The organism is Paenibacillus foliorum (assembly GCF_013141765.1).
Lineage (GTDB): Bacteria > Bacillota > Bacilli > Paenibacillales > NBRC-103111 > Paenibacillus_S > Paenibacillus_S foliorum.
Genome location: NZ_WHOD01000079.1, coordinates 1 through 57,671, shown reverse-complemented (window position 1 = coordinate 57,671; position 57,671 = coordinate 1). Strand labels below are relative to the sequence as shown.

47 protein-coding genes, 2 pseudogenes and 3 riboswitches (1 of these 52 running past the window's edge) are annotated in these 57,671 nt (G+C 45.7%); of the genes and pseudogenes, 7 read left to right on the top strand and 42 right to left on the bottom strand.

Going from position 1 to position 57,671, the window contains the following annotated elements:
- The 4 genes from GC093_RS21505 to GC093_RS21490 all read right to left on the bottom strand — a co-directional run.
- A protein-coding gene (locus tag GC093_RS21505; RefSeq protein ID WP_171653960.1) for a VOC family protein crosses the window boundary here: on the bottom strand, positions 1-383 show its 5' portion. The gene continues 55 nt to the left of window position 1, outside the view; the window shows 383 of its 438 coding nt (coding positions 1-383); the start codon lies at positions 381-383; its stop codon lies off the left edge, out of view.
- A 12-nt stretch (positions 384-395) separates the two neighbouring features.
- Positions 396-1,439 (bottom strand): lactonase family protein, encoded by a 1,044-nt coding sequence (locus GC093_RS21500; RefSeq protein ID WP_171653959.1) that lies wholly within the window; start codon positions 1,437-1,439, stop codon positions 396-398.
- Between the two features lie 117 nt (positions 1,440-1,556).
- Positions 1,557-2,489 (bottom strand): aldo/keto reductase, encoded by a 933-nt coding sequence (locus GC093_RS21495; protein WP_171653958.1) that lies wholly within the window; start codon positions 2,487-2,489, stop codon positions 1,557-1,559.
- 114 nt (positions 2,490-2,603) lie between these two features.
- Entirely contained in the window at positions 2,604-3,332 is a 729-nt protein-coding gene (locus GC093_RS21490) for an SDR family oxidoreductase (protein ID WP_171653957.1), read from the bottom strand.
- A 198-nt stretch (positions 3,333-3,530) separates the two neighbouring features.
- On the opposite strand from GC093_RS21490, the pseudogene GC093_RS36935 reads away from it, so the two are divergent.
- Together GC093_RS36935 and GC093_RS21485 are read left to right on the top strand one after the other, a co-directional pair.
- Positions 3,531-3,587 (top strand): annotated as a pseudogene (locus GC093_RS36935) (S-layer homology domain-containing protein); the annotation flags it as partial.
- Positions 3,588-3,602: 15 nt separating this feature from the next.
- Entirely contained in the window at positions 3,603-3,845 is a 243-nt protein-coding gene (locus tag GC093_RS21485; protein ID WP_246314986.1) for an S-layer homology domain-containing protein, read from the top strand.
- A gap of 62 nt (positions 3,846-3,907) precedes the next feature.
- Here GC093_RS21485 and GC093_RS21480 read toward each other — a convergent pair whose 3' ends face one another.
- Both GC093_RS21480 and GC093_RS21475 read right to left on the bottom strand, forming a co-directional pair.
- Entirely contained in the window at positions 3,908-4,786 is an 879-nt protein-coding gene (locus GC093_RS21480; protein WP_171653955.1) for a 5'-3' exonuclease, read from the bottom strand.
- A 269-nt stretch (positions 4,787-5,055) separates the two neighbouring features.
- Positions 5,056-6,135 carry a lactonase family protein gene (locus GC093_RS21475; RefSeq protein WP_171653954.1) on the bottom strand — a complete coding sequence of 360 codons (1,080 nt, stop codon included), beginning with the start codon at positions 6,133-6,135 and terminating at the stop codon, positions 5,056-5,058.
- A 219-nt stretch (positions 6,136-6,354) separates the two neighbouring features.
- Here GC093_RS21475 and GC093_RS21470 point away from each other — a divergent pair, with 219 nt between their 5' ends.
- Complete coding sequence (locus tag GC093_RS21470) at positions 6,355-7,593, top strand: multidrug effflux MFS transporter (protein ID WP_171653953.1); 1,239 nt, start codon at positions 6,355-6,357, stop codon at positions 7,591-7,593.
- Positions 7,594-7,715: 122 nt separating this feature from the next.
- Here GC093_RS21470 and gcvPB read toward each other — a convergent pair whose 3' ends face one another.
- Genes gcvPB through gcvT form a run of 3 tightly spaced genes read right to left on the bottom strand, consistent with a single transcriptional unit; the run spans position 7,716 to position 11,739 of the window.
- Complete coding sequence (gene gcvPB, locus GC093_RS21465) at positions 7,716-9,236, bottom strand: aminomethyl-transferring glycine dehydrogenase subunit GcvPB (protein ID WP_171653952.1); 1,521 nt, start codon at positions 9,234-9,236, stop codon at positions 7,716-7,718.
- A complete protein-coding gene (gcvPA, locus tag GC093_RS21460; protein ID WP_171653951.1) occupies positions 9,233-10,594 on the bottom strand; it encodes an aminomethyl-transferring glycine dehydrogenase subunit GcvPA in 1,362 nt (453 codons plus the stop codon). Before gcvPA ends, gcvPB begins: the two co-directional genes overlap by 4 nt.
- Positions 10,595-10,635: 41 nt before the next feature.
- Positions 10,636-11,739, bottom strand: coding sequence for a glycine cleavage system aminomethyltransferase GcvT (gene gcvT, locus GC093_RS21455; protein ID WP_171653950.1), 1,104 nt, complete (start codon positions 11,737-11,739; stop codon positions 10,636-10,638).
- A 109-nt stretch (positions 11,740-11,848) separates the two neighbouring features.
- Positions 11,849-11,951, bottom strand: a riboswitch (glycine riboswitch).
- 3 nt (positions 11,952-11,954) lie between these two features.
- Positions 11,955-12,049, bottom strand: a riboswitch (glycine riboswitch).
- Positions 12,050-12,271: 222 nt separating this feature from the next.
- On the opposite strand from gcvT, the gene gcvH reads away from it, so the two are divergent.
- Entirely contained in the window at positions 12,272-12,670 is a 399-nt protein-coding gene (gene gcvH / locus GC093_RS21450; protein WP_171653949.1) for a glycine cleavage system protein GcvH, read from the top strand.
- A 152-nt stretch (positions 12,671-12,822) separates the two neighbouring features.
- Here the strand turns inward: gcvH and GC093_RS21445 are convergent, their stop codons facing one another.
- The 6 genes from GC093_RS21445 to GC093_RS21420 form a co-directional block, all read right to left on the bottom strand.
- Complete coding sequence (locus tag GC093_RS21445; RefSeq protein ID WP_171653948.1) at positions 12,823-13,767, bottom strand: DMT family transporter; 945 nt, start codon at positions 13,765-13,767, stop codon at positions 12,823-12,825.
- A gap of 184 nt (positions 13,768-13,951) precedes the next feature.
- Positions 13,952-14,103, bottom strand: a riboswitch (FMN riboswitch).
- Positions 14,104-14,187: 84 nt separating this feature from the next.
- The gene (locus GC093_RS21440) at positions 14,188-15,159 is read right to left on the bottom strand and encodes a helix-turn-helix domain-containing protein (RefSeq protein WP_171653976.1); all 972 of its coding nucleotides are present in this window, start codon (positions 15,157-15,159) and stop codon (positions 14,188-14,190) included.
- A gap of 114 nt (positions 15,160-15,273) precedes the next feature.
- Positions 15,274-16,293, bottom strand: coding sequence for a Gfo/Idh/MocA family protein (locus GC093_RS21435; RefSeq protein ID WP_171653947.1), 1,020 nt, complete (start codon positions 16,291-16,293; stop codon positions 15,274-15,276).
- Between the two features lie 24 nt (positions 16,294-16,317).
- Positions 16,318-17,400: a Gfo/Idh/MocA family protein gene (locus tag GC093_RS21430; protein WP_171653946.1), complete on the bottom strand. Its 1,083-nt coding sequence runs from the start codon at positions 17,398-17,400 to the stop codon at positions 16,318-16,320.
- A 325-nt stretch (positions 17,401-17,725) separates the two neighbouring features.
- Positions 17,726-18,250: a hypothetical protein gene (locus GC093_RS21425; RefSeq protein ID WP_171653922.1), complete on the bottom strand. Its 525-nt coding sequence runs from the start codon at positions 18,248-18,250 to the stop codon at positions 17,726-17,728.
- Between the two features lie 711 nt (positions 18,251-18,961).
- Positions 18,962-19,444: a hypothetical protein gene (locus GC093_RS21420; RefSeq protein WP_171653945.1), complete on the bottom strand. Its 483-nt coding sequence runs from the start codon at positions 19,442-19,444 to the stop codon at positions 18,962-18,964.
- 125 nt (positions 19,445-19,569) lie between these two features.
- Here GC093_RS21420 and GC093_RS21415 point away from each other — a divergent pair, with 125 nt between their 5' ends.
- Complete coding sequence (locus tag GC093_RS21415; protein ID WP_281365287.1) at positions 19,570-20,022, top strand: NUDIX hydrolase; 453 nt, start codon at positions 19,570-19,572, stop codon at positions 20,020-20,022.
- 214 nt (positions 20,023-20,236) lie between these two features.
- Here the strand turns inward: GC093_RS21415 and GC093_RS21410 are convergent, their stop codons facing one another.
- The 18 genes from GC093_RS21410 to GC093_RS21325 all read right to left on the bottom strand — a co-directional run bounded on the left by GC093_RS21410 (position 20,237) and on the right by GC093_RS21325 (position 42,924).
- Entirely contained in the window at positions 20,237-21,421 is a 1,185-nt protein-coding gene (locus GC093_RS21410; RefSeq protein ID WP_171653943.1) for an aminotransferase class I/II-fold pyridoxal phosphate-dependent enzyme, read from the bottom strand.
- A 110-nt stretch (positions 21,422-21,531) separates the two neighbouring features.
- Positions 21,532-22,560, bottom strand: coding sequence for a site-2 protease family protein (locus GC093_RS21405; RefSeq protein ID WP_171653975.1), 1,029 nt, complete (start codon positions 22,558-22,560; stop codon positions 21,532-21,534).
- A 64-nt stretch (positions 22,561-22,624) separates the two neighbouring features.
- Positions 22,625-22,996, bottom strand: a complete 372-nt coding sequence (locus GC093_RS21400) for an arsenate reductase family protein (protein ID WP_171653974.1) — start codon at positions 22,994-22,996, stop codon at positions 22,625-22,627.
- A 190-nt stretch (positions 22,997-23,186) separates the two neighbouring features.
- Positions 23,187-24,041 (bottom strand): MurR/RpiR family transcriptional regulator, encoded by an 855-nt coding sequence (locus tag GC093_RS21395; RefSeq protein WP_171653942.1) that lies wholly within the window; start codon positions 24,039-24,041, stop codon positions 23,187-23,189.
- A 5-nt stretch (positions 24,042-24,046) separates the two neighbouring features.
- Positions 24,047-25,012 carry an ABC transporter ATP-binding protein gene (locus GC093_RS21390; protein ID WP_171653941.1) on the bottom strand — a complete coding sequence of 322 codons (966 nt, stop codon included), beginning with the start codon at positions 25,010-25,012 and terminating at the stop codon, positions 24,047-24,049.
- Positions 25,009-25,980, bottom strand: coding sequence for an ABC transporter ATP-binding protein (locus GC093_RS21385; protein WP_171653940.1), 972 nt, complete (start codon positions 25,978-25,980; stop codon positions 25,009-25,011). Before GC093_RS21385 ends, GC093_RS21390 begins: the two co-directional genes overlap by 4 nt.
- Positions 25,977-27,104, bottom strand: coding sequence for a serine hydrolase domain-containing protein (locus GC093_RS21380; RefSeq protein ID WP_312886586.1), 1,128 nt, complete (start codon positions 27,102-27,104; stop codon positions 25,977-25,979). The genes GC093_RS21385 and GC093_RS21380 overlap by 4 nt, the downstream gene beginning before the upstream one ends.
- Positions 27,105-27,140: 36 nt before the next feature.
- Complete coding sequence (locus tag GC093_RS21375; protein ID WP_171653939.1) at positions 27,141-27,974, bottom strand: ABC transporter permease; 834 nt, start codon at positions 27,972-27,974, stop codon at positions 27,141-27,143.
- 23 nt (positions 27,975-27,997) lie between these two features.
- The gene (locus GC093_RS21370; RefSeq protein WP_171653938.1) at positions 27,998-28,939 is read right to left on the bottom strand and encodes an ABC transporter permease; all 942 of its coding nucleotides are present in this window, start codon (positions 28,937-28,939) and stop codon (positions 27,998-28,000) included.
- Positions 28,940-28,996: 57 nt separating this feature from the next.
- Positions 28,997-30,571, bottom strand: a complete 1,575-nt coding sequence (locus GC093_RS21365) for an ABC transporter substrate-binding protein (RefSeq protein WP_216624746.1) — start codon at positions 30,569-30,571, stop codon at positions 28,997-28,999.
- A 253-nt stretch (positions 30,572-30,824) separates the two neighbouring features.
- Positions 30,825-32,054: an anhydro-N-acetylmuramic acid kinase gene (locus GC093_RS21360; protein WP_246314955.1), complete on the bottom strand. Its 1,230-nt coding sequence runs from the start codon at positions 32,052-32,054 to the stop codon at positions 30,825-30,827.
- Positions 32,041-33,246: an MFS transporter gene (locus GC093_RS21355; protein WP_216624745.1), complete on the bottom strand. Its 1,206-nt coding sequence runs from the start codon at positions 33,244-33,246 to the stop codon at positions 32,041-32,043. The genes GC093_RS21360 and GC093_RS21355 overlap by 14 nt, the downstream gene beginning before the upstream one ends.
- A gap of 255 nt (positions 33,247-33,501) precedes the next feature.
- Positions 33,502-36,111 (bottom strand): alpha-mannosidase, encoded by a 2,610-nt coding sequence (locus GC093_RS21350; protein WP_171653936.1) that lies wholly within the window; start codon positions 36,109-36,111, stop codon positions 33,502-33,504.
- A 39-nt stretch (positions 36,112-36,150) separates the two neighbouring features.
- Entirely contained in the window at positions 36,151-37,194 is a 1,044-nt protein-coding gene (locus tag GC093_RS21345; protein WP_216624744.1) for an oligogalacturonate lyase family protein, read from the bottom strand.
- Positions 37,195-37,211: 17 nt separating this feature from the next.
- Positions 37,212-39,497 (bottom strand): helix-turn-helix domain-containing protein, encoded by a 2,286-nt coding sequence (locus tag GC093_RS21340; RefSeq protein WP_171653934.1) that lies wholly within the window; start codon positions 39,495-39,497, stop codon positions 37,212-37,214.
- 45 nt (positions 39,498-39,542) lie between these two features.
- A complete protein-coding gene (locus tag GC093_RS21335) occupies positions 39,543-41,072 on the bottom strand; it encodes an extracellular solute-binding protein (protein WP_171653933.1) in 1,530 nt (509 codons plus the stop codon).
- 62 nt (positions 41,073-41,134) lie between these two features.
- Positions 41,135-42,013 (bottom strand): carbohydrate ABC transporter permease, encoded by an 879-nt coding sequence (locus GC093_RS21330; protein WP_171653932.1) that lies wholly within the window; start codon positions 42,011-42,013, stop codon positions 41,135-41,137.
- A gap of 5 nt (positions 42,014-42,018) precedes the next feature.
- A complete protein-coding gene (locus GC093_RS21325) occupies positions 42,019-42,924 on the bottom strand; it encodes an ABC transporter permease (protein WP_246314946.1) in 906 nt (301 codons plus the stop codon).
- 423 nt (positions 42,925-43,347) lie between these two features.
- On the opposite strand from GC093_RS21325, the gene GC093_RS21320 reads away from it, so the two are divergent.
- Positions 43,348-44,097, top strand: coding sequence for a YdcF family protein (locus tag GC093_RS21320; RefSeq protein ID WP_171653931.1), 750 nt, complete (start codon positions 43,348-43,350; stop codon positions 44,095-44,097).
- 115 nt (positions 44,098-44,212) lie between these two features.
- Here GC093_RS21320 and dctA read toward each other — a convergent pair whose 3' ends face one another.
- The 3 genes from dctA to GC093_RS21305 all read right to left on the bottom strand — a co-directional run bounded on the left by dctA (position 44,213) and on the right by GC093_RS21305 (position 48,354).
- Positions 44,213-45,526, bottom strand: coding sequence for a C4-dicarboxylate transporter DctA (dctA, locus tag GC093_RS21315; protein WP_171653930.1), 1,314 nt, complete (start codon positions 45,524-45,526; stop codon positions 44,213-44,215).
- A gap of 446 nt (positions 45,527-45,972) precedes the next feature.
- On the bottom strand, positions 45,973-46,695 hold the full coding sequence (locus GC093_RS21310) for a response regulator (RefSeq protein ID WP_171653929.1): 723 nt from the start codon (positions 46,693-46,695) through the stop codon (positions 45,973-45,975).
- Positions 46,696-46,701: 6 nt separating this feature from the next.
- Entirely contained in the window at positions 46,702-48,354 is a 1,653-nt protein-coding gene (locus tag GC093_RS21305) for an ATP-binding protein (RefSeq protein ID WP_171653928.1), read from the bottom strand.
- Positions 48,355-48,707: 353 nt separating this feature from the next.
- Between GC093_RS21305 and GC093_RS21300 the strand changes: the two genes are divergently transcribed.
- Positions 48,708-49,766 (top strand): DctP family TRAP transporter solute-binding subunit, encoded by a 1,059-nt coding sequence (locus GC093_RS21300; RefSeq protein WP_171653927.1) that lies wholly within the window; start codon positions 48,708-48,710, stop codon positions 49,764-49,766.
- A gap of 550 nt (positions 49,767-50,316) precedes the next feature.
- Here the strand turns inward: GC093_RS21300 and GC093_RS36065 are convergent.
- The 6 genes and pseudogenes from GC093_RS36065 to GC093_RS21270 all read right to left on the bottom strand — a co-directional run.
- Positions 50,317-51,081 (bottom strand): annotated as a pseudogene (locus GC093_RS36065) (RluA family pseudouridine synthase); the annotation flags it as partial.
- Positions 51,078-51,644: a cob(I)yrinic acid a,c-diamide adenosyltransferase gene (locus GC093_RS21290; protein WP_171653925.1), complete on the bottom strand. Its 567-nt coding sequence runs from the start codon at positions 51,642-51,644 to the stop codon at positions 51,078-51,080. The pseudogene GC093_RS36065 and the gene GC093_RS21290, both read right to left, overlap by 4 nt.
- On the bottom strand, positions 51,641-54,433 hold the full coding sequence (locus GC093_RS36665) for a cobyric acid synthase (RefSeq protein WP_171653924.1): 2,793 nt from the start codon (positions 54,431-54,433) through the stop codon (positions 51,641-51,643). The genes GC093_RS21290 and GC093_RS36665 overlap by 4 nt, the downstream gene beginning before the upstream one ends.
- A 100-nt stretch (positions 54,434-54,533) precedes the next feature.
- Entirely contained in the window at positions 54,534-55,373 is an 840-nt protein-coding gene (gene cobS / locus GC093_RS21280; protein WP_171653969.1) for an adenosylcobinamide-GDP ribazoletransferase, read from the bottom strand.
- On the bottom strand, positions 55,355-56,341 hold the full coding sequence (gene cbiB / locus GC093_RS21275) for an adenosylcobinamide-phosphate synthase CbiB (RefSeq protein ID WP_246314944.1): 987 nt from the start codon (positions 56,339-56,341) through the stop codon (positions 55,355-55,357). The genes cobS and cbiB overlap by 19 nt, the downstream gene beginning before the upstream one ends.
- Positions 56,342-56,882: 541 nt before the next feature.
- The gene (locus GC093_RS21270) at positions 56,883-57,593 is read right to left on the bottom strand and encodes a bifunctional adenosylcobinamide kinase/adenosylcobinamide-phosphate guanylyltransferase (protein ID WP_171653923.1); all 711 of its coding nucleotides are present in this window, start codon (positions 57,591-57,593) and stop codon (positions 56,883-56,885) included.
- Between the last annotated feature and the right edge of the window lie 78 nt (positions 57,594-57,671).

The following is a 57,671-nucleotide window of genomic DNA, read 5'->3' as shown; positions in this document are numbered from 1 at the left end:
GGTAGTAACTGCATCAGCTCGATGCGGTTATTATCCGGATCTGCTATCCAGAACTGCAAGCATCCGCTTCTACCTGTCTCTATTTCTTTTTCAAGTGTTCCTCCATTAGCTTTGATTTGCTCCACTGTTGCGTATGCGTCATCTACCTCATAGCACAGATGGTTCATACCTACTGCAGTTGGTATATAACGATACTCTTCCTGTCCATCAGGGAACAACTCAATAAAGTGATGGCGACCAATGTGTAAATATACAATTCTCACTGAACCATCGTCATTATACAGCTTGAATGACTCCTCAAACCCAAGAACATTACAATAAAAACTCACTGAGCGTTCCATATCCTTAACTTTAACCCCGTAATGTGATATAGCCGTAATCATAGTTTTTCCCCCTCAAATCATAAATTTGATGCAAATAGGACTGGATTCCAAGCTCAAGTGACTGGCCGGAGTCAACGAACCTGTTTGTTGATCAATTACAAATGTGGCCACGTGATTGTCACCTTCATTGGCAACCAAGAGGTATTTGCCGCTTGGAGAAGCAGCCATACTTCGAGGCTTCTTCCCTCCTGAACTTATATGTTCCACATAGGTAAGAAAACCACTTTCACTAATTCTAAATTGGACAATACTATCATGACCGCGATTGGAACCGTATACATATTTACCGCAAGGAGATATTAGTATATCGGCACATTTGTTGATCCCGTCAAAGCCCATGGGCAGTGTAGACACCGTTTGAACGATCTCAAGACCACATTGCGAGGCATCGTAAGTGAAAACGGTAATAGTCGAGTTATACTCGTTGATCATATAAGCACAAGGTTTAGTTGGATGAAACACAAAATGTCTGGGTCCAGATCCGGGTTCCACAAAAAGGGTTTGTTTCAGCTTCAAATCATAGTGTGCATAATCAATTTCATAAATATATAGCCGATCTGTCCCCAAATCAGGTACGACAACATATCTGTTAGTAGGGTCAACCACAATACTATGCGGATGTGATTTGTTCTTCGAGCCAACTCCTATATGGTGAACTTCGAAGGAGATGCAGCAGGAGACATCCTCCATAATCCCTTCCGGTTTCAATGGCAGAGCAGTAATGCTCCCACCCGCGAAATTAGCCGCGAATAATACAGTAGAGTCGGGGTCTGTACTAATATAGATTGGATTTTTACCCAATGTCGCTTGCTTGCTGACTAACTGCAATGTTTTCGTGTCTGGATTAAATAAATACGAGGCTGCTGCTCCTTCATTTTCAAAATCCATTCCTACAGCGTATACGGTATTTCTGGATGCATCAACAGCCAAATAAGATGATTTGGACATGTCGCTATAAGAGTTAACCAATGTAAGCGAACCATCTTCCTCGTGAAACTCGCACAGATATAAACTCGGAGATAACTCAGCATTCATGCAGCCTGTAAATACATACATATTAAGAACCCTTCTTCCTAAAGTAGTGGCAGATGCAATGGCTAGGGATCAACAAATCCAGTAGTGAAATGCAGCTAACCCCAACTGAGAATAACGGCATTTGAATTCAACTTCTGCTTATGGAGCATCTATTTCAGCTATTACTTTACGGCTTACATTATCCAAAGCCTTTATTTCATCTGAGGTTAATATAATATCCACAGCTTCCACATTTTCCTTCATATGCTTGATGCTTTGAGATCCCACTATAGCTGTAGTTAAAGCATCCTGATTCAGCAGCCAGCTGATAGCAACCTGTGAGATTGCCTTATTTTTCCCATCAGCTATATCTTTAAGCAGTACTATCAATTCTTTCGATATTTCCATATGCTCTGGAGAAAACAACCGCCTTTTGCTTCGGAAATCCTCTTCGTTTAGCTGTTTACCACCAAGATGAAATGCCCCCGTCAGTATTCCCTTTGCAATAGAGCTGTAGCTCATTATGCCAATGTTCTCTTGTACGCAATAAGGAATGACATCTTCTTCAATAGACCGCTGCAGTAGGCTGTATTCAGGCTGAATGACATCAATTTGTGCAAAGTTTGATGCTTCCTTCAACTGGGCTAATGAAAAATTGGATACCCCTATTGCGCGAATTAAGCCTTCTTCCTTTAGCTTATTAAATTCACCTAAGGTTTCCGATACCGGGATCTCAAAGCTTGGCCAATGAATATAATAAATATCAATATAGTCTGTTTTTAAACGATTTAAGCTTATTTCAGCAGAACGGCGAACATCACCTGGTGCTAGATTTGCCCGGCTTACTTTAGTTGAAATTACCGTTTGATTACGCTTTCCTTCCAAAGCAGCACCGACGACTTCCTCAGAATGTCCATCTCCATAACCCTCTGCCGTATCAAAGGTAGTGATTCCCATCTCAAATGCAGCCTGGATCGCCTTAATATTGTTATCATCGCTTGTAAATTCCCAAGGTCCTCCCCCAAGCTCCCAGCAGCCAAAAGTAATGTTCGAAACCTGTATATCTGTTTTGCCTAACGTTTTTGTCTTCAATTGAACTCTCTCCTCATATGAAATTGTACTCTACTGCGATGCATTCCATGATACCTTTCATTTCCTGCGGATAGACACTAAGACACTAATTGGATCCTCTGCAGATTTTCGAACTTATCGATACCAGGGAGTAACCGTAATATTCTCGATATGTACTTCTGGAGGTTGACTCACAAGGAATAGAATGATATCGGCGATACTCTCAGCTTTCAGCATCGTATCTCTACTTTCCTGTGAAACAGCATTCATTTTATGAGTCCAAATGTTAGTGTCAATTGCCCCTGGGCTGATAGAAGTTACACGAATTCCGGAGCGCCTATTAGCTGCAATCATGGCTTCGGTCAAAGCCCTTGCCCCAAATTTAGAGGCCGCATAAATACTATTTCCTCCAGAAGCTTGAAATGCTGCCGTAGATAAAATATTAATAATATATCCGTTGTTTCTCTCAACCATCTTGAGAAGTACTTCACGGCACATAAGAAAGGTTCCGGTTAGGTTGGTTTCCATAATTCGATTCCACTCTGCGAGATCAATATCCTGTACCAATTGCTTGCCACTCATACTGACTCCAGCCGCATTAATTAGAATATCAATATGACCGAATTTTGAAGCTGCTTGATCAATTGCTATCCTGACGGATGTCTCATTTCTAACATCTGTTGCAATAGTAATGATATTCTTTTTAAAATCTGGGTGAATCGAATCTATCGCATTTATCAAATTCTGCTCGTCTCTGGCAAGTGCAACTACATGAGCACCCTTCTGTACCAAAGCTTTCAAAGCTGCGAGACCTACTCCTGAGCTCGAACCTGAAACCACAGCTACTATCCCCGTCAACTCCATATACAAAGCACCCCTAATCTTCATACTGTTTATAGAATGTTTAAGCAGTTAATTGTCGTATTAACGTTAATATTATATAGTAAATATATACGCTTATATCGATCTGTGTCAATTGTTTTTTGACAATATGAAGGTTGAACCCTATACTTTCACTCTACTAAAGGAAAAAGCCTTGCGGGTTGCTGCGCAGCCAAAGCAGGACTGGTTAACGGCTTCGAGGACAATACTTTCAAACCAAATGACACGATTACACGTGAGCAGATGGCTGTGATGATCGCCAAAGCACTTGATTTCACCGGTTACACTTCCAAAAGCAGCATAGATTCAACTAGTTCATTCAAGGATAGCGGCTCGATCAGCAGCTGGGCCCAAACGGCAGTAACTGCTGCCGTTAATGCTAAAATCATTAACGGTGTCAGAGATTCAACTCTTGCCCCTTCTGCTGAAGCTACACGAGCTGAAGCTACGGTTATGCTGAAACGTTTGCTGCAATACATTCAATTTATTAATTAATCTCCAGTCGACATACAAAAAGAGAGACTTAACAGCTGTTAATAAACTGGTAAGTCTCTTTTTTATCCAATCAATTTAATCAAACTACTGAACTCAAGCTCTTCAAATTTTTGAAGCGCTGAAGTGCGATTTATTTTCCAATGACACTCATCCAAAACACACTCAATGGGCACGTCTACTTTTATTGTCGCCAAGTCTTTGGATAAGTAAAGCATATCCGTATTACTCTCAATTTTTAATTTAATACTAGCTGGAAGCTGTTCAAGATTTTCTAAGACCCCGAGCACAGAACCGTACTCTTTAATAAGTTTATGCGCTGTTTTCTCGCCAATTCCTCGAACACCTGGATAATTATCCGCCGTATCTCCCATAAAGGCCTTCATATCAACGATTTGAGATGGGTGCAGTTCCTTCTCATCCCATAGAGAAACCGGTGTATAAACCTGATAGTTTGATTTCCCCTTCTTCATAATAATAACCGATATCTTATCCGTTACTAGCTGAAGCATATCGTGGTCCCCTGTTAATATAAGAACTTCCGTCTCAGAACTAATTTGATAAGCTATAGTACCTATACAATCGTCTGCTTCAAAACCTGGCACCCCAAAGTTCGGTATCCCAAGTGAATCAACAACATCCTTTACCAGACCAAATTGAGGAATTAACTCTTCCGGCGCTTCCGCTCTATTAGCTTTGTAAGATGAATACATTTCATTTCGAAAAGTAGAACTTCCTAAATCCCAGCAGCAGAGCAAATGAGTAGGTTGAAATTCCTTGATAGCATCGAATAAATAATGGATGAATCCAAAAATTGCATTAGTCGGGGTACCATCGCTTGTCTTCCGAATATACCCTCCATAAGATTGTGCGTAATAAGCCCTAAACAATAATGCCATTCCATCTACAATTAAAGTGCGGTTGTTGCTCTCGCTATTCTCCATATGTACACTCCAAACACAATTTATATAACCTTATAAACATACCAGACCTTACCGGTATTGAAAATAGCTTTGGACTAAAATTCCTCTATCAATACTTTCCAGCTGACTTTTCATTAATTGATCATTGGATAAAAATAATAGAAAACGATCTCCACAGAGGGTTGGGTGCGCTTGTCAAGACTGAGAGAAGTTAAGTGTACAAACTAATACTTTAACAAAAAACCATTCGACAACTGTTCGTTATCGAATGGTCCAACTTGCTGTATACATCAGTTAGGGCGCTTGGCTATTTTAACACATACCGGTTTAGCCACCGTTACCGTTTGTCCCGTCTCCCTTAATCGGCCGGACTGCTGATCGATTGCAAAAGTAACTATCGAATTCGAGTCCTGGTTAGCAGCAAGCAAAAAGCCTCCATCCGGCGTAATGGCAAAATTGCGTGGAGTCAGACCAAGAGTGGACGTGTGCTCCACATAAGTTAATGTTCCATCGATCTTATTGATTTCATAGACAACAATACTGTTATGTCCGCGATTTGATCCATATAAATAGTTACCTGATGGGGAGATATGAATATCCGCGCATATATTAAACTCTGTAAAATCATTCGGCAGCGCAGGAACGGTTTGCACCGGATGAAGAGCACCGTCTTCTATCGCATAGGAATATACAGTTATCGTGCAGTCCAATTCGTTTATGATATACGCATATGGAATGGAAGTATGAAACACCAAATGCCTCGGTCCCGCTCCTGGCTTAGTAAGAACTTCATTATGAGGTAAGAGTCGTGTATGCTCATAATCCATTTGATATATCTTGATTTGATCTAGACCTAGGTCTGGAACGAAAACATAACGCCCACTGGGATCAATAACAGCCGCATGGGGATGTGCTGCTTCCTGTCGATCTGCACGAATACTGCTGCCTTTATGCTGCACATGGTCTGCCGCCTCACCTAGGCTGCCATCGTTTTTTACCGGATACAGGGCAATATTGCCGCTAGTATAATTGGCCAATACTAAGCACGACGAGTCATCATCCAAAGTCACATAGCATGTGGCTTTGCCTAAAGAAGACTGCTCGTTTAGGAAGTCCAGCCTTCCGTCTTGAGGGTTAACCGTGTAGGAGGTAACCGTGCCATCGGCTGCTCCAATCTCGCTAACCGCATACAACCGAGTTTGATTATGGTTAAGAGTTAAGAAGGACGGATTCTCAATCCCTTCCAAGCTTTGCTGCAAGGTTAAAGAACCGTTATCCGTATTAAGACGGAACACATTAATTCCTACTGACGTTGATGGAGCGTATGAACCTACATAAACTAACAGCTCATTCTCATTTAATTGATTCATTTAGCCCGTCACTCCCTTTGTATTAAAACAGACCTTCGTAATTGATGCATATTCGTATTATAAGCAATAATTATGTTTATTTACCATATTATCCTAACCATATCATATTCTTCTTAGTGATGAAACAATCGAAGGATTGACAAGCACGAAGCATATCCGTATGTTAGTTTGAGAACTACCGATGAACTACCCCAAAGAAAGGAGCATGATTCGCAACAAATGAATACTACTTCTAAAATACATCTGGATAATTTACAACAGCCTTCACAAGCCCGCCGATTATGGATGGCACTCATATTGGGTTCTTTAGCTGCATTTGGTCCGCTTTCTCTCGATATGTATTTGCCCGCATTACCTGTACTTGGCAATGATCTAAACACAAGCGCCTCACTCGCACAGCTCAGTCTGACAGCTTGCCTACTCGGACTATCATTAGGACAGCTGCTGGCCGGACCGATCAGCGATGTACGCGGCCGCCGCATACCTTTGCTTATCGGACTCGCGATCTATACAGCAGCATCGCTGCTATGTGCTTTTACATCCTCTATATGGATATTGATCTTGCTCCGATTCATTCAGGGCTTGGCGGGATCAGCTGGTATTGTTATCTCCCGAGCCGTTGTTAGAGACTTATATGCGGGCACGGAACTAACGAAGTTTTTCTCACTATTGATGCTTATTAACGGAGTGGCTCCGATCCTTGCCCCCATTGTCGGTGGGCAGCTATTGCGCCTAAGCACTTGGCCTGTCGTTTTCATTGTATTAGGCTTAATCGGCTTGCTCATGTTCGTCATCGTGATGTTCGGATTGCCCGAAACCTTGCCAGCTGAGCAGCGTTCGCAAGGCGGAATCCGTAATACGCTCACCACATTTCGCCGCCTTATCGGTGACCGGAATTTTATGGGCATTGCTGTATCTCAAGGGCTTGTTGTTGCCGCCATGTTCGCTTATATATCGGGATCACCTTTTGTAATTCAGAATATTTATGGAGCATCTCCACAAATGTTCAGCCTGTTCTTTGCCATTAACGGTCTCGGCATTATTATTGCCAGCCAAACCGCAGGCCGATTAGTAAGCCGCATCGGAGAGATGAAGCTGTTGGTTAGCGGACTCCTCATTGCTTTGTTTGGCGGCATCATGCTGCTCATCGTGATTCTTGCAGGAGCAGGGCTTGCTGCTGTTTTACCTTGCTTGTTCCTTGTTGTATCCAGTGTTGGAATTGTTACCACGGCTGGTTTTTCTCTAGCCATGCAAAACCAGAAGCAGGCTGCAGGAAGCGCCTCAGCTCTACTTGGTGTGCTATCCTTCATCTTTGGTGGAATCGTAGCACCTCTAGTTGGACTGGGGGGAGAAGGGACTGCTGTTCCGATGGGTATCGTAATTGCTGCTGCGGAAATCGGTGCGGTCTTGTGCTACTGGAACCTAGTACGACGTAAAGCTATCAATAATGCTGCTTAATTGAAGGTGAAATATGGCATAACATGGCACATCAACTTAAATAAGACCGCTGCAGCCAATTCTTAAGTTGGCTGCAGCGGTCTTATTGGTGTCCCTATGTCACTGCTTCTTTTACACGGCTATCAGCATGTACAATTCAGAACAGGCTTACGCGCTGCCTGAGTTTCATCAAGTCGGCGGACAGGAGTTGTGTAAGGGGCATTGTGCAGCAGCTCCGGATTTTCTTCCGCTTCTTGGGCGATTTGAATCATTGTATCAATGAAAGCGTCCAGCGTTTCCTTGCTCTCGGTTTCCGTTGGCTCGATCATAATGCACTCTTCCACATTTAACGGGAAATAAATCGTCGGAGGGTGATAGCCAAAGTCTAGCAGACGTTTAGCTACATCCAATGTGCGTACGTTGAATTTCTTGAGTCCTTTGCCGGAAAGGACGAATTCATGCTTACAGACACGGTCGAAAGGCGCTTCGTAATAGGGCGCCAGCCTACGAAGCATATAATTGGCATTCAGCACAGCGCATTCCGATACTCGGCGCAAGCCTTCAGGGCCATATGTGCGAATATAAGTGTAAGCGCGGACCAAAATGCCGAAGTTACCGTAATAGGCTTTTACTCTGCCGATCGATTGCGGTTTGTCGTAATCAAAATAATAGGAGCCATCCGCTGCACGTTCTACGATAGGCTTTGGCAGAAACGGAGCAAGCAGCTTCTTAACACCGACCGGACCTGCGCCAGGACCGCCGCCGCCATGCGGCGTGCTCATCGTTTTGTGCAAATTCAAGTGAACAACGTCGAACCCCATATCTCCTGGGCGGGTAATGCCCATGATTGCATTAGAGTTAGCCCCATCGTAATAGAGCAGGCCGCCAGCCTCATGCACAATCGCTGCAATCTCCACGATCTGCTCTTCAAACAAGCCGAGCGTGTTCGGGTTGGTCAACATTAATGCGGCTGTGTCGGGACCCACCGCTTGACGAAGAGCATCAAGATCGACCAAGCCTTTGGCGTTCGAAGGAATGGTAATAGTGTCGAGACCCGCTACTGTCGCACTTGCGGGATTCGTTCCATGCGAGGAGTCAGGAACGATAACCTTGGTGCGGTGGTCGCCGCGGCTCTCGTGATAAGCGCGAATCATCATCAAGCCGGTCCATTCGCCATGAGCACCAGCCGCAGGCTGAAGCGTAACCTGATCCATGCCGGTAATGGCTGCGATATCTTTTTGCAGCTGATACAGCAGCTCCATAGCCCCTTGAATGGAAGATTCCGGCTGATACGGATGGATTTTCGCAAATCCAGCAAAACGAGCGACATCCTCATTAATCTTCGGATTGTATTTCATCGTGCAGGAACCGAGCGGATAAAAGCCGTTATCAATGCCGAAGTTTCTGCGGGATAACGCTGTATAATGGCGAATAACGTCTACCTCGTACACCTCCGGCAATTCAGCTGGTTTAGCTCGCAGCATGCTTTCCGGAACAAGCTTGGCTATATCTTGACGCGGAACATCGCATTCAGGCAATGAATAGGCGACACGACCTGGTTTGCTCATTTCAAAAATGAGTGCTTTATCATGCTTTACATTTGCATTTACATTAGCATTTACATTTGAATCGGTTCCTGATTGTGCAGATATAGTATCACTCATAGAGCAGCCTCCAATTGTCTGGAAAATTCGTCTATTTCCGTTTTGGTTCTGCGTTCAGTGACGGCAATAAGCATATGACCTTGAAGTGCTGGATCATCATTACCCAAGTCATAACCACCAATAAAACCTGCGTCTAACAGTTTGTTATTGATTTGCTTAATGCTCTCAAACCCAGCATCGGACAGCTTGATCACAAACTCATTGAAGAATGGTGTTTGTATATAAGGAATGGATACCCCGGGAATGCGGCTTAACACATTCGCCGCGTAATGGGCTTTTTGCATATTCAAGTCGGCTACGTCTTGAATCCCTTGTTTACCCATGGTCGAAATGTACACGGAAGCGCAAAGTGCGAGCAAGGCTTGATTGGAGCAAATATTCGACGTAGCCTTCTCGCGGCGGATATGCTGCTCCCTAGCCTGCAGCGTCAGCACGAAGCCGCGCTTGCCATCACGGTCGACCGTCTGCCCGACGATGCGTCCCGGCATCCGGCGCATCCAAGCGGTGGACACCGCGAAGAAGCCGCAGGTCGGCCCGCCGAGCGAAGCCGGGATGCCGAACGGCTGCGCATCACCGACAACGATATCAGCGCCCAGCTTACCGGGGGCTTCGAGCAAGCCCAAGGAAAGCGGGTTCGCGCTTACTATGAATAATGCCCCTGCCGCATGTGTCAACGGCTCAACGGCACGCAGGTCCTCTATGCAGCCGAAAAAATTCGGCGACTGGATAAGGACGCCAGCTGTCTCCACCGAGACAAGGGATGCCAGCTTCTCAAGATCGGTTACACCATCCTTCGTGCCGACCTCAACGATCTCTAGTCCAAGACCTTTGGCAGTTGCAGCAACTACCTGCCTTGCTTCAGGATGTACTGCCCGAGAAACGAGCAGCTGCTTGCGTTTCGTAGCCCCAGAGGCAAGAGCGCCCGCTTCTGCTAATGCAGTCGCACCATCGTACATACTTGCATTGGCGACAGCCATGCCGGTCAGCTCGCAAATATAGGATTGAAATTCAAAAATCGCCTGCAGCTCACCTTGGCTAATCTCCGGCTGATAAGGCGTATAGGCGGTATAAAATTCGGAACGAGAGATAACATGATTAATAACAACAGGAAGATGATGGTCGTAAATTCCGGCTCCAAGAAAGCTGGCATAGCGCTCGAAATCCGCATTTTTGCCGGCCAATTGATTCATATGCTTTAAAAGCGCGTGCTCATCCAGAGCCTCTGATACTTCTAACCTGCCTTGGAAACGTACTTTTGCAGGAATATCTACAAATAAATCCTCTACAGAGGTAATCCCTATGGTTTGCAGCATATCCGTTTGATCTTGCTCCGTCATCGGTAAATAGCGGTGCTTCACCTGATCCACTCCTAATCATTATGATAATGGGAACTTTCGCCCTATCTGCTATCACGTTTATAAAAGGGTGCCTTCACAACAACAGCCTTAAGCTGCTTCTCGCGAATTTCTACCCAAACCTCTGTTCCGAGCTTACTGTACTCGGCGTCAATTAACGCCAATCCGAGACTCTGCTTCAAAGTCGGAGACTGGGTACCCGTTGTCACCTCTCCGATCTGCCTACCCTCTGCATAAACCGGATAATGGCTGCGCGGGATGCCTCTATCTATCATTTCGATGCCTACAAGCCTGCGCGGAACACCGTTTTCCTTTTGCTTAAGCAATGCTTCACGACCTGTAAAATCGCCCTTGTCCAGCTTGACAAAGAAACCAAGCGATGCCTCAAGCGGGCTGATTCCAGCTGACAGCTCTTGTCCATAGAGCGGCAGCTTGGCTTCGAACCGCAACGTATCTCTGGCTCCCAGTCCAGCAGCCATCAATCCGTGCTCCTCACCCGCTTCCATTAAACATGTCCATAGCGCTTGTGCATCGCCGCTGTTAATGTAAAGCTCAAATCCATCTTCTCCAGTGTAACCCGTTCTTGACACCAAGGCTTTGAACCCGCCTACTTTCGTATCAGGGAGGAAAGAAAAGCCTCTAAGCTCCTGTAACGTTGCGGACATTAGTTTACTCAGTATTATCTCTGCAGCAGGACCCTGAAGAGCCAACAGTGCAGTTTGCTCCGAAATATTGTCTAATGTGACATCTCCGGTAAGCTGCTGCCGCATCCACTCTACATCCTTATCGATATTGGAGGCATTGATAACAAGCATAAATCGCTCCCCTGAGAGCCGATATACGAGCAGATCGTCTACAACACCGCCATCTTCATAGCACATCAAACTGTACTGCGCCTGTCCGTCCTCCAGCTTCGACACATCGTTAGTGGTCAACTGCTGTAAAAACGTCTGCGCATCCTTTCCTGTCACCATGACCTCTCCCATATGAGAAACATCAAATAATCCCGCACGCTGACGTACGGCTTCGTGTTCCTTCTGAATACCATAAAATTGAACTGGCAGCTCCCAGCCCCCGAAGTCGATTACTCTTGGTGTGCCATACTGCTTATAGATTGGAAAAAGCGGCGTTCGTTTCAATCCAGACATACTTCACCTCAATCTAAGTGTAGGTTTGCTCTTTTTTAGACAAAGCAAAAGAGGACAGAGTGAAAAGCAGAAGCCCATTATTCTTCATGAGCAACCGTTCTGCTTCTCACTCTGTCCTTTGTACCTGAGAGTTACCTAATAAGCTTTCCTATAATTAGGAATATTAGTTTCACCTTGGGTGCCCCGTAACGTTCAGCGGGATCTCTCCAGAGCTGCGTCCTGCAAAAGTCCTTTTGCCTGAGAGATTCACCCTCCCGGGTTTACTCCTTCGGCGTTACCGTCTAGCGGTAATCTCTCCTTTTGCCCTCATCCGCTTATTTGATTATATATTCATTATTACTCTACCCTAAGCCACATTGTCAACATCATTTTCCGATATTATACATTTTTTTGTTACATATATTGACATGGATGCTTCAGATGATTAATCTACAGAGAATAGGACTTTGCTGTTTGTTTTCCATTTTATTTTTAAACTCTGCCTGTTTGATGCTTTATGTGTGAACAACAACATTTTGAAGGAGGATTCATTATGTCAGAGATTAAGGATCTATTACAGTACAGCAAGGAGCATGAATGGGTGGAGGTCATCGGAGACCGTACTATTCGGATCGGCATAAGCGATTTTGCTCAGCATCAATTAGGGGATATTGTATTTCTTGAACTGCCTGAGATAGGCGCAAAAGTAAACGCAGCCGACAGTCTGGGCAGCATTGAATCTGTAAAAACGGTATCAGATCTGTACTCCCCTGTAAAAGGAACTGTAGTTAAGGTTAATTCCACACTGCTCGATCAGCCTGAACTGGTGAATGAAGAACCTTATGAAGGCGGCTGGATGGTGGAAATCGAAGTCGAACAATCAACGGAAGAAGCATTATCAGACCTGCTGAACGCTGAGCAATACAGGGAATATACAGAGGATCAGGAGTAGCCGCATTTAAAAGCAGCTGCTGCAAAGAGGTCGTGCTAACGCACGACCTCTTTGTAATTTTGCCAACCAATCCTTCATGCGTACTCGAGCTTTCGTGCATATGCAGCATCGTTAATATTGAGTTTTTCCGAGCTGTCGCTAAAATGCAGATCTCAATGTTGCCTTGACAGCTTGAACAGCATGAACCAGATAAGCAAAAAGCCTATGATTTGAACAACTGTCACCGTTTGCTGAAAAACCAGCCAATTAATCAATACGCCAACTGCGGGAAACAACAGCTCTGCGAGTGTGGCGTAGGACGCTTTGGTACCTGCTAATCCACGATAATACAGCAGCAAGCTAAACAATCCCGGCAGAGCAGCTTGGAGAAGCAGGTTACCGGATAAAGCCATCCAATCCATTGTCCCGACTGGTAATTGCAGCTTATCACCTTCGAACCAGGTTGTCGCGAATAGTAATGGAAGTGCGCATGTAAATCTAAGTGCCGTGACTGTTTCGAACTGCATTTTATTTAGCAATACACGCCCCATTACGGTCGATCCACCCCATAAAGCAGCAGCGCCTATAGACAACAAGCCGCTTGCCGCAGCAAATTCAGACATACTTCCGACAGGTGCAGCGAAGCCGAATGTAAGGAGGTAGGTGCCGCCGAGTGCCATTAGCAGCAACAGAGGGAACAGGGTAGGAAGCTTTTCTTTCAATATCAGCCTTGCCATAATTATTGCAAACAGAGGCTGCAGCTTTTGCAGCAACAGTACCGCATTCGGGTTCCCATAAGCAAATGCCGAGGTAAACATTATTGTAGCAACTGCTGATCCTCCCCACGAAATAAACAGTAGAGCAATCACATGCCGAATCGCCAGCCCTCGTAATTCCTTGCGATGCAGCCATAGAACTGGTACTGCATACACAAGCAGCAGCAGATGTTCAAACAATACGATCTGCGAAGAGGTAAGATGCTTGAGCAGCAGGATACGAAACAGCGGATCAATCCCCCAGAGCGCAGCACCAATGGCCACAAACCATATTCCGCTCCGCGTACTGGTGCCTGTGCGCTCCAGCTGTACAGACGGATGAATCAAAACACTTTTTTCCATAAATCAATAACCCCCTACAAATTTACGAAGAAGCCTAGCTTACTGCTTAAGCCATTTCTTCGTTTTTTTGAATAGGACGCTTCGAAAGAAGACACCCCGCTATCAGGATCGATAACGGGGCGCACATAAAGAGGCTTGGAGCCAAGTCGTTTTTTTGCAAAACGATCCCACTACCATGCCTGCTTTTGACCTTCTCCCATCCGGACTGTACCGTCGGCTTTGGAATTACACCAAATCAGTCGCAGACTGCCACATGAGCAATCAACGAGTCGCGGGCTTAGGTTCGGAAGAACCCTCACCGCCGGTCGGGAATTTCACCCTGCCCCGAAGGTCCTTATTCAATTAGATTGCATTTTACCACATGACTTCTTGTTCAACAAGATATGTTTTTTCATTATTTATTATTTTAAAGGGACATTTTTAATTCCGCACATGCTGCGCACGATACTGCGCCGGGGTCATTCCTAGCTTTTTTTTGAATACATAGTGTAAATAGTTGGCACTTGAAAAGCCATTTTTAAAGGCAATCTGATCAATTGTCAACTCATTCATGCTCAATTCGTTGCAAATATGCGACAGTCGTACCTGCTCGATATATTCGCTGAACGTACCGTCGGTATGATCACGGAAAATACGCTGCAATTGTCGCGGACTGATCTGTACACGCTCGGCAACTGTCTCCAGTGTCAACGGCTCCATAAAGTTATCCTTAATGAATTGCTCCACCAGCTTGTAGCGGTAATGCTTCATATCGCGGGAAGGCAGGTCCGGTTGAGGAACCGAAGCATAGGCTCTGGTCGTGCGCAGCAATATTTGGATAATCGACTGCTTAATTACGGTAAACAATCCCGGTTGATTCTCGTACCACGCACGGTAAGCGTTCAGAAAACATTCCATTGCTCGATGCTGATCCATGACAGGCTTCACCGGCAGCTGCTGCAGCTGCTGTACACAGGCTTGTGCCTCAGCGATTTCCCACTTACTCACCCAATGCGACATGCCCGAATCCTGATCGCTTCCGCTTCCATCGTCATACAGCTTCACAATATCAATGTGCAGACACAGCTCATCCATCGCTTCATTGGCGTCTGCTTCTTGGTAGTGAAGTACATTAGGCCCAGTGAGATACAGCATACCTTCCTGAAGTGCATAAGGGGTTTCGCCCAGAATCACTTTGCCTTTTCCGCGAGGAATGAAATGAAATTCGAACTCTGAATGCTTATGAAAGGAAACTGTTCTCCCAGGAGCAAAGCTTGTATGGTGATATCTGAGCATACGGATACCGTAGTTGCCCCAACGAAACTCAACATCTAGCCGATCCATTGCATAGGGCTGTTCCAGCATTAATTCAAAAGGGTACGGTTTGGGGGTGGCGCGGCCATGATTATCCATAGGTTGAGTTGGGCACCTCCTGTAATAGCTCATATAAATGGAAAAAGCCGCCCGCATGACCGCAATAATAGCAGGTCTACGAGCCAGCATCCCCATCTTCTTATTGTTGCATTATTACTCCGATAAGTCGCTTAGCTTAAACGCTGCTCCCGAACGAGCCGATGCATTCGAAGCTTCCATTAATCGGGTTAAATCTAAGGCATATTGGATATTTTCAGATGCAATCGTTCCATTCTGAATATGTGCAACCCACTGATGGAACGCAGACTCGCGTTCTTCCGGCAATTCTTGTGCCTGCCACTCCTTCTTAGCTTCCTCGCCAAGCTTGGAGCTGCGGACCAACAGCTTGTTATCATGTGTCGAGAAGAGTAAGCTGCCTTCCGTTCCGTGCAGCTCAATGACGAACGGGGAGAAGGGATTTACAAATCCAGCTTCAATAACAGCTAGCGCTCCGCTCGAATATCGAAGAACCGAAATAGCATTATCCTCAACCTCTTTACCCGTCACATAGCCGTAATTTGCCGTTACGCTCTCAGGAAGCCCCATGAATAAACGCGCTAAATACATGGGATGGCAGCCTAAATCGATCATCGCACCGCCGCCGCATTGCTCTTTATTATAGAAATGCGATGGGAGCCAACCATCAGGCCCACGGTCCGAAGGTAGAGCGCCATTATGGGAGAGACGGGTGCGGACTAATGTCAGTTCACCTAGCAGCCCCTTATTAATAATATCCTGTATGGCTAAGGTGTAATTAAAGTTCAATCTGGGTAGTGATACCGTTAGCTTAACTCCCGCCTCTTCAACGGCAGCAACGATTTCATTGCATTCCTTAATGGTTGTTGCTACAACTTTTTCCGTAAAAATATGCTTACCAGCTTTTGCCGCAGCTATAATCACATCCCGATGAATGTTAGTTGGCGTATCAACAATAACCGCATCAATGTCGGGTTGGGCAAGCAGCTCGTTCAAGTTTTCATAAAACCGAACGCCACGATCTTCCGATTCCTTACGGCCGCGCTCAGGAAGTTCGTCCCACAAGGCAACAATTTCAGTATCCGGATGTTCAACCGCCTGACGAGCGTAATCCTTGGCATGAACATGCCAAAAGCTCAGCATCGCAACTCTAATCATAGGTTTGGTTCCTCCGCTTCCGCTTTAATCGAAGTAAACGGCTTTGCCGGTCTTCGCAGATTCATAAATCGCTTCAAGAATTTCTGATACAACGCAAGCTTGCTCTGGGGTTACAATAGGCTGCTTATCGTTTAATACCGCATCGATCCATAAGCGAATTTCCGTATCCTGCATGTTTTCTTGTTTTCCATCATAGAAATCTACGCCTTTAGCATCCAGCTGGACTTGGTTTTTATATAGACGACTGTGCTTTTCACCATTAATTCGCAAGCCGTCCTCCATATCAGCTCCGCCCTCAGTACCGCTCAGCGTACACTTCGCTTCCTTCACATCCAATGTATTCAAAGCCCAGCTTGACTCCAAAATAATGGTTGCCCCATTCTTCATAGTGATCATGCCAAAAGCTGAATCCTCTACAGTGAATTTCTTCGGATCCCAAGAGCCCCAAGCGTTGGCAGCGTTTTCTTTCTGTGACAGCTTATGGAAAGTTGTTCCAAGAACAGCCTTCGGTTCATAGTTATTCATCACCCACAGCGTCAAATCGAGCGCATGCGTACCGATATCGATAAGCGGACCGCCGCCTTGTTTCTCCTCATCCAAAAACACACCCCATGTCGGAACAGCACGACGGCGAATCGCATGAGATTTTGCAAAATAGATTTCTCCCAAGTCGCCTTCCTCGCAAACCTTTTTTAAATATTGGCTGTCCGAACGAAAACGATTATTGTAGCCAATAGTCAGCTTCTTGCCCGTTCTTTTCGCGGCTTCCACCATACGGCGTGCATCTGCTGCTGTCTTGGCCATCGGCTTTTCACACATTACATGCTTATCTGCTTCCAAGGCTGCAATCGAGATTTCAGCATGAGAATCATTCGGGGTACATACATGAATTATATCAACAGAACTATCCTTTAATAGCTCCTGGTAGCTTTCGTAAACCTTAGCTTCAGCGACACCGTATTTCTCGGCAGCCTGTTGAGCCTTTTCCAATATGATATCACAAAAAGCGACAATCTCAACATGATCCAGCTTAGACAGGGCAGGCAAATGTTTGCCGTTCGCGATGCCTCCACACCCGATTATAGCTACTTTTACTTTAACCGACATAAGATAATTCCTCCTATAAAATAATGACTTGAATTAATCTTAGCATGTTTTTCCATTTCTTTGAATTGCAATTTGACGACAGAATGGAGTGCAATTTCATGACATCTTTAGCAAGCGAGGACAAGCTGGATGTACTGCCAAATTGGTTCTCTGAAAGTAAGAAAAAGCGTCTGCTCGTTCCACTTGCTATGAGGTCGTTTATCATGATCCATTGAAAAGCAAGGATCTAGTTCCATTCCGCTAGAATGATCACGTGTGCATGGCAAAATAGCGCATCCTTGTTCCTCTCCCACTCAGTAAGAGGAATAGAAGGGAAGGGTTTAAGTTATAAAGAAAAACGCCTTGCGGCGTCCTTGGTGTACAATTTACGTTTGTGCGTTTTGGAGGGATGGATGTGGGATTCCAGCCGCTGTTGAAGTCGTGTTCCTTTGAATTTATGGCTTGCAGCGGTGGGAACACGAGCTTCAAAAGCGGACGCTGTCGCTCCTCCACCCCACATCCATGCCCTCTTTTGTTCTACTCCTTTCTTTATTGCTCCTAACCTATCGGTCAGGCGATATTCATAGCCATGTACCCCTTTGTAGTACTCGGGATACATAGCTCCACCACAGCTTTCACACATAAATTGTGGCGGGACAGTCGGATCTCCTTGATCCATTCCATCCAATTCTCTTACCACATCAAGCCGTATGTTTTCGCTCTCCAAATAAGTCAAACATATATACTTCACTGTCTGTTTGGACAGCAGATACCGACATCGGCGCTTTTTACTTTTTCTTTTTTGTTTTCTTGCTTCCCGGTAAGATCTCCAATCATCCTTTCTAAACAGCCTCGTGTGGTCTTCTCGCATTCTGCATTTCTATCGTAAGTTTACCTTCTTCCAGACAGACTTCCCCCTTGTATACATAATAACATTCGCATTTTGGACAGACCTGTGGGTCTTTTCCTGTTGCTTTTTGAATTCGTTCTCTCCCATTCCTCCGTTTTAACTGCTTTTGAGCCCGTACGATCCATTTTCTTACTTCTTTTTGCCAGTTTATTACTAATATTTCACTTACCTTTTTCAACCTTCTCGAATAAATCCCATAGTAACGGGATTATTTTAAAGTTTTCATACGGAATATGACCACCCAGTTGTTCCTTGATCTCTTTGAACGGAACTGAAAGTTCCGTTATTCTCTCCACCGCCTCCCATTCAGGGACTTAGCGGAAGCCGGACTTCCTTTAACCAGGCGAATAGGAGTCCTTTACACAAAAAGCAGAGAAATAACGGAACAAACTATTCCGTTATTTCTCTGTTTTTATGCTTTTTTAGGAGGAGCGGAAATTCTACTTCCGCTATCTCCTTCACTCACTTGGAAGCCAGGCTACACATCGGACAATCGATGCCCCTCGGGCACTACGATCGACACGTAGGTTACCGCACCTGAGCAATACCTCATTTTGCAAGTTCGAGGATATGGTTGAGCTTGAAGGAGTAAGCTTCGCTCACCACAAACCCAAAAACATATAATTCTATATGTTAAAAAAAGAGACCTGCTCTCAGGTCCCCATCGAAACGCTATTGCCGCGTGCCCCCAAACAGTCTGCGCAGCACACGGTATGCCATATAAATAATAACCGCCCAAAACAAAATTCCTATCAGTGAAAAACCTCCACCCATCCCTGCTCCTCCATAACCACCAAAGCCGAAAGGATTTAATATGCTACCGAGTAAGGTTCCCGCAGCTAATCCTCCGAAAAAGCTACCAAATCTGCCCGTCGATGCACCGGGAGTTCGATTGGCTGGTTCATTGACTCCTGGCCTCCGTGTGGTTTGACCCGCATTATTTCCAGGATTAATCCCACTGCGGTTCCCTCCGGTGTAGCCTCCTGCCGGTGAGCGGTAGCTTCCCCTACCCGATCGGTATGCTTTTGATTCTATGTAGCTCTCATCCTCTGCATTAACTGACGGAGCGGCGGCAGCCGCATACAATTCCGTTATCGGAACTTGCAATAAGAGAAAAAGGCCAAATAAAATACTCACTATTCTTCGTATATCCAACCCCTCCGATCCTCCTAATGGAATCACAGGTAGTATTTACGATTTAAGCTGCATTATTCAAAAAAGGAATGTATAGACATTAGTCGAATTACATCTCAGATAATAATAGGGTAGGGAGTGTTAATTTGAGCTACATAATGGATTTAAGAAAGGTAGTTGGAAGTCGCCCCTTAATCATGGCTGGTGCTTGTGTAATAGTTCTAAACGATAAAGGCCACATATTACTGCAAAAACGAACAGACAGCTTGGATTGGGGAACAATCGGAGGTGCATTAGAGCTTGGGGAATCGTTAGAAGAAGCAGCAGCACGTGAGTTATATGAGGAGGCTGGCCTAATAGCTAAACAGTACAAGTTCATTACCCTTTTTTCAGGTAAAGACATGTACTACAAATACCCACATGGCGATGAGATTTATAATGTAATGGCTGTATATGAAGCGTTACAGATTGGAGGGACTCCTGTTATCAATGACAACGAAGGTTTAGAACTGGCGTATTTCTCATTAGACAATCCGATTCCCAATATTAATCCTTTCACTGACTTAGTCTTAAAAAAAGCTGGGTACATAAAGGAATAAATAAAACACATCGGATCGTTATACCCAACTGGGAGAAGAGTGCTGTCCCAAAAGTCATTTTGGAGATTGCAGCATCCATTTAGTTCGTAAAAGAGGGACAAAAAAAAGAACCTCAAGTCCCCACATTATTGGTGGTTTGAAGGTTCTTTTGTACATATTGCGGAGTTAACTCACTACAAAATGCTTTATGAGAAAGCGCATTGGGTTGTCAGCATTACTTTTGAGCTTTAGCTGTCTGGAGAAATACGGCAATCCGCCGCACCGCCTCACGCAATACTGCTTCTTCCTGTACCAACGCTATGCGGACATAACCTTCGCCCTCTTGGCCGAAGGCATCACCTGGGATTACCACGACTCCTGCTTTATACAAAATTTCCCGGGAAATTTGTCGAGACGTCCAGCCCTCAGGAATACGTGCCCAAATGAACATCGTTGCTTTCGGTCGAGGAATATTCCAGCCTGCTGCAGCCAGACCCTCGATCACAATATCACGTCTGAGTTCGTACAGTCCGGCCGCTGACTCGCCCTGCTCCATATCTTCCTCTAATGCAGCAATACCCGCTTCCTGAACCGCCAGAAAGACGCCATAATCAATATTAGACTTTAGTACACGCAGCGCCTTTACAACATCCGGTTGTCCGACCATGAAGGCTATCCGGCAGCCAGCCATGTTAAAGCTCTTCGACAAAGAATGAAATTCGACAGCCACCTCTTTGGCCCCTTCAATCTCCAAAATGCTCATAGGGCGGAACCCATCGAACGCCATTTCTGAGTAGGCTAGGTCGTGTACTATTATTAGATCATGCATTTTGGCATAGCTTACCAACTCTTCAAAAAACGCATAGGAAGCTACAGCCGATAATGGGTTACTTGGGTAATTCAACAAAATAAATTTCGCCTTTTGAGCAATTTGCTGAGGGATTTCTTCCAGCTTTGGTAAAAAGTCATTTTCTTCTCTTAACGGTATGAAATGAGGTGTTACTCCGGCTAAGACCAAGCTCGCCCCATAGATGGGATAGCCTGGATCAGGCACCAGCACCGTGTCTCCCGGATCCGTAATAGCCATAGCTAGATGAGCAAGTCCGTCTTGAGAGCCCATGAGGGTCACAATTTCCCGCTCCGGATCGAGCGTTACATGGAATCGATGCTTGTACCAACGCGCAACTGCGTTACGAAAAGCCGGACTTCCTTCCGAAGTGGGGTAACCGTATACTTCCGGCTTGCGAACAGCCTGTTCCATTGCTTGCATGACCCTCTCAGACGGAGGACGATCAGGACTGCCTATGCCCAGATCGATAACATCGGTTCCACTGCTTCGAACCTCTTCCTTCCACCCAGCCATTTCAGAAAAAATAGCGGAACCCATTAAGGAGAGCCGCTTAGATTGGAATCGTTCCATAGGATAATAACCTCTTTTATTTAAAGTGAGAGTTCAAAAAAGTCAATTTCTCAGCACCAAGAAGTACATGTTTTCGTCGTTGAAAACTCGCTTCATAAGCTCTGAAAAGTTTATATATTTCCAACCTTATGAACCAAAGACATCATAGCAAACAGAAAGCCTGCAAGTGCAAAGTACGCGATTCCGAATTTCCACCGTGAAGCAATCGGGACCTCATAATACTTATCATTATCAAAAGGATCGTAATCCACCTGACAATGTATCATCAGATGCAGTCCGTCTTCCTTCTGTATACGTTCCAGTCTCGTCACATGGGTCTTGCGGATTAAGGCTTGCTGCATTAGCGGAATGGTGCCTGTAAAGTTCAAGCCCTCCCAGATAACATAAACATACTGCTGCCCTTCCAGATCCGAATACGTGACAAAGTCCAGCTCTCTTTTATGCTCTTCACCAGGAATTAAATAGCCTTCAGCTATCAAGGGCTCTGCCGGAATCAAAAAGCTTGCCGCCATAGCACGCTTCTCGCCACCTGTTTTGCGGTGCTTCACATATTTCTTGTAAAGGTCGTAGGCGAACATTGCCCAAATGATGCAGAGAATGATACTGAAATTGTAAATAATCAGCACCAGACCGCCAATCAAGCCGACCAGCCATAACCATCTTGACACCGCAGTGACAATTCGGCCACCATCTAGAGGATGAATCGGAATGAGATTAAACAAATTAATCAAAAAACCAGCTAGTGCCAAGCTATACAGTAATGGACTTTCAAAATAAATAGCAGCTCCAAACACGGCAAGTGCGCCAATGCTTCCTAGAACAGGGCCGCCTATAGCAATATAAGCTTCTGTAACCGCATCTCTCGGATGGCGCTTCATATTAATAAAGGCTCCAAGGAATGGAATAAACATAGGTGCAGATACGGGCAGCCCTTTCTGCTTGGCCGCTATAACATGACCTAATTCATGCACCAATATGAGTAATACAAACCCAACCGCAAAACTCCAAGGAAAAATGATCGCATAAGCGCCTATGGAAATTAACATCGAAAGAAAGACTCCACCGAATTTCCCGAATTTCAGAAGGGCCAGCAAAAACTTGCCCTGAGTAAGGAGAAACACCCCTGCGGCACCGATCATCCACAGCGGATTTTTTTTATTTTTTCTTTGCTGCAACAGCGTTCACGCTCCTTCAACTAGGGGATTACACGCCCCAGACCTGCTCATATTGTTCTTCTTTATAGCCTACAGTTACCTTCGTTCCGTCGGTAACAATCGGACGTTTAATGAGACGACCGTTAGTGGCGAGCAGTTCAATCTGCTGTTCCTCGGTCATTTGCGAAAGTTTATCCTTCAATTTCATTTCTTTGTAAACTTCCCCAGATGTATTAAACCATTTTTTCATTTCAAGACCGCTTTGTTGAATCATTTGCTTAATCTGTCCACTGTCCGGAGGATTATCGAAAATATGGACGGCTTCCACCTCCATCCCTTTTTGCTTAAGAGACTTTAGCGCATTCCGGCAAGTCCCGCATTGGGGGTATTGGTAGATGGTCACAGTTCTTTGAGTACTCATACGATCATTCCTGTCTTTGGTTTCTTTTTGTCTACGCATCAAGCGGTTTCCTTATTATACTAAAAAATAGGGAGATATAAAAATATAACTGCTTTTATGAGAAAACTTGTCAGTACCGTGGAAATGCACAGACAATAGGCTACCGAATAGGTAGCCTGCTTTATTTTTATTAAGCTTTGAATTATATTCCCTAACCCCTTCTCAACCGACTAAGAGCAATTCTCGACTTTTCAAGGATCGGAATCATCTGCTCGTTTTGACGGCTTGCATAGGAGGTAAACAATATATCAATCACGTTTAGTTGAGCGATTCGTGATGCCGTCGCCCCGCTCCGGATATTTTGTTCTACAGCACTCGTGAACAAGCGAATATCCGCCAATTCCGAGACGGGAGACATGCCATATTTGGTTAACGTTATGGTCGTGGCGCCTTGCTTTTTTGCTTCAGTCAAGGATTCGATAATTTCAATCGTTTTACCTGAATAGGAGATTCCAAAAGCAACATCCTCCGGTCCCATCGTGACCGCTGAAGTTAATTGACCATGAAAATCCGAATAAGCTTCACACCAGCGTCCTATACGAACGAACTTATGCATTAAATCTTCGGCTATCAGATAGGACGCACCGCATCCCATAATGTTAATTCTTCGCGCCTTGGAGAGCACATCGACAGCTTTGTTGACCTCATCTATGGATAAAACAGCCACCGTATCGTCGATGGATTGCTTATTATTATTGCTCACAGCTTGAACAATATTTTCAATCGATTCTCCCATTCGAATTTCTTCATACCCTCCTGTTGAAATCTGATTGGAAGAAAGATCGCCGGCAATACGAAGTTTTAGCTCCTGAAATCCTTTCATATTCATTTTCTGACAAAGACGGATAACCGTGGCTTCTGAAACGCCACTAAGTTCTGCGAGCTTTTGTACGGAATATTGCACCACCTCGCGGGGATGCTCTAAAATATATTCGGCTGTTTTCCTCTCCGAAGGGTGGAGTTGATCCAGCATCGATTTAATACTAATGATGCCTCCAGTCAGCATCAGGATCACCTCTTTTCAATTAAATGGCAGGAAACCAGATGATGGTCTGCCTTTTCTTCCAGTATGGGCGCCCTATTTTTACAAGCCTCAACTGCATTTTGACACCTCGGATGAAACGAGCATCCTGTCGGCGGGTTAGACGGACTAGGTAAATCACCTTCCAATAAGATCCTTTCTTTTTTGACATCAGGATTGGGAAGAGGTACCGAAGAAAGAAGCGCCTTCGTATAGGGATGCTGCGGGGATTGATAGAGTTTGGATTTATGCGCAATCTCCACAATCTTTCCCAGATACATAACAGCCACGCGATCTGAAATATGTTTAACAACGCTTAAATCATGCGAAATGAAAATATAGGTCAACTTAAATTCTTTCTGAAGATCATGCATCAGATTGAGAATTTGGGCTTGTATGGAAACATCCAGTGCCGAAACGGGCTCATCAGCAACAATTAACTTCGGCTGAAGAATGAGAGCACGGGCTATTCCGACCCGTTGTCGCTGCCCTCCGGAAAACTCATGCGGATAACGATTTAAATAATCTGGAGATAATCCTACTTTTTCAATTATCCATTCGACCTTAGCCTTCTTTTCCGCAGTATTTCCGATGTTGTGAACGATGAGTGGTTCCATTAAGATTTGCCGAATCGTTTTTCTTGGATTAAGTGAAGAGAAGGGGTCTTGAAAGACCAACTGCATATCCCGTCTCCGCAGTCTCATTTCTTCCGGAGAAAGCTGCATCAAGTCCTGTCCTTCAAACAGAATTTGCCCTTCCGTCGGCTCGATCAACCGCAGCAGGCACCGCCCCATTGTGGACTTTCCACAACCCGATTCCCCGACAATACTTAAGGTCTCCCCTTCATATACGGTAAATTCAAGCCCATCAACGGCCTTGACCATCGCCTTCTTCGAGAATCCAGATTTCACAGGAAAATGCTTCTTTAGGTTCTTCACTTCCATTAAAGCCTTCATGGACGCCCCTCCTCATCCGCATGCAACCAGCATCTGCATTCATGCGTGCCATCAGCAAACATTCGTGGTTCCTGCCGACAAATATCCATCGCATGATCACAACGTTCGAAAAACCGGCAACCAGAAGGCATATTGCGAAGCGATGGGACATGCCCCTTAATAGGAACTAATCTTTCTTTATCCGCCGCCATATCCGGTATGGAATTGAGTAATCCTACGGTGTAGGGATGCTTGGGTTTTCGAAACAAGGCTGCAACATCTGCATGCTCGACGATTTGACCTGCATACATAACTATGACTCGATCACACATTTCAGCTACTACTCCAAGATCATGGGTTATAAATAATATGGAGGTTTGATGTTGACGGCTGATATTCTTCATCAATTCCAGAATTTGCGCTTGAATGGTAACATCCAATGCAGTTGTAGGCTCATCGGCAATGATCAATGCAGGATCACAGGCAAGTGCCACAGCAATCATAACACGTTGGCGCATTCCACCCGACAATTGATGAGGAAATTCTTCATAAATTTCTTCTGCTCTTGGAATCCCAACTTCATTAAGAAGCTTGAGAACGCGGCTCTTCCTGTCTGACTTCGACATATTTCTGTGTCTTAACAAAGGTTCCCCGATTTGCTTTCCAATCGTATGCAAGGGATTAAGGGATGTCATCGGCTCCTGAAAAATCATGGAAATCCCATTTCCTCTAAGCTTGCGCATTTCCTTCTCGGATATTTCCAAGAGGTTCCTTCCATCAAAAAAGATTTCTCCCTTAACTTCCGCATTTCTGCCGAGCAAACGTAGAATAGACATACTAGTTACGCTTTTTCCGCATCCCGACTCCCCAACAATGCCAACAATTTCTCCAGGATTCACTTGCAAGCTAATGTCATGGACGACATTCACTTTCTCATGATCACCCTTGAAATGTATGCTAATATTACGGATGTCCAATAACGATTTCATGAACATGCCCCTTTGAGTAAAGATGTTAATAGTTCCCTGGTCTGCAGTCGCCATTCCTGAATACCCATTCTTACAAACGGATGAACCCGGTTGGTTAGTAGGATACATGTTGTTTCAGTCGTTGTATTATGCCATACGGATGTTCCCGTGAAACCGGTATGACCAAACGTGTCATTGGAGAGAATCTCCCAACCGAGCCCTCTAGACCTTGCCGATGATGTTGCATGAGCTAGTGTAGCATTAGTGATAGTCTGATCCGATAAAAAATCGCCAGACCCCTGCTTCCAAATATCCATATAGCGAAGCAAGTCCCCGATATCAGAAAAAAGACCTGCATGTCCGCTAATGCCACCAAGCCCATAATGTGCGTTACAATCATGCACCGTTCCACAGATTATCCCTTCACGCCATCTATTCGTATCGATATCCTCATTGCTCATAGCAAAAGCTCCATCGGGCAACCGTCCATTTTCATAGTCTTCTAAATAGAGCATAGCCATGTTCTTTTCGAATGGATTTCCTTCCTCGGTTGGTGCAATTGGCCAATGGGAGGCCCCGGGCGAATAACGCGTTCGATGTAAACCAAGGGGTCCCAAGACAAGCGATGAAACCACCTCTTCAAGCTCCATATCCCATATTCGTTCCAAGATAAACCCTAGAAGCATGAAGCCTAGATCACTGTAAACCATGTCCGTGCTCGGTGAATATATCAATGGTTCGTTACAGATCGCCGCTAAATAATCTTCTTTTCCTTTTAAACGAATGAAATAAGGTCTCCATGCTGGAAGTCCCGATGTATGGGTTAATAAGTGAAACAAGGTAACTTGCATTCTTCGAGGATCGTGAATACTTGCAAATTCCGGAATCCATTTCGTTACGGGATCAAAGAGACTCGTTTTCCCTGATTGAACAGCCAACAGGATCGCTGGCAAAGTGGCCATCACCTTGGTAAGTGAAGCGAGATCAAAGACTGTATCCTCTGTAAATCCCCTTGCATAAATGATCGGCTTCTGATCACCTGTGTGTATAGCCGCGATACCACTTGGAAACACACCTTGGTTAATTCCTTCATCTATGTTTTGTTTCAAACAATCGTAGAGCCGCTGCGCCTTATTATCTATCACGATTCACCAACCCCGTTGCTTTTTTTCACCCACCATTTATCGGGAGCGATGTTTAGGATCCAACAGATCCCTCAGGGCATCTCCAAAAAGATTAAATGCAAGAATCGTCAGCGTCATGGCTAAGCAAGGCCAAATGATCATGCCCGGAGCAAGCTCCATGTAGCGTCTCGACTCCGCAATCATGCCTCCCCATGAGGGATTCGGTGGTTGGACACCAAGGCCCAAGAAGCTAAGTGCCGATTCAGTAAGAATGGCTCCTGAAATAGCAATGGAAGCTTGAACGAGAAGTGGCGCTTGAATGTTCGGGAAAATTTCCAAGAACAAAATACGCGACGTTTTCTGTCCAATCGCTCTGGCGCTTTCTACATACTCCAAATTTTTCACCGATAACACGGCTCCGCGAACAGTGCGCGTAAAGACGGGTATATTCACGATTCCAATGGCAAGGATCGTTTTGTAGGTTCCCGGTCCGAGAGCGGCGACAATTGCTAAAGCCAGTAAAATTTCAGGAAAAGCAAATAGGATGTCCATGGTCCTCATGATGATGGTGTCGATCCAACGCCCAAAATATCCTGAAAGCAAGCCTAACATGGTACCAAAAAAAGCACTGATCGCAACAGAACAAATGCCTACCGTAAGAGAGGTCCTTGCACCATAGATGATCCGACTGAGTAAATCCCGGCCAAATTGATCCGTGCCTAGCAAATAGCCATCTCCACTCCCCTGCATCCTATGTGCATTGTCCATTTGTGTAATATCCTTGGGAGCGAGAACCGGAGCAAACACGGCGCCCATGCAAATAATGATGAGAACCAATCCGCATATAACCGCTGTTTTATTTTTCCAAAATCGTTGTCCTAGTGTCAGCATCGTCGGTCCCTGGTCCCCTTTGTTTAATACTTGATTCTGGGGTCAATAAGCGAATACACGATATCCACCGCCAAATTGATCAGCACGAATACTACAGCAACAAATAACACGCCGCCTTGAACGACTAGGTAATCACGCTGATGGATGCCGTCTAGAATGTACTGCCCCAAGCCCGGAATGGAAAAAAGCTGTTCAATAATGACGGAACCACCCAGTAAATATCCAAACTGCATACCGGCAATCGTAACAATTGGAATCGCTGAGTTTCGAAAGGCATGCTCAAAAAGAATTTTCCACTCAGGAGTCCCTTTTGCTCGTGCTGTACGGATAAACTCTTTACCGAGGGTTTCGAGAAACGTTGAGCGAGTCATCCGCATGACTCCCGCTGCCATAACAATTCCCATCGTAACCGCCGGCAATATTAATTTTTTGATCGACTCGAAGGGATCGTCCCATAAATTAACGAAATCCATCGGTGGAAACCAACCTATATATAAAGAAAAGACTAGCAGCAGAAGTGTGCCAACAGCAAAATTAGGAACGGAAATTCCTAATAGGGCAATCAATCGTCCTATGATATCCGTGGTCGATCCTGACTTTACTGCCGATAGCATACCGATCGGGATAGCAATGGCCCAACCGATTAGAGAAGCCAATAACGTCAGCTGTAGAGTGATCCCAAATCGCTTAATTATTTCTGGCAAAATGGCATTCCCTGTATGAACGGACTCTCCAAAGTTGCCCTGCAATAAATGGAGACTCCAGTTCAGGTACTGCATGATCAGTGGCTTGTTCAAGCCAAGCTGCTCCCTTAAAACACTAACAGCCTCATCCGTTGCGTTCGTTCCAAGCATGATCAAGACGGGATCTCCTGGCACAAGATGAAGAATTAAAAACACCAGGACAGATATTCCGATTAAAATCGGGATCAATCCAGCGAGTCTTTTGATGATATAACTAACCAAGATGGCACCCCCCGGAGTTTAGGAAGGCGGCAATTAAACCGCCTTCCCCGGTCAGCTTTATTTATTTTTTATGGCTGTTTTCATGATGGCATAAGCTTCGCTCGCTGCATTCGGAACAAATCCATCCAGTCTTTCACTAACTGCATAGAAGTATTTGGGTGAAGCAAGGAACAAGTTCGGCGAATCATTGATCAGCATTTTTTGCGCATCTACATAGAGCTTTTTCCGCTGCTCCAAATCATTAGTTTCTAGTGCTTTCTGAGTCAAAGCATCGAAGTCTTTATTGGAATAATTCCACACGTTAGCACCACCTGAAGTCGAGAAGAAGAAGCGAAGCGACCTATCAGGATCCGTACCGGCTGTGTTACGACCAATAAGCAGTGTCATTTCTTTTGATTTCCAGGTTTCAATATATTTCGCCCATTCCAGCTGCTCGATCTTGGCATTAATGCCTATTGCCTTCAGCTGTTGTTGAATGACTTGTGCCGATTCAATCATATCCGGGTAGGTGGAAGCAGTTTGGATGACAGTTTCAAAACCCTTCTCATAACCTGCATCCTTCAAAAGCTGTTTCGCTTTGTCGATATCTTTTTTCGGCAAATCACTCGCGTTAAGAGCATATGCCTTCTGGACTGGAGAAATTGGACCTGTGACCTGCCCCTGATCTTTCCAAACTGTTTTTACAATCTCACTACGATCAACTGCATAACTAAGCGCCTGGCGAACTCGAACATCATCAAACGGTTTCTTCGTGGTATTAATACCGAGGTACCCGTATTCCATCGTCTGATAATCTTGAATAGTGACGCCCTTTGTCTTTTCCAAAAGCTTAGCCGAGTCTGCGGAGACGGTAGTTAAATCTACTTTTCCGGTCCGAACCGCAGCCAATCTTTCAGCCTCGTCCTTCATAACACGGAATTTTATTGTATCGGCTTTAGGCATGTCTTTCACAAAATAGTTCGGGTTTTTGGTCAATGTAACCGATTGTCCAGCTTCAATTGCGCCGATTTTAAAAGGTCCGGTACCGACCATTTCTTTATTCAAATCTGCGACTTCTTTCGGTACAATCGCCGTGTAAATACTCGTAACGTTCGCTATGAGGGCCGAGTCAATATTTTTCAGCTTGAATACGACTTGATAAGGATCTGGTGTTTCAATAGCTTCTACGCTGGTGAAATAAGATTTGGCCAGCGCTGCCGTTTTGGCATCGAGAATCCGGTCAAAGCTGAATTTCACATCAGCCGAGGTCATTTCCCTGCCGTTATGGAATTTGACGCCTTTCTGTAAATCGAACGTTACCGTTTTTCCATCAGGTGATACGGTCCATTTCGTAGCCAAGCTCGGTATAATATTGAGGTCGGCATCCAAGCGAGTTAAGGTATCATAGATCAGGCTGTAAATTCTTAAGCTGGAAGCAGCTGGAACCTTGTGCGGATCGAATCCAACCGGGTCCTGATCCGTAGCAATATTCATTTCCATAGGTTGATTGGATTTAGCGGGTGCCGTTGTCGTGGTTGTTGATGGGGTCGTTGGTGTTTCATTGGCTGCAGGTTTAGCAGTATCCTTCGAGCACCCCGTTAGTATAAGACCGATACTCAAAAGACAGGTTGCAATAAGACGTTTTGTTATCAATTAAATTCCCCCTAAATTTATAATATCTGACTGTATAAGTTTTCAGCGGAGCTGAACCATACTGATATTGCAAGAAAAGCTACCTCTAAGACACGAATGTATCTTCGTCGAATGGGCTTCGAATCGAAGCTTTTCTTATAATATCTGAATGTATAAGTTTTCAGCGGAGCTGAACCATTCTGATATTGCAAGAAAAGCTACCTCTAAGACACGAATGTATCTTCGTCGAATGGGCTCCGAATCGAAGCTTTTCTTATAATGTAATTTGGCCCAGAATCACAGGGCGGGCTGCGCCAGTAACAGCAGGCAGATTGCTCGGCCTTCCCATTAAAGACTCATGGCCCATTACGGCAAAAGCGATCGCCTCTCTGGCATCATCGGGAATTCCGAAATTCTCACTCGTATGAAGCTGGCAGTCGGGCGCTAAGCTTTTACGCATCATCGCAAGCAGCGTCTTGTTGTGCGCTCCGCCACCGGCTACAATCACATCGCCAATCTTATGAATGGGAAAGACGAATCTTTGATAGGAGCGTACGATCGTCATTGCCGTTAAAGCCGTTGCCGAAGCTATGATATCCTCAAACGTTAATCCCCGTTTACGACCTTCATCCCGGAAGCGTGCAGCGAATGCCGACCCATAGACCTCGCGTCCGGTGCTCTTAGGTGGAACCTTTTCATAGTAATCGTCATTCTTATAGAAGCTTTCTACCAACTCATCGTTAACATGTCCCTTTGCCGCTATTTCGCCGCCTGTATCATATTGCAGCTGCCCATTGGTTTCTTCCCTGACAAGCGTATCCATCACCATGTTTCCAGGTCCGGTATCGAAAGCATAGCATTCATTTGTATGGGCTCCGGCTGGGATGACGGTCGCATTTCCGATTCCGCCGATGTTCTGTACAATGCGACCCACATGCTGGCTTCGGAATACAATCAAGTCCAAATAGGGTGCCAAGGGCGCTCCTTCACCTCCCGCTGCCATATCCCTCGCTCGAAGGTTTCCGATAACGGGTATCCCTGTTCTCTCGCGAACAACAGCAGCCTCACCGATCTGTAGAGTGGCTTTCACAAGTGTCTGACCGTCTGGAACAGGAAACGGGACTTGATCGGGCGCATGCCACACAGTCTGACCATGCATACTGATTGCTTCCACCGCAGCCCTCTCAATTCCCGTCGACTTTAGCAAATTTTCTACAGCTGAAACATACCATTCCGATATTCCATAATTGGCAATCACAAGATCATCCAGTCTGGCATGCTCAACAGAGCATAGGGAAATCAACCGTTCCTTTAATTCAACCGAATAAGGGATGTATTCAAATCCCAAAAGCTCAATTTGATCGATTGACCCGGACGTGTTAGTGTCGATTCTAACCATCGCAGCATCTACACCATCTAATGATGTACCGGACATAATACCAATTAAAATATGTTGCTTCTTTTTTCGATACGCTTCCCACATGGTTAAACTACTTGCTTCCATCGCTTAGCCCCCTTGTTTGACGATTTATAGTATAAAGCCATGCCACTACAATAATGAGTAAGGCAGTAAAAACAACAGGGATGATAAAAGCGAACTGAAAACCGTACCACTTGCCAAGAATCCCCATAAGCCATGAGGTAGTCGTCGCTCCAATACCCGCGGCTGAAGTCAAATAACCAATAACTGTACCTGATGATTTGTTAAAATCTCTCGAAGCCATAGCAACAAAGGTAGGAAAAATAAGGGAGAAGAACAATCCGATTAAAGAAAACATCCAACCCAAATCGCTTGATCCAAGCTGTGCAGCCAACATTAGGATCCCACCCAAGCCAGCCCCTATCATAATAGCTAACTCGTAACCAATCCGATCTGCTATAAAGCCCCCAAAAAATCGTCCTGCCATCATCAATATAAAAAATGCACCTATGTAATACGGAACGATATCCTCGGCTACGGCTTTAATATGGGGAAGATAATACGGAAGCCAGCTCAAGAAACCAACCTCAGCCCCCACATAAAACATGGTTGCCGCAACCAAAAGTTGTAAGCGCTTGCTTTTTAGAATTTCTTTTACTTTGGTTGGCTCCGTTACTTGTCGTTCACTTTTCTCCGTTTTAAATAAAAATAGCATTAAGAAGGATATCAAAAAGATCACTAGGAATATCCCATATATTCCACGCCATTCTAAACCCTGTAAGAAAAGGAACCCGGTTAACATCGGAAACAAGAAAGCCCCCAGCCCATATCCTGCGTGCACAAACCCAAGAAACCGCGCCCTATACTGTATAAACCACAACGATGTTACATAATTCAGCGATGTTTCCAAGGCGCCTTTCGAGAATCCGCTAACAAAAAATAAAAAGACTAAAAAGAAATAGTTTGGAATCGTAACAAGTCCAATTAGAGAGGTGAATAAGAGGATAATTGCTGCCTGAAGGGAGTGCTTTGCCCCTATTTTGTCGATGATCCATCCGACAATAGGGCCCGAAAAAAGATATCCTGCGGGGGCTGCTGCTAATAATGTTCCAAGTTGCGCCAGATCTAAGGAGTAAGCTGCACCCATGTGGTTAGTTAGAATCCCTCTGACTGAATCAAAAGCACCTACTGTTAAAAACATAACAAGGATGACTATGAAGCGCCGGATGAAGATTCCTCCCTTTACCAACAATTCATATTTAACCAATATCTTCAAAATTAGTGTAAGTAATATTATTTCCTTTGTCAATCCATTCGACAAAATATTATTTCATTCTAAGCAGCTTCTTTTTATATAAAAAGAATTCGAAACCCCAAAATGGACTTAGTTATTAATCGAAATAACTATCCAATAAAGGTATTCGAATTCCTATGAGTATAAATTTTCCTGTTCACAATCAAAAATTTTAAGACGAGCAGTTGTATAGCAAGCCGGATGACATGAGGGGACGAGGCAGCGAGCAAAGACTCCTTACCATTCAAGTAAATTCGTCTCAACTATTGGGAGCTCTGTCTGATCTGGAATTTTAAAGGTTTTGATTTCGCATCGCCCAAACTGTGCCGTCCACGTCCGATTCAACATCGGAATGTCCAACGTCGTCTCCGTCTCATGTCCGCTCGTCTCGTAGCAGCGCAAAATGTACCCATCCCCATCCTCAGCCCTTTTGAAAGCAGTGGCTACGACTTGCTGCGATGATAAGTGGATTCCACAATAGCTTTGCGGCAAACTTCCTTTGTGGTAGGTTTCTACGATATGAATCAGTGGAACGTTAAGCTCATAAGCTTTACGTACAATCCCGGCCTCCTGCCACGAGCCCGCGTGAGGGACGAGCGTATAAGCAAACTCCTGCACACCCTGATCCATATACTCGCACATATCGTCTCGTTGTCCGTAATGATCGGCGAATATCGCGCCCCGTACAATCGTCATGCGCAGATCATTGCCTTTGACGTCAAAGCTGTATTTGCTATCGTTCAATAGTGATAGTCCATATGTACGATGGTCGGATGAGTTTGCATCGGAGACGCTTCCGTGTACAATACCCGTTACATCAACCCATTGCTGGCCTGGCTCCTCCTCTCCGTTCACTGGACGTTCCAGATGACCGTATGGTATTTCATAAGTCGCTTTGGGTTCGTCAACACGTACTGGGAATGACAGCTTCAGCATCTTATGCTTCTCATGCCAATCCAATTTCACCCTTACTGAAACATCAGCACTGTCCTGATACAGGGTATAATCCTGACGCAACAACGACTGCCCATAACGGCTTGTTACCCGCAGTGTAGCACGTACTGGACCCGACTCGATAAGCTGTACCTGGGCATCTGTAAACCGGCCGATCTCATTGCGGAATTCCAGCTTGCCATGCCCCCATGTATCACAGTCGTGCTCGTCGATAACGATCGGCACTGCTCCCCGTCCGTCTATCATTTCAATGCCGCTGCGTTTATCAAATAAGCTCTTTATATACCCGGTATGCAGTTCGACCTCCAATCTGACCCAATCATTTTCGATTGAAGAGGATGTGACCCTTAGTGAATCAGAATGAACAGGCTCACTAACTAAAGCAGTTGTGTCCGGTACTGCTACTTCAAACGACTTGTGACGAAATATCCAATAGACTCGGTAACCCATTGCCGGAATTTTACCTACGAATAGCGTATCGTATTTATCGCCGCCGTTCGTTTTAGAAGAGCGAACTAGCTGGATGTCAACGGGAATACCCGCTTCATCGGTAATCCCCTTCATTTGCTGCGTCACCGCTACAGGAGCGGTCACTTCCCATGACAACGGATTGAATACAACAACCGGAATACCTTGATCGGCTTGCTCCCACAGCGTCCGATCTTTATTCTTATCCAGCGATGAAATTCCAGGACGCATCGTATCGATGGACCATGAAATTTTTTGCATGGCTGCGTTCATGGATACCGCCCCGATATGGAGTGCATATCCATACGACTCACGTGCATCAGCATAAGCTTCCTTGATGCTGCAGCCGCCCATAATATCGTGGAATTGATTGAACATGACGCATTCCCACGCCATCCTGAATGGCGCCGCATCATAAGGTAGCTCGAGCAAACGATGGGCTGCCGCTGATAGCTTCTCCGCTGTCAGCAGCCTGTGCTCAGCCTTGCGGTTGCTCGCCTTCGTCTCGGAATGCGTCGAATAGCAGCCGCTGGCATGATGCTGCAATTCGTCCGCCACCACAGGCAGAGAAGAACCATACACCTTCATCCGTTCAAAATAAGCGTTAGGCGAGCTCAACACGATCGCTTCCTGTCCTGCCTTCTCTCGTGCCGCACGAATTTCCTGTAAATTAGCAATCGTCGGCCCGCCGCCATGATTACCAACACCGTAAAAACACATCTGATCCGTACGTTGTTCCTCAGCTATCTTCTTTACGGCATCTATTTTCGGTTCCGAGGTCTCGAATTGGTGAGTACAATAGCCTTCGGGAATACGATAGGCCATTACCCGGCTGCCGTCAGCACTCTCCCACCAGAACAGGTTCATTGGCAGGCTCTTCTCGTTTTTCTCTGGTCGCATAAATACGTAATAATCCATACCGCTCAGCTTCAAAATTTGTGGGAGCATCGCATGATGACCGAAGGAATCGACGTTATACCCCACCTTAGCTGTCAGCCCGAACCGTTGCAGGAAGTAACGCTGACCGTAAAGAGAGTGCCTGGCGAATGATTCCCCAGAAGGAATGTTGCAATCCGGCTGAACCCACCAGCCCCCAACAACTACCCATCGGCCTTCGGCAATCCGTTCCTTCATTTCTGCAAACATGCTCGGATCATTTTCTTCTATCCATTTATAGCTAGCGGCTCCCGCACACGTAAACACGAACTCTGGGAACTCGTTCATCCGATCCAGAGCCGAACGGAACGTTGCTTTTGTTTCCGCATAGCCCTCCTGCCATTGCCACAGCCATACCGGATCCAGATGCCCATTGCCAATCATGTGTACGACAGGCGTATAAGCTTCACCCGACAATGAACCAGCAGAAGCAAGCTGCTCACCACTTCCGTTGGATAGCTGCCATCGTTGATCTTCGACTGTTTTCATTGAAACATTCGCTCCTTTTTCTCTCCATGCATAGAACACTTAAATTTCTATATTGCCTATCCACAAATGATTATCTTCATCAGCAAAAGTAAAAGTAACTTTACGGCTATCGGGACTAAATGAAGGATGCGGATGTCCCGGATGACTCCACCACATCGGCTGTTCGCACAGCAGCTTCGAGGATTTATCCTGCAAATCGATCAGTACAATCTTTGTAGGCTGCTCATGTGTGTCGGCTACGACCCATCTTCCATCTGGACTTGGAGCAGCATGCCAATAAGCATAATCACCGTTAATGTATTCCTTGCCATTTCCCCATTTATCCGCATAGTAAACACCTGCCGGCTTAAGGGGACTTGAGGTGTATTTAACCAAATAAATTCCTTCTCCATTGTTAGCCCACATCTCATGCCCTACATATTCACCATTCGTATCGTCTGCGAGCTTCTGCTGTTTATAAATATTGTTCGTCAGGCCTTTCTCAGTATCGAGAACCCACAATCGGTCTGAAATATGTTCCGTCTTTCCCTCATGTGCAAAGAACACGAGATTGTCGTACACCGGGTTAATCATCGCATGATTAGCTACCTCGTACGGTCGTTCGAATTTAGGCGCTATCGCATGGGTCACCTTACCCGAAGCCACATCAACGGTTCCAATCATCCATTGATCACCTTCAAGCCAGTATACCCCCAATATCCTGCCATCGTTGGAAACGGAAAGCGGTTCGTAAAACCGGTTTCCATGCTCAAGTGTACATACGGTCCAAGTATCCAATGTTTTTAAATCTATCGCTTGAATCGTGGGTCCATCCAAATAATACAAATTGTCATCAGGGGAAACGATGCCTCCTGCCCACTCTCCACTGCCAACAAGCACAGTGGATTCACCTGTTTCTGTATCAACCCGAACATATTGACATTTCTTATCTCCATCCATTTGTGCACTTGCAATAAGATGGCGGCTATCGGACATCCACGTCATAGCCGTGTAATAGAAATGTCCTGTATCAGTCCCCTTCTGCCCGATTGCTTTAATCGCATTGCCAGTATGGCTGTCTAGAAATGAACGCATCCCGATCATAAATGACCAAACCCCTTTCAGGAGGAAATTTCTTTGTTTTTCGCATGGAATGACTCTCGGAATTGCCCTGGTGTAACTCCTTCCAATTTGCGGAAATAACGAATGAAATTTTGCGGCTTATTGTACATAAGCTTTTCTGATATCTCGGTTACCGTCATATTCGTCTCAACCAAAAACTGCTTGGCAATATGCAAGCGGTATCGGGACAAGTAATCACCAAAGGCGAAGCCTGTTTCCTTACGGAATACGCGACCGACATACTCAGGATGATAATTCAAACGAATACCGCATATTTCAAGTGACAATGCTGTACTATATTCACGATGTATGATGTCCATTACCATATCCGAAATTCTCGTATACTGGATATCTCTGCGTTTCTCGATGAACACGATAATAGGCTTGATCATGGACGATTGAAACCAAACAACGATTTCCTTAGCAGACTTCAGCATGAACAGCTCGTTGATCACGGACTTCTCATTGGGCGCAATATCTTGCAAATTTCCACCGAGGTCCTGATACAGGCGCAGAAGATCACTCAAGAGCCGAAGCAGGTACAACTGGAATTCCTGGTGACTAATATTCCTGGCAGTGACCACCATCATGAACTCATCTAACAAATGAAAAGCATTTTTTTCGTTCAGCAGCTTGATATGATCGGTAAGCTCCCTGACGATTTGCTGAGGAAATGTCATGTAATCGGGTATACTTTGATCGTACATATCCTCAAGGAACAGGATCGATTCGTCTCCTAGACGAATACCGTAGGCTAACGCCTCTTTCGCTTCTTGGAAGGCACGGGGAGCATCAATAGGGTCTGTAAATAAACAGCTGATACCTATGCTGATCGGCAGTTTCAAAAAATCCCTGACCGCTTCTTGAATATTCCGCGCCAGCGCATACGTCTCCGCCTTCGATTCGTCTGGAAGATCAGTATTGCTGCCTAGGATCGTAACTTGAAACTCATTAATGACAACCGGATTTAGTCGCATCCTTGCAGGCGCCAGCTCACCCACCATGTTGTTGATGGCAAAAAGAAGCAAATCCTTATCCATCTCTGTATACTTAGAACCTTCAAGAGTATCGATACGCAAGCAAACGACTCGCAGTTGCCTCCATGTATCCAGTTCTCTGGAGTGGATCCGATCTGAAATTTCACTTACGCTCACTGCACCCTGTAGCAATTTGTGTACGAAAAAATCCCGCAGCTGCTGCGTCATATGGGCTTCATTGCCAAGCAGGACTTTCATCCTTCTCTCAATCCAATATAATTCATCGCTTTTTGCAGACAAGTTCGGCATCTCAGGGGATTTCAATACAATATCGTACAGCTTACGGATTGGAAGATATAGCTTACGGGAGCCTTGAAGTGACAAGACCAGAATAAGTGCAAGCAAGCCCAGACAAATGGCTACAGTTACCCAACCTATCGCTCTTGATTCCTTAGTGATGTCTTCGATATGAACCTTTGTAACATAAATCCAATCGTTATAATTCGATTTCCGATAAGTAATGCTGTAAGGCTCGTTATGGATATCCAATTGAAACTGATTAGCTTCCAGGTTGTCTTGCTCAATTCTGACCGTGAACGGATCGTTTGACAGGTTGAGGCCAACCTGCTCCGGATTACCAGCCGCGATTACCTGCTGCTTATCATCGAGGACATAAAAATCGCCAGGCTCACTTCTCTGCGGAACCATCTTATTAAGCTCGACGCTCGGTAATACGGCGACCAATAACCCTAGAGGCCGGATAGAATTAATGGGAATCTTTTTGACTAGCACCATGTTCCATTTCAAAGGATTGCTTTCTTCAAATAAAGGTGATTTCAAGGTCGTCCAGAAGGAAGCCTTCCGCACTGCGGCATACTCCATAAAGGAGCCGGAAAGACTATGCTGTGCAAACGTCCTCCTCCCTGCACTATCCAAGATCCAATCCTGATTCAGGTTCGCAAGATACACCTCTGACAATCCAAATTCATAGGTTTGCAGCCTGTATATCGACTGGATCAATTCCTCGTACAACAAGTAGTTGTCACTGTCCAGCTTTTTATCCATCGCCATGTTGACGGCAGACGAGCTAATAAATTGCGTTTGGGTATTATCCACCATTTTCAGCTTCTGTTCGAACCGGAGCCTTGCTTGCTCCACCATCTCGGCATTACTTCTATTAGCCTTCTCCAACAAGAGGGCGGATGACTTCGCATAGGAAAAATACCCGAGAGTAATAACCGGTACAATCCCTATACAGATGCAAAAGAGAACGAGCTTTTTGAAGTAATTGATTCGATGGTTTTTCATGTCGACCTCCTGCCAGCAGGCTTCATTCATTTATTTCTGAGCCAATTATTTTGGTTTCGAAGCCGTGAAGCTTGCAGCCAATTCGGTCATTACTTTATCCCCGCCAGCTTTAGTCCAGTCCTCGATTGCTTTGTTCCAGCCAGCCTCATCCAATTTGCCAGTAATAAATTTGATTTTGGCATCATTGATAATTTTATTCAAATCAGAGCCTTTCTGAACCAAGGTTTCCGATTCCAGACCTAATGATGGATTAAGAACAGCCAGCTTCACATTATCCTGCATCACTTTTTTCGCCTTTTTGACGATCTCTTCCTCACCTTTGACCGGCAATTCCTTGACTTTATCATCGATCCGCAGTTCATCCAGACCTAGAACATCGTTGGTAAACTTATCAGCGTCAACGATTTTCTCTACTAGCCCATCGGTCAGCTTATACTGCTTGCCTTCCATCCCCCATGCGAGCAAATTGACTGCATCCGGTTCAAGAAGCCTGTCAAAGAAGCCAAGGATGCGCTTCAGCTCTGCTTCCGTCTTCACAGATGATTTAGGAAATAAATACACTCCCGTATACCCTTGCTGTGCCATATTCCGCTCACCCTTCGGACCTGCAAGATTGCCCATAAGCTCTACCTTGGCATCCGGAAGATTTTTGCGGATTTCGTTTTGCAGTGAACCAGCACCGTCCGCATTGCCAAGCACTATTCCCGTTTTGCCCTGGTAGAACATAGTGCTTCGCTGCAGCTCCTCTGTCACGACAAAATCCTGGTTCATCAGTTTTTCGTCATACAGCCGTTTGATGAATTTCATAGCATCCAAGTATTCCTTAGCCATGAATTCAGCTGTAAATTTGCCGCCCTCTTCTTTCCACTTGTTCGGAGCGCCAAACAACGCAGCCATATGAGGCATCAAATAAGCTTCGATGTCTTTATACTCAGCCATGCCGAGCGTATCGTTCTTTCCATTGCGGTCAGGGTCATTAAGTGTAAAGGCTTTCATAACGTTGTATAATTCATCAGGAGTTTTCGGTTCCTGTAAGCCCACATTCGCAAGCCAATCTTTACGGAAAAGAATACCGTGCCGAGAGATCGGTCTAGGCCGGTACAGCCCATAAACCTTGCCCTCCACCTTCGTGCTGTTGAACTGAATCGCATTCATAGCATTTAAATTCTTATAATCCTTAAGATAAGGTCCGATTTCCCAGAACACACCTGACTTGATCGCATTCACCAGTGGTGCGGCATTATACTTGAGCGCCAGCATCACTTTCGGTAAATCATTAGAAGCAATCGATACACTGACTTTGTCATCAAAAGCCGAACGAGGCACCCAAGTCATATCGATGGATGAATTCGTCAGCTCCTGAAGCTTCTTCCACGCCTCATTCTGAGAATTAGGCGGCTGTGGTGTGTAATAGGTGGCCATGATACTCAGCTTAAGCGGTTGCTGCGCCTCATTCGGTGCAGAACCGGAGGTATTCTCCTTTTCCTTGCCCGCACAACCGGCAACAAGAACGGTCACCATAGTGAGAGTGCTTAGAAACGCAAGTCCTCTTGTATGTCTTTTTACAGCCTTCATGTTTTTATCCTACCTTTCAAATATAATTATATATTAAATGACAGCATTGCAGGTCCACAATGTTATCCTTTAATCGACCCAAGCAGCACACCTTTGGCAAAATGCTTTTGAAGAAATGGATAAACCGCTATAATCGGCAGCGTTGAGACAACGATGACAGCCATTTTTACCGTTTGCGGCGGAACCTGATACAACGCTTCACTGCTGAAGCTGGCATCTCCGATCCCTCCCGACGACATAATGACGATTTGCCGCAGCAGCACCTGAATAGGCCATTTTGCAGCATCATTAATGTAGATAAGCGCCTGAAAAAAAGTGTTCCAATGCCCCACCGCGTAGAATAGTGAGAACGTTGCTATCGCCGGCAGTGAAAGCGGAATGATGATTTTCCATAAAATCGCAGGATCGCTGCACCCGTCAATTTTGGCCGATTCCTCAAATTCAACGGGCAGCTGCTTAAAGAAATTAACCAATATGATCAAATAAAACGGATTGATGGCTCCGGGAAGCCATAACGACCAATACGAATTCAAAAGCCCTAGCGATTTCACAACGAGAAACGATGGGATCATGCCTCCACTGAACAGCATAGTGAACACGACCAGGAGCATAATCAGACGCTTTCTTGGAATGTCTCGTGATAGCGGATACGCCATTAGAGCAGTCATCGCCATATTGAATAAAGTGCCCACAACCGTAATAAATATCGTTACCCCCAAGCTGCGGGACAATGTGCTTTCAGAAAAAATATACCGGTACGCTTCAAGCGAGAGCTGCTTCGGCACTAAAATAAATGTGCTGTTCAGCACCTCCTTAGCCGATGCCAGCGAGCCAGCCAGAATATGAAGAAATGGAAACAGGGTAAGCAGCGCAATAAAGGCAAGAAATACATAATTGCAAATATCGAACAAGGTTCCGGTTATAGAATTTCTGTAAGGCATAGCTGTCAATACACTCCTTCTTCCCCCAGTTTACGGGCTATCCGGTTAGCCGCGACGACGAGGATAAGCCCTACTACCGATTTAAAAAGCCCTACAGTGGTCGAATAGCTGAATTGGCCTTCTAGGATACCGCTAGTGTAGACGTACGTATCGAACACTTCACCCACGTCGCGATTCAAAGCATTGATCATTAGCAGCATCTGTTCGAACCCTGTATCCAAAAAGTGACCGAGCCGCAGGATGAGCAGGACGATGATCGTGCCTTTAATCGCGGGAAGGGTTATATGCCTGAGCTGATGCCACCGGTTAGCCCCATCTATTTTTGCAGCTTCGTACAATTGCGGATCTATCCCTGCCAATGCGGCGAGAAAGATGATCGTCCCGAAGCCCGTTTCTTTCCATATGATCTGAAGCGTCACCATAGGTCTGAACCACTCAGGCTCTGTCAAAAAGTTCACCTTATCCACACCTAACCCAGCTAACGATTCGTTGACCATTCCTCCTTCGGTTGTAAAAAGCACATAAGTTACAGCCACAACAACTACCATGGAGAAAAAGTGGGGGATGTAGATTAGCGTCTGAACAGAACGCTTAAACCATTGCACTCGCAATTCATTTAACAGAAGAGCCACAATAATCGGCAACGGAAAAAAAATAAAAATATTATAAACCGCTAAAATAGTCGTATTGCGAAATAACATCCAAAAGGTCGGTTCCCCAAAAAAACGGGCAAAATTCGCTGCTCCTACCCATTTGCTCCCCCATAAACCAAGCGCTGGCTGATAATTTTGAAAGGAAATCAACAGTCCCCACATCGGCATATACTTGAACAAAATAAAATACAGCAGCCCGGGCAGCAGCATGAGGTACAGCCAGCCGTTTCTTGTAAAGTCGCCCCTGCTTCTATTCATGAATTTGTGTACGATCTTCTTCACCTCCTTATTAAAAATAACAAGCCATAATACCCACTCGACACTTCCTCCGAAATCTTGGTTCCGGCTCTATCACAATGTAATTCGTATAATGTAGTTCAGTCTATAATCAGCAGCCAACCACCTGCCTTGAACTGACATTAATAACAAAGAAACGGGCAGTAATCATTTACAGAACATCATAATCATTTGCCAACATAGGTGCGCGAACAAAGCAGGTTTCAGTGAGTTCCAGAACCTATTTATTTTCAAAAAAGAAAAAGGCTGTCCTCAGCGATCCATTCAGATCAACAAGGGCGCCTTCAAAGTAGTTTTTTGCAACCGTATTGATTTCTGGTAAGATATTACATGAAGATCAATTTCGATTAATTGACACTAGTTTCAGGAGCAAGGAGTAGGCTAATGCTTTATATCATTAAATACATCTATACTTTTTTCATCCCGCCAGGACTTTTTATTACCATTCTCGTTCTGTTCAATCTTTGGTTGCGTAAAAGGGAACGTGCCGCCGCTAAGCTGTTGTGGGCAGCTATTGCTATCATCTATCTCCTTTGCACACCCATTGCTGGAAACACCCTGATCGGCTACCTCGAACACCGCTACGCGCCTCCCGTCACTGTTCAAGGCGATGTAATCGTCCTGCTAACAGGTGGCGCTGTAGGAAATACCCCTGACGTAGACGGCAGCGGAAATTTAACTGGCTATACCATGAACCGGCTTGTTACGGCGTATAAGCTGCATAAGAGCACGAACCTGCCGATTATCATATCCGGGGGACAGGTTTATGAAGACTCAGGTAATGAAGGCCAAATCTGCAAACGGAACCTGCTTGCTCTTGGAGTAGCGGAGTCGTCCATATTACTTGATGACAGAAGCCGGAACACCAAGGAAAATGCTATAAATACAGTAGAAATCTTAAAGCAAAAAAACTTTACCAAGCCTATCTTGGTGACATCGGCCTTTCATATTCCAAGATCTGTCGAAAATTTTAAACAGCTTGGTGCTTCTACTACACCTTATCCTGCGGATTTTCTAGTACCTCAACCCTATTCGGCTTCTTTAAGCTCACTGCTGCCCTCATCCGATGGCTTGCAAAAAAGCTCGTTAGCGGCCAAAGAGTACTTAGGACTGATCGAATTGTTATTTCACTAACTCAGCAGTAAATCCGTCTGCCGATTTGGAGGTGAATAGGTGAAGCATTCGGTTCACTCGAACAAAAAAGCCGTTCGCTTCTTGTTAGAGAAGGAATGGCTTTTTTTGAGGACTATTAAGCTTCGGGAGAAGCTGCTAAATTACTGCCGATATAGATGCCATCTTGAGCAGTAGAGTCTGCAGAGGCCTCCTCCGTTTGCGTGCGGAACTGATTCTCGCTTTTTGCAATAACAACTGTAGCAACGCTGTTACCGATCAAGTTCGTTATAGCACGGGCTTCAGACATAAAGCGATCAACACCAAGCAATAAGGCCATACCTTCGATAGGGATAACATTCCCCGGAATAGCGGTTAAGGTAGCGGCCAATGTAATGAAGCCTGAGCCTGTAACCCCCGCAGCTCCTTTCGAGGTAAGCATAAGTACGCCGAGTAGTGTCACTACTTGCAGCAACGTCAGCTCAATCCCATAAGCCTGAGCGATGAACAGGGCTGCCATGGACAGATAGATCGATGTTCCATCGAGATTAAAGGAATAACCTGTTGGAACAACCAAGCCGACTACGGATTTGGAGCAGCCGTATTTCTCCAGACGTTCCATTAACCGTGGCAAAGCTGATTCGGATGATGAGGTACCAAGCACAAGCAATATTTCTTCTTTAATGAATTTGATCAGATTGAAAATACTAAAGCCATAAATTCTTGCCACCAATCCTAATATGACAACGACGAACAGAAACATCGTAATGTAAACCGAACCCATCATTTTTCCTAGTGAGAATAAGGACCCTACACCGAATTTTCCAATAGTATAAGCCATCGCGCCACCAGCTGCAAATGGAGAGAAGCGCATAATAATACTAACGAGTCTAAAGAAAACTTCATTCATTTTCTCAAAAAAGCGGGTTACCGGTTTTGCTTTCTCACCAAGCCCAGCCATAGCCAAGCCGAACAATACGGAGAAAAACAGAACAGGAAGCATTTCTCCCTTGGCAAGCGCGCCTACAACACTATCTGGAATAACGCTGACAATGAAATCCATAAAACCGTGCGGAGTATCCGAAGCTTGCTTCGCGAACTTAGCAACTTCCGCAGCGCTGGCGCCTACTTTGCTGGTATCCATACCTGAACCTGGACTGACCAGGTACATGACCGCGATTCCTATCGCCATGGCAAATGTAGTAATGATTTCGAAGTATAGCACCGCTTTTCCGCCGATACGGCCTACTTTTTTCATGTCACCCATATTGGCAAAACCGATAACGATAGTGAAGAATACGATTGGTGCGATAACCATTTTGATCATCTTGACGAAAATATCACCAAGTACTTTAAGCTGGACGCCTATTGTCGGGAAAAACTGTCCGATGGCAATCCCAAGCACGATCGCAATCAGCACTTGCACAGTCAAGTTTTTTAAATTGATTCTCATAGAAATTCCTCTTTTCTTGTGTAAAATTAGTTGATGCTCTTCAACCATCCGGTTGAAACCGTTAGGTAGAGATAAAGTTGAATCCGTTCTTCATTTTCAATACTGAAATCGCTTTCAATTTGTTCAGCTTTATAGTCTCCACAAACTTGGAGTTTCTATCTTCTGTATTAAGAATGGTGGGGAAAAGTAAACATCTACATACCGCTTGAACCGTACCATTTTTCCTTCCATGACTTGACGGCTTCAGGATTGATCATGTTGCACCACTTCACTTTCTTGTTGATTCCATGGACTTATGATATCGCTTACAATATAATTTGTGAATCATTTGGCCTTATTGGTATTTTTGGTCTTTTTGGTCTTGAACGAAACGTAAAAAAGCACCATTCTGACAAGGAATATCCTTTAATCAGAATGGTGCTTGAATCCAAGAGAATAATCTTTTATTAATGCTGTGATATCACATACTTGTTAACCGGACGGCCTATCCCATATTGGAGATCGAGACGGACCTTGCCTGACTTCTCTAAATAGTCCAAGTATCTGCGTGCTGTGACTCGGGCTATGCCTACTCCTTCCGCCACTTCTTCAGCCGACAAAGGATGAGGATTGTCTAATAAAAATAGGGTAATCTGCTTCAAAGTAATCCCTTGCAAGCCTTTGGGCAGCTGATCTGCCGTTGCTTCCGTATCAGGTATTACCCGGGGATTGCTAGCATTTCGTGCATCAGAGCCAAACAGCAACCGGTCCAGCTCGTTTTGCGATACGGCTCCGTCCTTTTCGAGCAGGCCTTTCATGCTCCGGTACTGCTCCAAGGCTTGTTTAACACGTTCAAATTTGAACGGCTTTATAATATAGTCTACTGCCCCATTTTGCAGCATCCGACCAATAGTATGCTGATCGTTCGCAGCACTAATGACCATAACATCCACCGACAGCTGCTGGCGTCGGATTTGTGTTAAAGTTTCCAATCCATCCTGCAGCGGCATGAAGATGTCGAGGATAACCAAATCCGGCTCCAGCTTTCGAAGCAGCTCCATCCCCTCCAAGCCTGTGCTGGCCACACCTGTGACTTGGAAGCCGCGAACTCGTTCGACAAATTGCTTGTTAACCTCTTGCACCATAGGATCGTCTTCGATTAACAGCACCTTCATTAACCGTTCGCTCATAACGGACTAATCCTCCTTCTGTTCCCATTCGGTATCCACTGTTTTCGTGTTCCCGCGTTCCTTCATACTTTCCACTGACGCTTGCATGGGAAAGGATATCATAAAAGCCGTACCTTCGTCAGGTACTGAATCGACCCGTACAGTTCCTGCTCCTTTTTGCACAATAGCTGCCAATAGATAGAGCCCTATGCCACGCCCTTTAGTTCCTTTAGTCGTAAAGCCCTGTTCGAAAATATGCTGCTGAACGGATGCCTCCATTCCACCTCCGTTATCCTCTATGAGAATGGATAGAACATCTTCATTCTGCTCTATACTGATAAATACCCTCTTATCCAGTTGATCCAGCTTACTCTGTAGAGCATCGAATGCATTTTCAACTAAATTGCCCACTAGCACCACAAAGTCGTGATGATCAAGCAGATCGGGGAAACGCATCAAATGGCTTTCACGATCTATCGAAACTGTAATACCCAGCTCTTGACCGCGACTGATTTTTCCTAACAAAAGGCCTGTTAAGCTATCGTCTTTGATATTCTGGCTGAGAAAACGGGTGAGCTCTTCTTTCTGCTCTGTAATTTCGAACAAATAATTCAATGCCTTCTCTTTGTTCCCGAGCTGAATTAATCCGCCTATGGTATGCAGCTTGTTCATATATTCATGGTTTTGCACACGCAGCGCATCTACGAAGGTTTTTACACCCGTCAGCTCTTCGGCAATCCGGGTTACTTCCGTACGGTCCTGGAAAATAGCGACAGCACCTACCGTCTGTCCGTTTACTTTAATCGGCACACGATTGCTCATAATATGCGCCGCGCTGACATAGAGCTCTTGATTATAGATAGGATGATTGAGATCCAGTATTTCCGGCAGTCGTGTATCAGGAATGACCTCGCGAATGGACTTGCCGATCACATGCCCCTCTATTTTTAGCATTTGCTTGGCTTTATCATTAAAGATCGTAATCCGCTCATCCTTGTCGATTGCGATAACGCCCTCATGCATGGCGTGGAACGTAGCTGTCCGTTCTACCAACAGCCGGGCAATCTCGTGGGGCTCCAGCTCGAACATCTGCAGCTTAATATGCTGGGCCAGCTTCCATGAGCCCAAGATACCGAACAGCAGCGTCAGCAGCAGAATCACATAGGCTTGCCCGCTTAAACCAAGCATCACCTGCGCGATACTCGGCAGCAGCTGCCCGACCAGAACTACGCCGACCTGAACATGGTCGGCGTTCATTACGGGCACGAATGCGCGCAGCGCCGTGCCCAGCTTTCCCTTTGCCTTGGACACGTAAGTGTGCTCGGCAAAGGCAGGCCCTTCATCGGCCCCTCCCGAAGGGGTGCCGATGTTGGCCTGAACCGGGTGCGACAGCCTTACCCGGTTCAGATCCATTACAACGACGTAGGTGACGTCGTTGATGATGCGAATGCGCTCAGCCGATGCTTGGATCGCCGGCTGCTGCTGTGCGGGGATGCCTTCGGTCACCTCAGGCATCTGCGCTACAGTTCGCGCCGTAACGAGAAGCCGGCGCCCTAGCTCCTCTTCCTTCAAGCTCACAATCGACCCGACAAGAATAGTGCCGCCGATCAACATGGAAAAAACCACGATGCCGAAAGAGAATATCGTAATTTTCCAACTAATCTTCAAACGCTGCAGCATACATGACCTGCTTTCTTATGGTATCTTAGTACCATCATACAATAAAGAAGAATGGAAGCAAAAACTTCTATTTAAAACCTTATAGATGGGAACCAGCTCGGTTTGACCGCCTGTCGATTCAGAAACGGCCTAGGGAAGCACGAACTGAAAAACCTCCCGCTAGTTTTGTCTTCAATCCTATGACTGAGCAAATTGCTGGAAAACCTATCTCTATTTAGTCTAAAATAGCTCCATACAGAGGAAATTGCCAAATTAGCGTCGCAAATCAAGTTAAACTTGTAAAGCACTGATTCTAGCCCTGAGCAAAACAGTTTGAGTTTCGTATACATTAACAAAAAGGGGCGTAGTCCTGAGTGAAATCCTTTTTAAGTGTAACGGTTATTGTAGTGTTAGGTCTTGCTATTGCTATATTTATCGGCTTTTACCCGAGCTTTGTGCAAACCCCTGCCGTTTATGATGATGAACAGATCGGTTTCGACGAGCAGACTGTGATAAAGTTCAGTCATGTTGTAGCGGAAAACACCCCAAAGGGGTTAGCGGCACAGGAATTTGCCCGGCTTGTTCAAGAAAAAACAAAAGGCCGTGTGAAAGTAGAGGTGTATCCGAACAGCATTTTATATGCGGAACCGGATGAAATTGAAGCCTTGCAAAAGGGGAATGTGCAGATGATCGCCCCGTCGTTTCCCAATATGTCCGAAGTGCTGCCGTCATGGATGGTACTGGATTTACCTTACGCATTTCTCACGCAAGAAGCCGCCCAGGAAGCATTTGAGGGTAAAATCGGTAAGCTGCTGTTTGAACAGTTAAATCAGGTTAATATGGTAGGACTCGCTTATTGGAGCAGCGGTTTCAAGCAGCTTACGAGTAATAAGGGGCCGATTCTGCAGCCGGATGATCTGAAGGGACAGCATCTTCGGACGATGCGAAGCACCCTGCTTGATGCCGAGTTCCAACTGTTAGGCGCAAAAACAACACAGATGCCATTTAATCTAGTTTATCGTGGCTTGGAGAGCGGGACCGTAGATGGCGAGGAAAATTCCATTACCAACATTTATTCTAAAAAGTTTTTTAAAGTTCAGAAATATTTGACGCTAACTAACCATGGCTATCTCGGCTATGCTGTGCTGATGAACCGCTCTTTTTGGCAGAAGCTTTCTCCAGAAATTCAACTGCAAATTCAACAAGCTATGAAGGAAACGACTGCTTGGGCCTACCACAATGCCATTCAGATGAATGATGAACAGTTCGAGAAAATAAAGCTGGAGTCACAATTACAAATCAATTCGTTGACAACGGAACAGCTTTCAGAGTGGATGAGGGCATGGGAGCCGATCTATCCGCAGTACGAATCGGTTATCGGAACAGAGTTGATGGACGAAATTCGCCGACTTCGGAAAAAATATATGCAATAATCATGTATTAAATCGAGCTGCTGAGTAACCTTTCTTTTTCTTTAAATACAAAAAAAGCTTTCAATACCACTAGAGTGGAGATGAAAGCTTTTTTTGTTAATTATTCACGGTGCTATTCACATGCCTCAAGCTGCGCCAAGCATTGCTCCAAGTCAGCAGGCAGCGGCGCTTCGAACTGCATCCACTGCTTGGTCCCAGGATGGGTAAAAGCAAGCAAACAAGCATGCAGAGCATGCCGTTCCAATCCAAATGAAGCCGTGCCTACATCGGTAGCAATATGGGCTTCATGAGCTTCATGAGCTTCATGAGCTTCATGGGCTTCATGAGCTTCATAGGCTTCATGAGCTTCATGAGCTTCATGAGCTTCATGAGCTTCATGAGCTTCATGAGCTTCATGAGCTTCGTGAGCTTCGTGAGCTTCGTGAGCTTCGTGAGCTTCGTGAGCTTCGTGGGCTTCATCAACTTCATAGGCCGCAAAAGCATCGGCTGCCTTTCCTCCCGCTTCCAAGCCTCCCTGCTTGCCCGCTACCCTCTGCTCATACATCTCCAGCTTATAGAGCTTATCTCCTAACAGAGGATGCCCCAAATGCTTCATGTGCACACGGATTTGATGCGTCCGCCCGGTTTCCAACCAGAGCCGCACCATCGTGGCTTCGAGAAACCGCCGCTCCACCTTATAATGCGTAACGGCTGAATATCCACTCTCCGTCACGATCCTGATATGCGGCTCCTCCGGATCGCGATCTATCGGCTCATTTACCGTGCCCTCATCGGATTCCATTACACCATGAACCAGAGCTATGTACTCCTTTTTCACCTGATGAGCCTGCATTTGCTCGGACACCTGCTGGTGGATGAAAGGATTTTTGGCCACAGCTAGCGCACCTGATGTTTCTTGATCTAGCCTGTGGATCGGGCGGAATCGGTAGCTTTTACCCTGCTGCTGCCAATAATGAACGACACCGTTTGCCAACGTATTCACGTAATGCCCGTGAGTCGGATGAACTATCATTCCGGCTGCCTTGTTAAGTACCAACAGCTGCTCATCCTCATACAAAATATCTAGAGGCAGCTCTTGCGGCAAAATATCTTCGGATTCCTCCTGAAGCATACGAACCTCAATTACATCCCCAGCCTGGACGCGAATGCTAATATATTGGCGCTCACCATTAACTGTAATTCCCTGCTCCGTCAGCTTCAAACGTGAAAGCAGCTTGCGGGAAAGCATCATCCGATTCTGCAAAATCGTTTTCAGATAGAAGCCTTCTTCCTCCTGAGAAACGGTATATACTAAAGGTTCATAATAGGTACTCATTTGCGACGAAACACATCCGCACTTCGAGCGTATTCAACATCCCCCACACCGCTTCGAACGTTGGCTAGGCGTGCTACAGTGAAGAACAAATCAGACAACCGGTTCAAATAGCGACGTACTTCTTCATTGATCGGCTGCGTCCGGGCAAGCGTAACAACCCGGCGCTCTGCGCGGCGGCAAATCGTCCGGCAAACGTGAAGAGCAGAGGATGCCTGCGAGCCGCCAGGTAAGATGAACTTTTTAATATCTGGTGTCTCAGCATCGTATTTATCAATCCATGCTTCCAGCTGATCTACCATCTCCGCCTTCACCTTGTAAGGACGAAGCTCCTGCTTAAGCAGTGCCAAGTCCGACCCGCAGTCGAACAGTTCATTTTGAATATCCAATAAGTCCGCTAGCAAATCGCTAAATTTCTCCGCATCCAAAAACCCCATCGCTTGACCTACAAAACAATTAAGCTCATCCACGGTTCCATAGGCTTCAACACGTACATCATCTTTGTCGACCCGTCCCCCGATTACTCCGGTTTGTCCGGCATCGCCAGTTCTTGTATAAATTCTCATTGCTTCGCCTCCCTACTCTTATAACCTATCATCTCATACAAACGATCGGTATCCAAATGCATTCTGACATGATCCGCTAACCGGTCAAAGGCCGCCTCTCTGCGCTCCTGAAAGCGAAGCTCCGCTTGCAAGGAATGCCAGCCCCGACTTTCACGAATCGCATTCAGCCAGGCCCTGCGAAAATCATCGTTATGCAAAATTCCATGCACATAAGTGCCCCACTGTCTTCCGTTGGCAGAAACAGCGCCGTCCGGATGAGCCTCTTGACCACTGCCCTCCTCCGCGATATAGAAAGGATGGGTTACCGGCTGCAAAAAGCGTGTCCGCCCCATATGAATCTCATAGCCTCCTACAGGTAACAACGGAGCTCGATCAGCATCTTGACCATATAAACGAGAGGTTCCAACCGCACGCACAGTCTTCTTATCAGCTGTGAATTCAGTCTCAGTAGGAAATAATCCAAGCCCCGCCGTTTCTAAACGGTCGGATTCCAGAAGCTGCGGATCAAGCAGCCTCTCTCCCATCATCTGATAACCTGCGCAAATACCGGTGATCCAACCGCCTTTCTGCGCATGATCCAACAAAGCTCGGTCGAGACCTGTTTCCTTTAGAAACAATAGGTCGTCGACGGTGTTTTTGCTCCCAGGGATAATAATTGCATCTGGACGCCCAAGCTCTTCGAAGGAGCTCACGTAACGAAGACGGACATCTGTTTCATAGAACAGCGGATCAACATCCGTAAAGTTGGAGAGCCTCGGGAGACGAATCACAGCTATATCGAGCGATTGCATATCTTGCGATTCAGACTTTACGTGGGAACCACTTGCATAATTCTTCCCATCACTACCTCCAAAAGCACCCGTTGCAAGCTTACGATCCAACGATGCCGAATCCTCGTCCTCCAGCTCCAGATTCGGCAGAAAAGGAATGACACCCAGTACCGGCTTGCCAGTCCGCTGTTCGAGCCAATCGAGGCCTGGTTTTAGCAAGGTTACATCTCCGCGGAACTTGTTAATGATGAAGCCCTTCACGCGGTTTCTTTCCTCGGGAGTGAAGATTTCCATCGTACCGAGCAGGGAGGCAAACACACCTCCCCGATCAATATCAGCTACCAGCACTACTGGAGCATCCGCCCATCCAGCTAATCGCATATTGACGATATCGCGATCTTTTAGATTCACCTCCGCTGGGCTTCCAGCCCCTTCCAGAACAACCACCTGATAAGATGAACGCAATCGAACCAGCGCATCCTTGACGATCGTCTCCGCCTCTGACAAGTATTTTTCACGATACGTTCTGGCATCGAAATCCCGATAAGGCTTGCCATGTACGACTACTTGCGAGACCATATCCTTTTTCGGCTTAAGCAGGATTGGATTCATATCTGTTGTAGCTGCAATTCGGCACGCATCCGCCTGCATCCCTTGCGCCCTTCCAATCTCTTTGCCATCCGCAGTAACGTAAGAGTTTAGCGACATGTTTTGTGATTTGAACGGGGCAACACGCAGACCGTCCTGTAATAAAATCCTGCACAGTGCGGTTACCAGCAAGCTTTTTCCTGCATCAGAAGATGTCCCCTGCACCATCAAGGTTGGAGCCAGAGCCGTATCGGCAGCTGCTTGAAGCTGATCATCCTGCTCTTGCCCATTGCCTATAGCTAGATTCTCTCGTGCGACTTGATTAACTGCTGTATGCTCAAGCGGCGGCAAATTACTCAACACTTCAAGAGAAGCTCGAAGCTCCTTAATCATCCGTTCGTTGTGCTCTCTCAACCTTATAGCTACACGAACATAGGAGTCATCCAAACCTGGGAATAGGGATGCGTCACGGATCAATATCCCCCTTTTTCCCATCTCCGCCTGCAAATCCTTCACAGTGACATTTAACTGCTTCAGTGAAAATAATAGATAATTCGTATCGCTTGGCGTTACGATAAGACCCAATTCAGTTAGACTTTTACTAAGCCATGGACGTTCTTCGGCCAACCATTTATGAGTTCTGTGCTCGTAATCATGGTCATCCAATACCGCCGCCCCTATCAGCTGGGCCATTGTATTGACGCTCCACTGCACCTGTTGATGCTGCATTTCCCGGATCCTGTCCGGATGTGCCACAATAAAGCCAAGCCGCAAACCCGGTATCGAGTAAAACTTTGTCATTGAACGAATAACCATCAGCTGCCGAGATTCAGCCGCTTTCCGAATCATTGTTATGCTATCCTCATCAGGATGAAAATCAATAAAGGCTTCGTCCAGAATAACCGGCTTCTCCGAAGCAGCCAGACGTTCAAGGACTGGTGCTGATAATAGACGTCCAGTCGGATTATTAGGAGATCCTAGAAATAACAGATCCGCCAAGACAAGTGCCTGCTCCACATCTGCCTCTTGAAGCAGAAAATCATGGCTAGCATGTAATGGAATTTCAAGAATAGCTCCATTCGTTTTTTGCACCGCTTCCTCATATTCCGAGAAAGAAGGGCGAGCAAGAGCCGTAACTCCCGGGCGCAGGACACGCACTGCCAAATCTATCAACTCCGCAGCACCGTTACCGACCAGAATAGCTTCTACAGGCACCTTATATTTGGCTGCCAGCTTGCTGCGCAGCTCCCGTACAGCTGGATCTGGGTATGCGACTATATCACGCCACCGTTCCCGTAATATCATCTCTGCAGCAGCTGGCGGACCAAGAGGATTCATATTGGAGCTGAAATCAAGAAACGAATCCTTGCTTATGCCAAATGTCTCTGCAGCGGTCCATAAATCACCGCCATGACCGTACCTTTCCAGCATGAAATTCCCCTCCTAACAGCAAAATCAGAGCTAAAGCTTCATCGTTATTTTTTGTGTGGAAAAACATTTTCTATAACAAACTACTAACCCTTTACTTCCATTACCTAACCGCTATGTACAGCACAAGCAGCAGCACCGCTTCCAATAATTCATTCATCGCCCCGTATGTATCACCCGTTAGTCCACCCAACTTGCGGCTTAAGTAGATGCTTATGAGTAAGCCCGACCCTAAAGTACCAATCGCGGCCACAGCAACAATCAACAGCCCATCCAGCGACAAAATCTTCCCATCCAGCAACCAGATCAATCCAATAGATAGCAGCAGCGCAAGCAAGGTATGAAGAAATAAATGCTTAACACTTAGTCCACGAAAAAAGGAACCCATCCCCCCGCTCGTTTGTCCTTGCCGAGCATAGGGCCACTTGGCGATCGCCACAACCATGTACCATCGGCTCCACAATGAAACAAGCGGAAGAATGAACATAAATGTGTGTTGGGGGAGTGTTAGCCATTGCTGAAGCAATGTCCATTTAATAAGCATGAGCAGTGCACAAGCAACGACACCCATCGCACCTACCCTGCTGTCCTTCATAATTTCCAGCATCTGTTCTCTGGGCCGGTGGCTTAGGATGCCATCAGCAGTATCCATCAAACCATCGAGATGCAACGCACCTGTCAAACCAACCCACAGCAGGAGCAGCAGCGCAGCATTAACACCGGTACCAAGCCCGAGCCCTGCGGCAAACAGCAAATCCCCTTGAAGCAGTCCCCCGGCTAAGCTGAGCAGCAGTCCCAGCACCATTCCAACAAGCGGATAAAAGATGACACTACGCCTGAACAAAGCATCATTATAGTCTAGCTTCACCGGTATGGGCAGCCGAGTTAGAAATTGAAAGGCGGCTGCGCAGCCCGCTAATCCTTTTACAACCAAGTCCAGCATAATGCGCACATCAGCCCTCCTGCAATTAGAAAACTTACACCATACAGCATATGGACAGTAAGAATAATATCCTCCTTGGACCTTTCCCGAAGCGGCCAGCCCATTCTCGCACGTTCACTTGTCCGCCCGTGGTAGACATTGATGCCCCCGAGCTCAATACCCAAAGCACCTGCCACTGCCGACTCCGGTATCCCGCTGTTAGGACTAGGATGCAGTCGAGCAAATTTGCGAATGGCCTGAACAGCCCGCACAGCAGAGCAACCTTGTCGAAGTGCAGCGGTAGCTACAAGCATACAGCCTGTTATTCTTGCTGGAAGCCAGTTCATCACATCATCCCAGCGAGCTGAAGCCCAACCAAAATATAAATATTTTTCATTTTTATAGCCGACCATCGAGTCCAATGTATTCGCAGCACGATACAACATAGCAAGCGGCGCTGCCCCTAATAACGCATAAAATAAGGGGGATACAACGGCATCCACCGTATTTTCAGCCACTGTCTCTACTGTTGCGCGAGTAATCTCCGGCTCATCCAGCTGCGAAGTGTCCCTGCCGACAATATAGCCTACATACTTTCGCGCTTCATCCATTCGTCCTTCGCGAAGTGGACGATACACCTTCATGGCTGCGTCCTTCAGCCCTTTTACAGCAATTGTCGTGGCAATAAACCACGTATTGAAGGCATAACCGAGCCAAGGATGGATCTGGTGAGCGAGCCACAGCAGCAGCCACATTACCAAGAATACAATCAGCAATGTCGACGCAGCTAATAGGATACCGCGCTGACGCAGTGTACCAGGTGAAGCCGTATTTGTGCCAGAAGCGAGCAGCCTGGACTCAACCCAACCTATCCATTGTCCTATTCGGATAACCGGATGCGTTGGCCAACGCGGGTCCCCAATAATTAAATCTATTATAATTGCGGCCAGCAGCATGACTGCTGTCTCCTGCCAAGAATAAAACAACAACTTTGCTCCCCACCCGCCTGCTTACTAGTGCTTGCTTGTGCTTCTTGTCAGCCTTAGCGCTTAACTAAACTTATATTGATTTACTTGCTAACTTGTTTATCAGCAGATTCCATTAGCGATGTTTTACTTCCCCGTACTTGCCCGATTTATGCTTCAACCAAGGATAACCAGTTGATCCTTCCTTTAAGGACGAGCATGTTTGTCAATATGCGAAGCCTGGTATAAGTTTAGAGCGAAGCTTAATATAAAGTTTCTCAACATAGAATGACGCTTAATATAAGTTCACAATATAAAGCGAAGCTTAGCATAAGTTTCTCAACATAAAGCGAAGCCTAATATAAGTTCACAATATAAAGCGAAGCCTGGAATAAGTTTCTCAACATAGAGCGACGCTTAATATAAGTTCACAATATAGAACGAAGCTTAGCATAAGTTTCTCAACATAGAGCGAAGCCTGGTTATCAGTTTCTCAACACGAACCGAAGCCAAGTATAACTTATTCTATTCATTCAGCTAAACTTAATCCTAATGATCACCTGCTTCAGAACTCATAGCGGATGCTTTTCAACTCTATCGGAATTCCCGCCGTTACCAGAAACACCTTATCCGCTTCCCGGGCCAATTGTTGGTTCATCCTACCGGACAAATCACGGAACTGACGCCCCAGCTTATATTCCGGCACCAGCCCATATCCTACCTCATTGGTAACCAGTACCAGATGTCTAACTTGGTCAGCTGCATACTGACGGCATACACTATTTAATTTTTCTAGCAGCGACTGCAGCCGCTCTTCCACATCCGAATCCTGTTCGTACTGTAGCAGCCAATTCGACAGCCATAGAGTCAGACAATCTACGAGGATGACCGGCTGCTCGTGCTCTAATTTCTGTGAATCTTCAAGAGCTGCATCAACTAAGCTATCAGCATCTGCCTTGATCAATTTCTCTTCATTGTTGCTGCTGCCACCGCCAGCATATCGCTCCTCCAGACCGCTATCACTATCCCTTTCGCAAATGGCGTTACCGTATAGTTCTTGAAGTGTTTCGGCCAATGCATAAGACTCCTCTACTGTCGTCCATGCAAATCCTCCATTCTCCCGCTGAAGCTGATGCAATCCGATTCTTGCTCTCATCTCCTCATCATAGGCTTGCGCTGTTGCTATGTATTTGCCCTGCTGTCCGAGCCTTGAGCTATATAGTTCAGCGAAAGAGCTTTTGCCGCTGCGGGCACCGCCTGTTACCAGTACTAGCACGGATGTAACCTCCTATGAACTTTGCCAATGGCAAAGCTGACTTCGTAAGTCTGGGCTGAGCATTGCCTTAAATAAGGC

Excerpts from the sequence above, each read along its gene's own strand:
- GC093_RS21500 (WP_171653959.1), bottom strand. The coding sequence starts at position 1,439 with ATGTATGTATTTACAGGCTGCATGAATGCTGAGTTATCTCCGAGTTTA.
- GC093_RS21490 (WP_171653957.1), bottom strand. The coding sequence starts at position 3,332 with ATGGAGTTGACGGGGATAGTAGCTGTGGTTTCAGGTTCGAGCTCAGGA.
- GC093_RS21485 (WP_246314986.1), top strand. The coding sequence starts at position 3,603 with ATGATCGCCAAAGCACTTGATTTCACCGGTTACACTTCCAAAAGCAGC.
- GC093_RS21480 (WP_171653955.1), bottom strand. The coding sequence starts at position 4,786 with ATGGAGAATAGCGAGAGCAACAACCGCACTTTAATTGTAGATGGAATG.
- GC093_RS21475 (WP_171653954.1), bottom strand. The coding sequence starts at position 6,135 with ATGAATCAATTAAATGAGAATGAGCTGTTAGTTTATGTAGGTTCATAC.
- GC093_RS21470 (WP_171653953.1), top strand. The coding sequence starts at position 6,355 with ATGAATACTACTTCTAAAATACATCTGGATAATTTACAACAGCCTTCA.
- gcvPB (WP_171653952.1), bottom strand. The coding sequence starts at position 9,236 with ATGAGTGATACTATATCTGCACAATCAGGAACCGATTCAAATGTAAAT.
- gcvT (WP_171653950.1), bottom strand. The coding sequence starts at position 11,739 with ATGTCTGGATTGAAACGAACGCCGCTTTTTCCAATCTATAAGCAGTAT.
- gcvH (WP_171653949.1), top strand. The coding sequence starts at position 12,272 with ATGTCAGAGATTAAGGATCTATTACAGTACAGCAAGGAGCATGAATGG.
- GC093_RS21445 (WP_171653948.1), bottom strand. The coding sequence starts at position 13,767 with ATGGAAAAAAGTGTTTTGATTCATCCGTCTGTACAGCTGGAGCGCACA.
- GC093_RS21440 (WP_171653976.1), bottom strand. The coding sequence starts at position 15,159 with ATGGATAATCATGGCCGCGCCACCCCCAAACCGTACCCTTTTGAATTA.
- GC093_RS21435 (WP_171653947.1), bottom strand. The coding sequence starts at position 16,293 with ATGATTAGAGTTGCGATGCTGAGCTTTTGGCATGTTCATGCCAAGGAT.
- GC093_RS21430 (WP_171653946.1), bottom strand. The coding sequence starts at position 17,400 with ATGTCGGTTAAAGTAAAAGTAGCTATAATCGGGTGTGGAGGCATCGCG.
- GC093_RS21425 (WP_171653922.1), bottom strand. The coding sequence starts at position 18,250 with ATGCGAGAAGACCACACGAGGCTGTTTAGAAAGGATGATTGGAGATCT.
- GC093_RS21410 (WP_171653943.1), bottom strand. The coding sequence starts at position 21,421 with ATGGAACGATTCCAATCTAAGCGGCTCTCCTTAATGGGTTCCGCTATT.
- GC093_RS21405 (WP_171653975.1), bottom strand. The coding sequence starts at position 22,560 with ATGATCGGTGCCGCAGGGGTGTTTCTCCTTACTCAGGGCAAGTTTTTG.
- GC093_RS21400 (WP_171653974.1), bottom strand. The coding sequence starts at position 22,996 with ATGAGTACTCAAAGAACTGTGACCATCTACCAATACCCCCAATGCGGG.
- GC093_RS21395 (WP_171653942.1), bottom strand. The coding sequence starts at position 24,041 with ATGCTGACTGGAGGCATCATTAGTATTAAATCGATGCTGGATCAACTC.
- GC093_RS21390 (WP_171653941.1), bottom strand. The coding sequence starts at position 25,012 with ATGAAGGCTTTAATGGAAGTGAAGAACCTAAAGAAGCATTTTCCTGTG.
- GC093_RS21385 (WP_171653940.1), bottom strand. The coding sequence starts at position 25,980 with ATGAAATCGTTATTGGACATCCGTAATATTAGCATACATTTCAAGGGT.
- GC093_RS21375 (WP_171653939.1), bottom strand. The coding sequence starts at position 27,974 with ATGCTGACACTAGGACAACGATTTTGGAAAAATAAAACAGCGGTTATA.
- GC093_RS21360 (WP_246314955.1), bottom strand. The coding sequence starts at position 32,054 with ATGGAAGCAAGTAGTTTAACCATGTGGGAAGCGTATCGAAAAAAGAAG.
- GC093_RS21350 (WP_171653936.1), bottom strand. The coding sequence starts at position 36,111 with ATGAAAACAGTCGAAGATCAACGATGGCAGCTATCCAACGGAAGTGGT.
- GC093_RS21345 (WP_216624744.1), bottom strand. The coding sequence starts at position 37,194 with ATGATCGGGATGCGTTCATTTCTAGACAGCCATACTGGCAATGCGATT.
- GC093_RS21340 (WP_171653934.1), bottom strand. The coding sequence starts at position 39,497 with ATGAAAAACCATCGAATCAATTACTTCAAAAAGCTCGTTCTCTTTTGC.
- GC093_RS21335 (WP_171653933.1), bottom strand. The coding sequence starts at position 41,072 with ATGAAGGCTGTAAAAAGACATACAAGAGGACTTGCGTTTCTAAGCACT.
- GC093_RS21330 (WP_171653932.1), bottom strand. The coding sequence starts at position 42,013 with ATGCCTTACAGAAATTCTATAACCGGAACCTTGTTCGATATTTGCAAT.
- GC093_RS21325 (WP_246314946.1), bottom strand. The coding sequence starts at position 42,924 with ATGAATAGAAGCAGGGGCGACTTTACAAGAAACGGCTGGCTGTACCTC.
- GC093_RS21320 (WP_171653931.1), top strand. The coding sequence starts at position 43,348 with ATGCTTTATATCATTAAATACATCTATACTTTTTTCATCCCGCCAGGA.
- dctA (WP_171653930.1), bottom strand. The coding sequence starts at position 45,526 with ATGAGAATCAATTTAAAAAACTTGACTGTGCAAGTGCTGATTGCGATC.
- GC093_RS21310 (WP_171653929.1), bottom strand. The coding sequence starts at position 46,695 with ATGAGCGAACGGTTAATGAAGGTGCTGTTAATCGAAGACGATCCTATG.
- GC093_RS21305 (WP_171653928.1), bottom strand. The coding sequence starts at position 48,354 with ATGCTGCAGCGTTTGAAGATTAGTTGGAAAATTACGATATTCTCTTTC.
- GC093_RS21290 (WP_171653925.1), bottom strand. The coding sequence starts at position 51,644 with ATGAGAATTTATACAAGAACTGGCGATGCCGGACAAACCGGAGTAATC.
- GC093_RS36665 (WP_171653924.1), bottom strand. The coding sequence starts at position 54,433 with ATGCTGGAAAGGTACGGTCATGGCGGTGATTTATGGACCGCTGCAGAG.
- cobS (WP_171653969.1), bottom strand. The coding sequence starts at position 55,373 with ATGCTGGACTTGGTTGTAAAAGGATTAGCGGGCTGCGCAGCCGCCTTT.